At 41.4% G+C, this 51,350-nt stretch carries 36 protein-coding genes, 4 tRNA genes and 1 CRISPR repeat array; of the genes, 16 read left to right on the top strand and 24 right to left on the bottom strand.

The genetic code is table 11. From position 1 onward, the window contains the following. Positions 1-350 precede the first annotated feature (350 nt). Together H6G73_RS20385 and H6G73_RS20380 are read left to right on the top strand one after the other, a co-directional pair. Complete coding sequence (locus tag H6G73_RS20385; RefSeq protein WP_190607787.1) at positions 351-3,521, top strand: efflux RND transporter permease subunit; 3,171 nt, start codon at positions 351-353, stop codon at positions 3,519-3,521. Between the two features lie 59 nt (positions 3,522-3,580). Then, positions 3,581-3,652, top strand: a tRNA-Gly gene (locus H6G73_RS20380). Positions 3,653-3,920: 268 nt separating this feature from the next. On the opposite strand, the gene H6G73_RS24565 is transcribed toward H6G73_RS20380, so the two are convergent. Then, positions 3,921-4,280: a KGK domain-containing protein gene (locus tag H6G73_RS24565; protein WP_190607786.1), complete on the bottom strand. Its 360-nt coding sequence runs from the start codon at positions 4,278-4,280 to the stop codon at positions 3,921-3,923. Positions 4,281-4,441: 161 nt separating this feature from the next. Next, a CRISPR array of direct repeats spans positions 4,442-5,441; the repeat unit is 37 nt; unit sequence GTTTCAATCCCTGATAGGGATTTATGAGTTTTAAAAC. Positions 5,442-5,835: 394 nt separating this feature from the next. Next, entirely contained in the window at positions 5,836-6,927 is a 1,092-nt protein-coding gene (gene ald / locus H6G73_RS20370) for an alanine dehydrogenase (protein ID WP_190607784.1), read from the bottom strand. A 314-nt stretch (positions 6,928-7,241) separates the two neighbouring features. Between ald and H6G73_RS20365 the strand changes: the two genes are divergently transcribed. From H6G73_RS20365 to H6G73_RS20355, 3 genes are all read left to right on the top strand, one after another. Next, positions 7,242-7,412: a chlorophyll a/b-binding protein gene (locus H6G73_RS20365; RefSeq protein WP_190607782.1), complete on the top strand. Its 171-nt coding sequence runs from the start codon at positions 7,242-7,244 to the stop codon at positions 7,410-7,412. 522 nt (positions 7,413-7,934) lie between these two features. Beyond that, complete coding sequence (locus H6G73_RS20360; protein WP_190607781.1) at positions 7,935-8,228, top strand: hypothetical protein; 294 nt, start codon at positions 7,935-7,937, stop codon at positions 8,226-8,228. Between the two features lie 22 nt (positions 8,229-8,250). After that, a complete protein-coding gene (locus tag H6G73_RS20355) occupies positions 8,251-9,291 on the top strand; it encodes a WD40 repeat domain-containing protein (protein ID WP_244997457.1) in 1,041 nt (346 codons plus the stop codon). Between the two features lie 227 nt (positions 9,292-9,518). On the opposite strand, the gene H6G73_RS20350 is transcribed toward H6G73_RS20355, so the two are convergent. Then, a complete protein-coding gene (locus H6G73_RS20350; RefSeq protein WP_190607780.1) occupies positions 9,519-11,846 on the bottom strand; it encodes an IMS domain-containing protein in 2,328 nt (775 codons plus the stop codon). A 426-nt stretch (positions 11,847-12,272) separates the two neighbouring features. Here H6G73_RS20350 and H6G73_RS20345 point away from each other — a divergent pair, with 426 nt between their 5' ends. Then, complete coding sequence (locus H6G73_RS20345; RefSeq protein ID WP_190607778.1) at positions 12,273-13,676, top strand: collagen-like protein; 1,404 nt, start codon at positions 12,273-12,275, stop codon at positions 13,674-13,676. A gap of 175 nt (positions 13,677-13,851) precedes the next feature. Here the strand turns inward: H6G73_RS20345 and H6G73_RS20340 are convergent. The 5 genes from H6G73_RS20340 to H6G73_RS20320 all read right to left on the bottom strand — a co-directional run bounded on the left by H6G73_RS20340 (position 13,852) and on the right by H6G73_RS20320 (position 17,783). Next, a tRNA-Thr gene (locus tag H6G73_RS20340) sits at positions 13,852-13,923 on the bottom strand. Positions 13,924-13,981: 58 nt separating this feature from the next. Then, positions 13,982-14,064, bottom strand: a tRNA-Tyr gene (locus H6G73_RS20335). A 328-nt stretch (positions 14,065-14,392) separates the two neighbouring features. Further along, entirely contained in the window at positions 14,393-16,213 is a 1,821-nt protein-coding gene (locus H6G73_RS20330; RefSeq protein WP_190607776.1) for an ABC transporter ATP-binding protein, read from the bottom strand. 105 nt (positions 16,214-16,318) lie between these two features. Continuing rightward, complete coding sequence (locus H6G73_RS20325; RefSeq protein ID WP_199317796.1) at positions 16,319-17,098, bottom strand: DUF6816 family protein; 780 nt, start codon at positions 17,096-17,098, stop codon at positions 16,319-16,321. 283 nt (positions 17,099-17,381) lie between these two features. Beyond that, entirely contained in the window at positions 17,382-17,783 is a 402-nt protein-coding gene (locus H6G73_RS20320) for a ChuX/HutX family heme-like substrate-binding protein (RefSeq protein ID WP_190607771.1), read from the bottom strand. A gap of 262 nt (positions 17,784-18,045) precedes the next feature. On the opposite strand from H6G73_RS20320, the gene H6G73_RS20315 reads away from it, so the two are divergent. Next, positions 18,046-18,777, top strand: coding sequence for a hypothetical protein (locus tag H6G73_RS20315; protein ID WP_190607769.1), 732 nt, complete (start codon positions 18,046-18,048; stop codon positions 18,775-18,777). A 24-nt stretch (positions 18,778-18,801) separates the two neighbouring features. Here H6G73_RS20315 and H6G73_RS20310 read toward each other — a convergent pair whose 3' ends face one another. The 7 genes from H6G73_RS20310 to H6G73_RS20285 all read right to left on the bottom strand — a co-directional run bounded on the left by H6G73_RS20310 (position 18,802) and on the right by H6G73_RS20285 (position 25,523). Beyond that, positions 18,802-19,755, bottom strand: a complete 954-nt coding sequence (locus H6G73_RS20310; RefSeq protein ID WP_190607768.1) for a PhoH family protein — start codon at positions 19,753-19,755, stop codon at positions 18,802-18,804. Positions 19,756-19,854: 99 nt separating this feature from the next. Beyond that, positions 19,855-20,028, bottom strand: coding sequence for a 30S ribosomal protein S21 (gene rpsU / locus H6G73_RS20305; protein ID WP_190607767.1), 174 nt, complete (start codon positions 20,026-20,028; stop codon positions 19,855-19,857). A gap of 340 nt (positions 20,029-20,368) precedes the next feature. Continuing rightward, positions 20,369-20,779, bottom strand: coding sequence for a KH domain-containing protein (locus H6G73_RS20300; protein ID WP_190607765.1), 411 nt, complete (start codon positions 20,777-20,779; stop codon positions 20,369-20,371). Further along, entirely contained in the window at positions 20,760-21,020 is a 261-nt protein-coding gene (gene rpsP / locus H6G73_RS20295) for a 30S ribosomal protein S16 (RefSeq protein ID WP_190607763.1), read from the bottom strand. The genes H6G73_RS20300 and rpsP overlap by 20 nt, the downstream gene beginning before the upstream one ends. A 266-nt stretch (positions 21,021-21,286) precedes the next feature. Continuing rightward, positions 21,287-21,409 carry a hypothetical protein gene (locus H6G73_RS24910; protein ID WP_277925196.1) on the bottom strand — a complete coding sequence of 41 codons (123 nt, stop codon included), beginning with the start codon at positions 21,407-21,409 and terminating at the stop codon, positions 21,287-21,289. Beyond that, on the bottom strand, positions 21,406-22,869 hold the full coding sequence (gene ffh, locus H6G73_RS20290; RefSeq protein WP_190607761.1) for a signal recognition particle protein: 1,464 nt from the start codon (positions 22,867-22,869) through the stop codon (positions 21,406-21,408). The genes H6G73_RS24910 and ffh overlap by 4 nt, the downstream gene beginning before the upstream one ends. Positions 22,870-23,225: 356 nt before the next feature. After that, the gene (locus H6G73_RS20285; RefSeq protein WP_190607759.1) at positions 23,226-25,523 is read right to left on the bottom strand and encodes an MASE1 domain-containing protein; all 2,298 of its coding nucleotides are present in this window, start codon (positions 25,521-25,523) and stop codon (positions 23,226-23,228) included. Between the two features lie 324 nt (positions 25,524-25,847). Here H6G73_RS20285 and glcD point away from each other — a divergent pair, with 324 nt between their 5' ends. From glcD to H6G73_RS20270, 3 genes are all read left to right on the top strand, one after another. Continuing rightward, positions 25,848-27,314 (top strand): glycolate oxidase subunit GlcD, encoded by a 1,467-nt coding sequence (gene glcD, locus H6G73_RS20280; protein ID WP_190607758.1) that lies wholly within the window; start codon positions 25,848-25,850, stop codon positions 27,312-27,314. 159 nt (positions 27,315-27,473) lie between these two features. After that, positions 27,474-27,560, top strand: a tRNA-Ser gene (locus H6G73_RS20275). A 329-nt stretch (positions 27,561-27,889) separates the two neighbouring features. Then, entirely contained in the window at positions 27,890-29,047 is a 1,158-nt protein-coding gene (locus H6G73_RS20270; RefSeq protein ID WP_190607756.1) for a CapA family protein, read from the top strand. Here the strand turns inward: H6G73_RS20270 and H6G73_RS20265 are convergent. After that, positions 29,044-30,654, bottom strand: a complete 1,611-nt coding sequence (locus H6G73_RS20265) for a serine/threonine protein kinase (protein WP_190607754.1) — start codon at positions 30,652-30,654, stop codon at positions 29,044-29,046. The two genes, H6G73_RS20270 and H6G73_RS20265, sit on opposite strands and share 4 nt — an antisense overlap. A 253-nt stretch (positions 30,655-30,907) precedes the next feature. After that, on the bottom strand, positions 30,908-32,197 hold the full coding sequence (locus H6G73_RS20260) for an aspartate aminotransferase family protein (RefSeq protein WP_190607752.1): 1,290 nt from the start codon (positions 32,195-32,197) through the stop codon (positions 30,908-30,910). 394 nt (positions 32,198-32,591) lie between these two features. Here H6G73_RS20260 and H6G73_RS20255 point away from each other — a divergent pair, with 394 nt between their 5' ends. Next, on the top strand, positions 32,592-33,608 hold the full coding sequence (locus H6G73_RS20255) for a potassium channel family protein (protein ID WP_190607751.1): 1,017 nt from the start codon (positions 32,592-32,594) through the stop codon (positions 33,606-33,608). A 12-nt stretch (positions 33,609-33,620) separates the two neighbouring features. Here H6G73_RS20255 and H6G73_RS20250 read toward each other — a convergent pair whose 3' ends face one another. The 3 genes from H6G73_RS20250 to btpA form a co-directional block, all read right to left on the bottom strand. Continuing rightward, positions 33,621-35,837 (bottom strand): CHASE2 domain-containing protein, encoded by a 2,217-nt coding sequence (locus H6G73_RS20250; protein WP_190607749.1) that lies wholly within the window; start codon positions 35,835-35,837, stop codon positions 33,621-33,623. 684 nt (positions 35,838-36,521) lie between these two features. Continuing rightward, positions 36,522-37,511, bottom strand: a complete 990-nt coding sequence (locus H6G73_RS20245) for a vitamin K epoxide reductase family protein (protein ID WP_190607747.1) — start codon at positions 37,509-37,511, stop codon at positions 36,522-36,524. 94 nt (positions 37,512-37,605) lie between these two features. Further along, positions 37,606-38,454 carry a photosystem I biogenesis protein BtpA gene (gene btpA / locus H6G73_RS20240; RefSeq protein WP_190607745.1) on the bottom strand — a complete coding sequence of 283 codons (849 nt, stop codon included), beginning with the start codon at positions 38,452-38,454 and terminating at the stop codon, positions 37,606-37,608. Between the two features lie 875 nt (positions 38,455-39,329). On the opposite strand from btpA, the gene rimO reads away from it, so the two are divergent. Then, positions 39,330-40,673, top strand: a complete 1,344-nt coding sequence (gene rimO / locus H6G73_RS20235) for a 30S ribosomal protein S12 methylthiotransferase RimO (protein ID WP_190607744.1) — start codon at positions 39,330-39,332, stop codon at positions 40,671-40,673. Between the two features lie 224 nt (positions 40,674-40,897). Continuing rightward, a complete protein-coding gene (locus H6G73_RS20230; protein ID WP_190607742.1) occupies positions 40,898-42,427 on the top strand; it encodes a DEAD/DEAH box helicase in 1,530 nt (509 codons plus the stop codon). A 312-nt stretch (positions 42,428-42,739) separates the two neighbouring features. Here H6G73_RS20230 and H6G73_RS20225 read toward each other — a convergent pair whose 3' ends face one another. Together H6G73_RS20225 and H6G73_RS20220 are read right to left on the bottom strand one after the other, a co-directional pair. Next, positions 42,740-43,855, bottom strand: a complete 1,116-nt coding sequence (locus H6G73_RS20225) for an ABC transporter permease (protein WP_190607741.1) — start codon at positions 43,853-43,855, stop codon at positions 42,740-42,742. Between the two features lie 106 nt (positions 43,856-43,961). Next, the gene (locus tag H6G73_RS20220) at positions 43,962-44,837 is read right to left on the bottom strand and encodes an Npun_R2479 family HD domain-containing metalloprotein (RefSeq protein ID WP_190607739.1); all 876 of its coding nucleotides are present in this window, start codon (positions 44,835-44,837) and stop codon (positions 43,962-43,964) included. A 523-nt stretch (positions 44,838-45,360) separates the two neighbouring features. On the opposite strand from H6G73_RS20220, the gene H6G73_RS20215 reads away from it, so the two are divergent. Continuing rightward, positions 45,361-46,851, top strand: a complete 1,491-nt coding sequence (locus tag H6G73_RS20215; RefSeq protein ID WP_190607737.1) for an efflux RND transporter periplasmic adaptor subunit — start codon at positions 45,361-45,363, stop codon at positions 46,849-46,851. A gap of 67 nt (positions 46,852-46,918) precedes the next feature. Here H6G73_RS20215 and thrS read toward each other — a convergent pair whose 3' ends face one another. Beyond that, positions 46,919-48,763, bottom strand: a complete 1,845-nt coding sequence (gene thrS, locus H6G73_RS20210) for a threonine--tRNA ligase (protein ID WP_242034258.1) — start codon at positions 48,761-48,763, stop codon at positions 46,919-46,921. Between the two features lie 322 nt (positions 48,764-49,085). Between thrS and H6G73_RS20205 the strand changes: the two genes are divergently transcribed. Both H6G73_RS20205 and H6G73_RS20200 read left to right on the top strand, forming a co-directional pair. Beyond that, on the top strand, positions 49,086-49,403 hold the full coding sequence (locus tag H6G73_RS20205; RefSeq protein WP_190607736.1) for a DUF2605 domain-containing protein: 318 nt from the start codon (positions 49,086-49,088) through the stop codon (positions 49,401-49,403). A 249-nt stretch (positions 49,404-49,652) separates the two neighbouring features. After that, complete coding sequence (locus tag H6G73_RS20200; protein ID WP_190607734.1) at positions 49,653-49,982, top strand: DUF2973 domain-containing protein; 330 nt, start codon at positions 49,653-49,655, stop codon at positions 49,980-49,982. Positions 49,983-50,193: 211 nt separating this feature from the next. Here H6G73_RS20200 and H6G73_RS20195 read toward each other — a convergent pair whose 3' ends face one another. Then, entirely contained in the window at positions 50,194-51,348 is a 1,155-nt protein-coding gene (locus tag H6G73_RS20195) for an RNA-guided endonuclease InsQ/TnpB family protein (RefSeq protein ID WP_242034257.1), read from the bottom strand. Positions 51,349-51,350 lie beyond the last annotated feature (2 nt).

The following is a 51,350-nucleotide window of genomic DNA, read 5'->3' as shown; positions in this document are numbered from 1 at the left end:
ATGAAAACTTGTGTTTCCAGAGAATAAAGTTTCATCTAAGGATTGCTATTTTTTAGCTAATTAGCAACAGCACGCATTTCAAACACTGATTTTAGCGTATAATTTGAGTATCTTTGCACTTAGCCTTTACCCCTCTTAAAAGCAGTCATGGTAAGGGTTTCCTTGTTTTCGGAGATGTCTATTTTTGTGCCATACACTTGCAATCTGCTGTAATCATTGCAAGTTAATTATAATCCTAGTGCGGAAGCTGACATCTGCCAGCCAAAATCATCGCTTTTCAGTATAACTATTGTATGAGGGCAGAAAAATAAGCTGTCTTAATCCCCCATTTCTCAATTTGGAATTCTGCGATGTCCTTTAATATTTCGGCTTGGTCGATTAAAAAACCAGTCCCGACAATAGTGTTATTTCTAATTCTCACGGTAATTGGTTGGTTTTCCTTTATCACCTTGGGAATTGATATTAACCCTAATATTGATGTCCCCAGTGTGACGGTGACTGTTACTCAAGCAGGTGCAGGCCCCGCAGAATTAGAGTCTCAGGTGACAAAAAAAATAGAAGATGCGGTAGCAGGACTAGGAAATATTGATACCATGACTTCTAAAGTAAGTGATGGTGTTTCTGTTACTAACATCAATTTTGTGTTAGGAACCAATAGCGATCGCGCTACCAATGATGTGCGAAATGCGATCGCCCAAATTCGTCAAACTCTCCCTCAAGACATCAATGATCCCGTTGTCAAACGGCTAGACTTTATTGGTGGGCCCATTATCACCTATTCAGTGAGTTCTGAACAGCGATCTGTAGAAGAAATCAGCAACATAGTTGATCAAACAATTAGTCGGAGACTATTGGCAGTTCCTGGGGTAGCTCAAATTAAAAGAGTTGGTGGTATTGACCGAGAAATTCGCATTAACTTAAACCCAGATAGATTAAAGTCTTTGGGCATTACTGCCACCCAAGTGAATGACCAAATTCGCGCCTTAAATATTAACTTACCAGGTGGTAGGGCAGAATTAGGGGGTAGTGAGCAAAGCATCCGCACCTTGGGTAGTGCGACCAGTGTAGATCAGCTACAAAATTATGAAATTATCTTACCTGGTGGTGGTTCCGTTCCCCTATCTAGCTTGGGAACCGTTGAAGATAAATTTGGTGATATCCGCAAAACTGCCCGCTTAAATAATAAACCTGTGGTTGCTTTCCAGGTGTTGCGAAGTACGGGTAGTGTGATGGTAACTGTGGAGGAAGGTGTAAAAGCCGCAGTCAAGGAATTAACTAAAACCCTGCCTCCAGATATCAAACTGGATTTAATTTTTACTAGAGCCGATATTGTGCGCTTATCCTATCAAAGCACAATTGATGAATTAATTCAGGCTTCTATACTGGCCGTACTGGTGATTTTAATATTTTTACGTGATTGGCGAGCCACTTTAATTACTGCCGTAGCCTTGCCTTTATCGATGATTCCCACCTTTGCGGTGCAGCAAGCCTTGGGTTATACCCTCAACAACATGACCCTGTTGGCTTTGGCTTTAGCGGTGGGTAACTTGGTGGATGATGCCGTTGTGGAAATTGAAAACATGGAACGGCATATGGCTATGGGTAAATCTCCTTGGCAAGCAGCTTTTGATTCCTCTGATGAAGTGGGATTAGCGGTGATAGCTTCCTCCGCTACCATTATTGCGGTATTTTTACCAGTGGCTTTTATGGGTGGGATTCCAGGGCAGTTTTTTCAACCCTTTGGTGTAACTGTGGCTGTGTCTACAATTTTCTCCACTTTGGTAGCGCGGATGGTAACACCGATGATGGGGGCCTATTTATTAAAAAATCACTACCACACCCAGAAAGAAAAACCAAAAAATATCCGCTTTGGTAATTTCTCATTTTCTTTACCTCAATCTTCCACCAACCCCCAATCATCCCGCAGATTTCAACCTTATCGCTCTTTGCTACAGTGGTCATTACGCCATAGATTAACCACAATAGCGATCGCTTTGGGTTTCTTTATTGCTAGTTTGATGTTAGTACCTGTGATTCCCAAGGGTTTTGTGGATGATGGGGATTATGCTCTTTCTAGCATTGCAGTGGAATTGCCACCGGGGTCAACCTTGGCAGATGTCAATCAGGTAGTTACCCAAGCCACAGACTTGTTGCGAACCAGTCCCATTGTAGAAAAAGTCTTAGCTACAGAAGAAATTAACTCTGCAACTTTAGCAGTTAAACTCAAACCCAAAGAAGAAAGAACCATTTCTCAAAAGCAATTTGAAGACCTAATGCGGCCCAAATTGCAACAAATTCCTGGGGCAAAGATTAGTTTTGAATCCCAAAGCCCAGGAGAAAGTCGGAAAAGTCTAGCCATTCTCTTAAGAAGCGAAAATCCCGCCGCCCTACAACAAGCTGCCACTGCATTAGAACAACAAATGCGAAACATCCCTGGTTTAGTGGAAGTCTCTTCCAGTGCTAGTTTAACTAAACCAGAAATTCTTGTGATTCCCGACCCCCAACGGGCCGCAGATTTGGGAGTGACAGTAGCAGCGATCGCTCGTACCGCTTCTTTAGCTACCATTGGTGATAACGATGCCAACTTAGCTAAATATAATTTGAGCGATCGGCAAATTCCCATCCGCGTCCAAATCGACCCCCAAGCGCGTACAGATATCAACACTATTAGAAATCTCCAAGTTCCCAGTCAAAATGGTGGTTTAGTTCCCCTCTTGGCAGTAGCAGATATTCGTCTGGGTAGTGGCCCCGCAACCATCAACCGTTTCGACCGCGCCCGACAGGTATCTGTAGAAGCCAACTTGCAAGGTTTGCCATTGGGAGAGGCATTACAAACAGTGAACAAACTGCCCATCATGCAAAACTTACCCCCAGGGGTGGTACAGCAACCCTTTGGTGGTGCAAAAATTATGCAGGATATTTTCAGCCGTTTTGGTGGTGCATTAGGTTTGGCACTGTTGTGTATCTATGCAATTCTCGTCCTGTTGTATAACAACTTTCTCCACCCTTTAACAATTATGGCGGCCTTACCATTTTGTTTAGGAGGGACATTAGTTGCATTAATGGTTGCTCAAAAACCCTTGGGATTGTATGCCCTCATTGGAGTAGTTCTACTTTTAGGAATCGTTACCAAAAACTCGATTCTGTTAGTTGACTACACCATCATCAACATGCAAGAAGGAAAAAACCAACGCCAAGCATTAATTGAAGCTGGTGTCTCACGTCTGCGACCAATTTTGATGACTTCCCTAGCTACCATAGCTGGTACTTTACCCCTAGCATTAGGCATTGGTGCAGGTTCTGAAGTCCGTCAACCTATGGGCATTGCAATTATGGGTGGTTTTACAACTTCTACTCTACTAACTCTAGTTGTGGTACCAGTTATCTTCAGTTATGTTGACGACTTCCAAAACAGTATTGTGAAGATTATCCGTCGCATTTTTGGTCGTCACCAACATCACTCTACCGAACACCAAGAAGTGATGAGTCTGCCAGCACCAAAAGAAAAATCTATTTCTTAGTCTTTTGATTGGTTATGGTATAATTATGGTTAGCTTCGTTTGGCTAACTGTAATTATTTGCGGGTGTAATTCAGTGGTAGAATGTCACCTTCCCAAGGTGAACGTCGTGGGTTCGAGTCCCATCGCCCGCTTAGGTTTTGAACTAGATTAGATTTTATGATTATGGCTTAAGTGGCATAAAAGTGGCATAAAGAATTGTATCACCTCTGGCTGTGTAATGACCCTATCACTACATAAATAAGCTAAGTTTTCATCCCTGATAGGGATTTATGAGTTTTAAAACATGCGATCGCCCAAAAACAAGCGAATGGGAACGGACATATAAATTAAGGCGAATTTACCAAATTGGTAACCCGTCTTTTTTTGTCCCCATTCTATTATGACAGCCGCACAACTGAACTACTGAATGTTCAGTTCGGAACGTAAGTCATCCAGGGGAGACTCTGGCAACTGGGGAGAGGTCACATCTTCTAATTGAGCTTCCATTTCCTCCTCATCTTCCTCCTCATCGGCGGGGATAAATTCTAGAGAAATTCTCACTCTCCCCGACTGCCAGCCAGTCCCGTCCATGCGAAGTACCTCACACTCAACGCCATCCTTATACCACTCCTTCCATGTCTCCCCACTAAGTTCCTTGGATAACCTCCCCGCCAAACTAATAGCAAACTCAATCACCTTAAAAGTTGCAGCGTTTAAAGGACTCTTAGTTTTATTTATGGACACAACATCAAATTGCGACAGTCCGACAGGCTCACTCACAATAGTTACTCCAAATTCTCTGTAATTTATAATTCCCAATTACGAAGAAAAAATTATGAACAGACTATTACTTCATATTAAATATTGGTTATGGGCAGCAATGCACAGCCCTAGATTTAACAAATTTTAAATTTAAGCCTATCGTTCCCCAATCGTTATAAGTTTCAATCCCTGATAGGGATTTATGAGTTTTAAAACCTCTCGTACAGGCTGAAGATTTACCTTCTTTACAGTTATGTGTTTCAATCCCTGATAGGGATTTATGAGTTTTAAAACCCACAAGTTGTGGAGGATTTAGAAATGGTTGAAGAGTTTCAATCCCTGATAGGGATTTATGAGTTTTAAAACCCAACTTGCTCCATTTCTCTTCACTACACCAATGTTTCAATCCCTGATAGGGATTTATGAGTTTTAAAACTAGTCATCTATCACCTCCAGATGATAGATTTCCAATTCCTGTTTCAATCCCTGATAGGGATTTATGAGTTTTAAAACAATGGAGCAATGAAGCTCACCGGAAAAAGGTAGGCGTTTCAATCCCTGATAGGGATTTATGAGTTTTAAAACGCGATAGAAATAGAATAATTTCTGATGCTGTAGTTTCAATCCCTGATAGGGATTTATGAGTTTTAAAACTGGAGCTTATCTACCAACCAAAACCAGATAGGAGAGGAAGTAAGTTTCAATCCCTGATAGGGATTTATGAGTTTTAAAACACTCGATATTTTGTCGGTTGAAATCGAGGAAGGAGTTTCAATCCCTGATAGGGATTTATGAGTTTTAAAACGTAGGGATGGTCAGCGTGGCTTACCCGGTCGTGATGGACAGTTTCAATCCCTGATAGGGATTTATGAGTTTTAAAACCTACCGTCAGCACCATTTAAACCATCCCATCCATTTTGTTTCAATCCCTGATAGGGATTTATGAGTTTTAAAACTTTAGATGGAAGCAGAGGCTTGCCAGGACGTGACGGTCGAGTTTCAATCCCTGATAGGGATTTATGAGTTTTAAAACGTAACTGGGCTGAGTTCTGTCTGGTACGTCCTCCCGTTTCAATCCCTGATAGGGATTTATGAGTTTTAAAACCGTTTTAGCCCGTCCAGCCCCAGGAAGAATACCTCATGTTTCAATCCCTGATAGGGATTTATGAGTTTTAAAACAGCGGCGGGTAGAAACCCTTACTATATTTAGTTTTCAAGGTACGGTAGCGCGAACTAATTATAAATATAGCATTAGAGCGATCGCTTGAAAAGATACTGACCATAAGAAATATCACCAACCCTTTACCCATTAACAATTTCAGAACTTGCGCGAATCAAAAATAGTGAGTAATCGCTGTAACCCTTGCCAGACTAGACATTACAGCGTTTGTTGGTTGATCAGATTTTCTACACCTACCCATCCGCGCTGCCAGGCAAACTATCCACGATGAAATTACAGCAATATGGGTGTATCTCATTACACTTGCTCTGTGCGTAAAACAAAAAAGCTGTAGATATCTACCCAAAAATTGCTGTAACCTCAACTTGCTTTCGCTATGTGAAACCACAGCAATTAACTCACCAAATCAGGAAACACCTCTTGCACTGCGGGATGAACAAGACGACGGTTCTGCACATTCAAACCTTTTGCTAAAGCTGGGTTTACATCCAAAGCCTTGACACCCAAATTCGCTAACTGCACTACGTAAGGTAAGGTACTGTTGTTGAGGGCTTGGGTTGCTGTCCAAGGTACGGCACCTGGCATATTGGGAACGCCATAATGGACTACTCCTTCTTCTGTATAAACAGGATGAGTGTGAGATGTGGGACGGAGGGTTTCTATACATCCACCTTGGTCAACTGCTACATCTACAATCACCGAACCAGGACGCATTTGTTTAACTAATTCGCGGGATACTAGGATTGGTGCTTTACGACCAGGGATTAACACTGAACCAACCAGTAAATCGGCTTCCTTAACGGCTGTTTCAATGTGAGCAGAGTTGCTGTAAATCAGTTCAACTCTGGAACCAAACAAAGTTTCTAAGTAGGATAGGCGTTCTACATTGACATCGAGGATTTGGACGATCGCTCCCATGCCCACAGCAATTTTAGCGGCTTCTGTCCCAACGACACCACCACCTAAAATTACTACTTTTCCTGGTTTAACTCCTGGTACTCCACCTAAAAGCACACCTCGACCACCTTGTTGACGTTCCAGGAACCTGGCCCCAAACTGCACAGCTAAGCGACCGGCAATGATGCTCATGGGGGTAAGCAAAGGTAGTCTGTTTGCTCCTGGTTGCTCTACGGTTTCGTAAGCGATCGCACAAATGCCAGAATCAATTAAAGTTTCTGTCAGCAAGCGATCGGCCGCTAAATGCAAATAAGTGAATAATAATTGATTTTTTTGCAAAAATTTATACTCGCTTGCTAGTGGTTCTTTTACCTTTACCACTAACTCCCGATTCCAAGCTGCTTCTGGTGTAGGGACAATTTTCGCCCCTGCAATACTGTAGTCTTCATCTGCAAATCCAGCACCAGTACCAGCCTCGGTTTGGACAAAGACTTGATGACCGCTTTCTTGCAGTACCCGCACACTAGAAGGACTTAAACCGACACGAAACTCTTGATCTTTAGTTTCTTTAGGAACGCCGATTTCCATTGACAGCCTCTAATAATTTTTGTTTCACTTTAGCCTGCCAGTATCTATCCCGCTACTTCAGTATTCAGTAATTCAAAATTCAAAGATTTGTCAATTCTTTGTCAAGCATGTTTTTTTCTTCTACCTTGACTAATGGCCAACAATTTCTACAATAGATAAAGAAACATTACAAATTGTAAAGCTAGGGGCAACCATCAGACTCTCTGAGCAAGTGTGTTTGGATTTCGTCAAATCAATCCCTGCCATCATTTGAAAATAAAAACCTGTCAAATCACGTTTGTCGATCACATTAAATAAAAGAGGAATTCTTGATCATGACTCAGCAACAACCAACCGTCACCCCCAAGCTCGAAGAACCTAAGTTTGGCTTCAATGAATATGCAGAGCGTTTAAATGGTAGAGCCGCGATGATTGGTTTTATTTTGATGGTAGTCATCGAATATGCCACCAACCAAGGTGTACTCTCTTGGCTAGGCTTGAAATAACTCTATTTTCTGCTTAAAACGCTGTCAGTCAGGAATTACAAGAGTTTTCACCAGCTGTAACCCAGCTGGTTTTTAACTTTTTGGCCAGTCTCTGAACTTCTACCCCTGATGTAACGTCTATATTTAGGTGAATGAGAGAATATATATAGGTGTCTAGTGCCACTGGGAAACTACAATCTATAGCAGGTGACAGTTAACAGGTGACAGGTAAGCCAGCGCGGTCTTGGGGGTTTCCCCCATGAGCGACTGGCGCACCCCTGCGGGGTGACAGTGCTAAAAGCCTTTTACTGGCTAAGTTTTAGTGTTATTTAATGTCCTAAACGCTCTGTCCATTGTTATATCAACAACTGGCAACTGCCAAATTGAAGAGAGTAATTTAAGGGGGTGAATTCCCGTACTTTCTTTTTGGACACAGACAATTATAATTGTTTGCATTCCTAGACCTTGATTACCAAAGGTCGGTTATCAGTAAATATCTGAATAAATTTACACAACAGGTTATTTAAAACCAAGCAAGCTGTGATGAACGCTGAATTACCTCGTTTTTTAAAGTCAGCCTATCGTAGAGAACCAATTATTAGTGCTTTAATCACTATGGGAGTGGTAGATGCGCTAATTGGTGGTTTGGATGATAGCTGGTCGTTATTCACTTTTGGGTTAGGAACAGCAGGTATCAGTTTAGCGGTGAAGTTATGGCGCATCCAGCAGCGTCCTCCTGAACCGGAAGAACCTGTGGTACAACATTATCTACCACCCCGTTCGTCTAGTTCGGCTTTACCAGTATTGAATGTTTCTAAGAAAAAATCATCCCATTAGGTGAGCACAGTGAGGGAATAGGGTGAGGAGTGCAGGAAAAGGTAGGGGAAAGACTGTATTACTGGCATTAATAGCGGCTGTGGTTTTGCCAGTGACCATAGAAAAGGATTTGCAGATATCTTCTGCCTATGCTGCTAACCAATACACTGATAAAACCTCAGATAGCCGGAGTTTTACTAATCCACAATTGGTCTACACCTTCTCAGAACATACAGGGACGGTGAAATCTTTAGCTTTTAGTCCCAATGGTAAGATATTGGTGAGTGGTGGGGGAGATAATGAGGGGATTATCCGTTTTTGGAACCCGATTACAGGTAAAAAGCTAGGCAGTACAAAAGCGCATCAAACATCAGTCAAGTCTCTAGTGATCGCTCCCAATGGTAACACCCTCGCTAGCTGTAGTAGTGATAATAGAATTAATCTGTGGAATTTAAAAACTTTAGAGTTTACTCGTTCCTTTGTGGGACATATGACTCAAGTTTTGTCTTTAGCTATTAGTCCCAATGGTCAGGTTTTAGCCAGTGGTGGTTTAGATGGGATTCGCTTGTGGGATTTAGAACAAGAGCGTCCCTTGGCTACTTTAGTGAGATTTGATAATGCTATCTATTCATTAACTATCAGTCCTGATGGACAAACTTTAGCTAGTGGTGACAAAAGAGGTGTGATCAAGCTGTGGAATTTAAAAACTGGTGAAGTAACTCACCAAATTGATGCCCATCAGGATATAGTTACTGGAATCTCTTTTACACCTAATGGCGAAACTTTAGTTAGTGCTAGTCGCGATCGCACAATTAAAGTGTGGAATGTGAATACAGCAGAACAAATCAGAACCCTGGAAGGACATAATAACTGGGTCAATGCCATAGCTATCAATCCCGATGGACGCACCTTAGCCAGTGCTGGGAAAGATGGAATTAGACTGTGGGATTTAACCACAGGAAAGTTAGAAAAGATACTAAGAGGACATAAGGACTGGGTGAGTGTAGTCGCTTTTAGTCCTGATGGTCAGACCTTGGCCAGTGGTGGATTTGATCAAAAAGTGAATATTTGGCGCGATCGCTAATATATAGCAGGTGACAGGTGACAGGTGACAGTGCTAAAACCTCTGGGGTGTCTAATTTTTAGTTAATGTCCTAAGCTATTGGAAATTTAACTTGCATATTATCTAAAATTACAACTCTTGTGGGGTGGGCATCCTGCCCGCCCTGGTTATTTCGATTGAAGCTTTATCTGCTTAACAAATGGCTAGTCTACAGTGATATCAAGTAAAAAACATCATCAATAATATTTTTAATTTTCTACAGGATTAGTAGTTTTCGACTGCACAAACATACTTTTAATTTTCCAAACTCCATCTTTGCGAATCAATTCATATCTAACTTGTAAATTCTCTTGAATCGATTTTTGCCTACGTGCATTGGCGTAGAACTGAGTTAATTCCTGGACTTTAGCAACTACAAAAAAATGTTCTGAATCCGTTCCTAGAGGAGTTACAGATTCAACTTTCACATCATGACTATAGTTACGATAGCGGTTCTCTTCCTTTTCTTGTTTAGCAATGGAGCGCCATTGAGTTAAAACAGGGCCAGTTAAAATTTCTCCTAAACTATCAATGGCATGATTCGGGCCTAAAGCCGCAGTTTTTGTAGATAGCCAAGTGCTAATTACTTGCTGTGCCGTTTCGTTGGTTAATCCTACTTCTGGAACTGGTGGCTGACTATTGGGGTCAGGAATCTCAATCGGTGGCTGATTAAGTTCTATTGATAATTGTTCTCCTTGTAAAACAGGGCCAGGATTCAAGATATTACTTAACCAACCAAAGGCGCTAGATATTAGTAACCACAAGGCGATAAGACTTGCTAATGCCACAGTTATGACTAACAGCAACCGTTTCTTACTTTGTAGAAAGCCAATCAAGGTGCGTCTCCGTCGGGGAGGACGTGAGCGATGATCAGGACTAGGATTACGGCTGGCAGTGGCTGTAGAATTGCGGCGGCGACGTTGTTGTGTGGATACAGAGGCAGGAGGCTTGATCCCACTATGGACACCATCGGTATTTTTTCTACCTAGCTGTGTTTCCGTTCCCTGAATAACTGAATTTTCTCGTGTTTGACCACCTACAGATACAGGATTAATTTGACTTCTGGTAGTAGGACGTTGAGAATATTCTGGTGATTCCCTGGGTATGGCTCTCAGTTCCCCAGTGGGTGGGGATTTATAACCAAGGGAATGAGCCGCACCAGCACCATTGTGGAGAGTTTGGGGATTTGCTGGTGTCTGGCTCACAGATTGACGATTAATTACCGTCAATTCGCTGGTTGTTTCTGCATCACTGGGTAAAGCCTCTAAATAAGCTTGCACCTGACGGTCAGCAAAATAAATTTTCAGGGAAGCTTGCTGCTTGGCTAAATCGCGAAAATGGGGGAATACTTCTTGTTGTAGCCATTTTTCACAATATAAACACAGTCCAGGTAATAAATCTGGAGAATCTAAAGATTTTTCGCGAATAAAAGCTAATGCTTCGTATTCTTGGCTTAATTCTAAAACACGGGTCGCTTCTTCTGTTTGTCCCAACAGCAAAGCACACAGAGATTGTTCCAAATGGACATCTTGACGCTTACCCAGGCGCATCAACATTTGCTTGGCTTGGCGAATTAAAGCCGGTTGACGTTGAGCAAAACCCCGCGCGATTAAGGTGTATACAGCTAAATAGGTAGCCACAGGAGAAGGGCGTTTACTTTCCGCCTCAAATAATTTATGTTGTTCTACCACGGTGAGGTGATAGCGCAATTGCTGAATAAATCGCAAAAAGTCGTCTATATTTAACCCAGATTGGTCATTACCACTGCCATCAATCCCACCCCGTTCTTCTAAGATACTTTGTAATAAATCTAAGCCTTGTCTTCGTTCCTCAACATTTTCTTCTGGTAAGGCGATTAACTCTAAAATCCGATAGGGTCGGAGTTTATAGAGATCCGCAATAATTTCTCCTTGGAGATTGAGAAATAATCCTTGGCGAGAAATAAGCTCTAAACCAGTGTCTAGGGATGTGGCGGCGCTTTCATAGTGACCTTGTTGCCATTGTTCCCGTCCCAGTTCTAAACAAGCTAAGGCAAAGGTCAAGAGAATATCTGGTAATTCTGAGTCCTCTTCTAATTCGTCTGGGGATAAATTTAAGCTATTACCAGTTCTGACGACTTGGAGATGGGGTTGATTGACCAAATGGGGACGACAAAGTTTCAACACCATTTCATACTCCCCTAACTCTTGCAAAATCAGGAGAGCGCCAATAAATTGGTCTGGGGTAATTTCTATCTGAAGACTTTGTAGATCATCATTTTTGTTCTGTGGCTCGGTACCGTTTTCGCCTGGCGTGGTTCCACCATCGGCGGTATAGGCATGGGCAAGATAAAGCTGATTGTAGCTGCTGCGCTGGATGGGGTCAGACAACACCTCATAAGCTTTTTCAATTAATTCTTTGCGAGCAGAGATGGCTGTGGCTGAATACTCACGCCTCGGTAACTGGACAACGCGATCGCTATACGCTTGCCGCAGTTGTTCATCACTTGCCGCTAAGGGTAATCCTAAAATTCGGTAGTAATCTAGCGGAATTCGCACAGTCTACTTCCTCTGCACCGTGTTCAATCATCATTCACCTAGACCATCCCAGGCATGTAAAACCGTGCCATAATATTAGCCTTTATAATACCGTGTTTTGTTAAGAATACAAGTGTATATTAGAACACAGTTTTTTTATCTAGTCCCGTAATTGAAATTAGACCTTCAGTATAACCATCTAGCGATCGCTCAGATAGCATGACTTTTAGTTTTATCTAGAGTACATTAGCTGCAACATACATACACTACTACTATTTGGCCCGAAACCTATTAAATATAACTACTGCTTTTAGTGATAATAAAAAAATTTCACTAGACATAATCTATTTTCTCTTCTCTATCACCCGTCTTGTGGTTACAAGGGAGCAAATAACCACTTATTTATGTCAGCATTTCTAGTTTCCACATGGACTAAGGGATAAGCATATGCACCAAAATATAGCCAAAAATCTATCTTTACTGCTGATTTTTCCTTTATTTACAGGTTTCATACCCGCCTCGGCTTCCTTGCTATGTCCAGCCAATGCAGCTGAAGACAGAGTGAAAATTTCTCGATATGACAATCAAGATGCAGACAACGGTCGTAGTGGACGAGATGGGAGAAACGGACGGGACGGGTCTGACAAAACGGTTTATAGCAATGGTTCACCAGTCAATCTCGACTTATCAGGAAAAGATGGAGAAGATGGGGAAGACGGCGAAAATGCTTCCTCTCCTCGTTGTGGTCGCTATGCAGAAGACAGAGAACGTGATTTAAATGCAGCCGATGGTGGAAACGGTGGTCAAGGTGGAGATGGTGGCAAAGGGGGAAATGGTGGTGATCTCAAGGTGTATTACAGCAATTTAGCCGATTTACGCACTATCTCTGTCCAAGGTGGGGGAGGCGAAGGTGGACGAGGTGGCAGGGGTGGTTTAGGAACAGAAGGTTGCCAGTGTCGGCGGCGGCGTTGGCAAGTCAAAACCTGCAAAGGCACTCCCGGCAGTCCAGACCATAAATGTACAGAAAAGACCTATAGATGTACTGATGGCAGCGATGGTGTGGATGGAAGAGATGGGAAAGACGGCAGTCGCGGTAGCTTGGGTCGGTTATGGCTGGTTAAAGGTCAACAACCCTTAGCAGATGATACGCCCACTTTCACTGCTACTCTGTCCCAGCTAGCCAGTAAAAAAGTCAATTTATCGAAAAACCAATGGTTATCAAAAAATGGAGCCGATTCTTTATTAGCCCCTGGTTCTGTGATAGCTGACCAATATTACGAATTTAACCAACGTTTAGAAGCTAATTTTCAACTTATTTGGCAAGAGAAACAAGCTATCACTGATTTTGGTAATGAAACAGCCAAACTGACTTTAAATGATAATCAACAAGTAGAAATAGTATTTCCTCAACAAGTCTGGATTAATGGCAGTGCTACCACTCAAGGAAATTTGACTACTTTTACAGTTAAAAATGCCATTTTACCAGGCGATGTTACTAGATTAGCCGTGGCAGAATTTGCCGGTACAGGTAAAAATCTCAACTTAAAAATAGTTGATTTAGCAGCTAAATCTGATGCTATTAATACTAAATTTAAAATCAAATATCGAGCGCAAGATACTTCTTCTGGTTACTCTGATTACCAAACTGTTTATGAAGGGGAAATTCCTCAACAATTAGTCACTCGTGACTATAATCGCTTTACTTTAGCTTTAGGACAATTGCGAATTCCTGATGCAGCCCTGCAATCTGGGATGAATATTGATCTAGAAATAGTTGCTACTCGCTTCTTAGGAGAACGTTCCGCCCAGCAAAGTTTAAATTGGCGGGGTGTAGTTCGTAAATCAAAATAGTATTTACTGAACACTGATCATCTTAGAATTGGGGATGAGTAAGTCATAAGAAAATATCAATTATTTCGTAGGGTGTGTTATGCTAGAGGCTAACGCACCATTAAACATTGCAGCTGTGTTAAGATACAAGTTTATGCAAGTTGCTATAAGTATTGTTTTTTCGTTATTCTGAAAAAGCCCGTGACGAGGATTGAACTCGTGACCTCACCCTTACCAAGGGTGTGCTCTACCACTGAGCCACACGGGCGAACTTTTAGCAATTCTAGATTTTGAACTTGCGAGAAGCCAAAATCTAAAATTGAAGGTGGGCCGGGCTGGATTTGAACCAGCGTAGGCGTAAACCAACGGATTTACAGTCCGTCTCCATTAACCACTCGGACACCGACCCTTGCTGTCCCACGATTTAACATCTTAGCACTGGTTTTTAGAAATGGCAATAGGGTTAAGAAAAAATTTTGGTTTGTGCTTTGCTGGGTGTTTTCCTGAGAGACAACCAAATAAAAATATCCAATAGACCTTTGGTGAAAATGAATGTAGAGACGTTCCACCGGAACGTCTCTACAAGGGCTTCAAACCACGCACATTTAATTACCACCAAATGTCTAATTAATTTCTGTGGGGCAGACATATCATGGCTAACGCCACGTTCAGTGCCCCTTGAACCCTGACTAGAAGACCATCCCACAAGACTGGATAATTTATTTCCTGGCAGCCCCTTAGGCGATTATTCCTCCTGTTTCTTGGAGAGAGTGGAGGCGATGGTAAATGCCATTTTGATGCAAAAGTTCTTCATGGCTGCCAACTTCCGCTACTTTCCCCTGGTCAAGAACCACGATTTTGTCTGCTTCTCTCACGGTACTGAGACGGTGAGCAATGATAATTGTGGTGCGAGTTCCCTGAATAGCACGCATAGCTAGTTGAATTGAGCGTTCAGATTCATAATCTAGGCTAGAAGTTGCCTCATCAAAAATCAGCACATCCGGTTCCACTAACAATGCTCTAGCGATTCCTAACCGCTGTCTTTGTCCTCCTGACAACCTCACACCCCGTTCACCAACCACAGTGTAATAACCTTGAGGTAGGTGTTGAACTACTTCGTCAACTCTGGCTATCCTACAGGCTGCCTGTACTTGCTCTAAAGTGGCATCTGGTCTGCCATAGGTGAGGTTATCTAAAACAGTACCGTTGAAAATGTCTACTTCTTGGTGAACTATTGCTAGTCTTCGTCTATACTTGCTGACATCTAAGGTGCAGATATCTTGACCATCAATCAAGATTTTTCCTGTTTGTGGCTCAAAATAGCGCAAAAGCAATTTCACTAATGTAGATTTACCTGAACCAGATTTTCCTACTAATGCAACTGTTTGATAAGGCTCAATTAACAGGTTAATATCCTGTAAAACTTTGCGTTTATCTTCATAGCCAAAACTGACATGGGAAAATTCTACTTTTCCTGTAAATTGATAATCTGTATCTGCAATATTTTCTGGTGAGAGAAAATCGATTGTGGCCTCTCCTGAAGGTGTTTGGAGAAAATCATGGAACCTCAACATAGAAGAAATACGCCTAGCAAACACCTCTGCTAAGTTGCTAATTGGTTGTAACTCAGCATAAGCCATACTGGAAAGAGTTAAGGTCATGACAAAGTGACCAATTGTAATCTTTCCTTTTAAGGTTTCGGCTAAAGTTAACCCCAAAACTATAAACACACAAAATTGCACCATTGTGCGTTGATAGGTGAGAAGTTTGACATACCCTTTGTGGATACGATAATCAACTACTGTTAACTCTCGATCTAGGCGTTGTTTTTGTCGTTTCAGTTCCTTTGGTTCTGTCGCAAAGGCTTTGACGGTTTTGATGTTGGTGATGATTTCTGAAGTGCGGCTTTCTGTATTTTCCATGTATTTATCTAGGCGTTCTTCATGCCAAATCAGCCGCTTTAATTTTCGTAAAGTTAAGCCGATGATAATCACAAAGGAAATTAATAATAAACCAGCAATTCGCCAATCAATTACCCAAATCATCAAGAAAATGGCGACGATTCTGAATAACTTAGGAAGCAATTGTCCAGCAATTTCTGGATATCCCCAAGTATGATTAGCTAATCCCCTTGCTACTCTACCTGCAATGCGTCCAGGATTATTTTCATCATAAAATTCCAAGGGGAGGGTGAGGATTTTTTCAATGGTTTTTTGTCCTTGCAATCGGCGAGATTTTAAGGCAATATCCCAATGGAACCAACTTGTTAACCAAGGTTCTATTGGCGCTCTTGCGACTGTAGAAAGGAAGATAAGACCAAGTAATACACCAATGGTTAAGAATTGGTTAGCTGGGTAATTGAGAACACGAGAAAAAAGAGCGATCGCATCTTGCAGTGGTTTATCTAAGGGTTGACTAGACAGAACGTTTAAAATCTGTCCAGTTGCATAAGGTACAATTAAGTCAATAACTTCGTAAATACTGGAGGTCGTAATGCTGAAAATACTCCACCCCCAGTAGGGACGGAAATAATCAATTAAGTCTCTAAATTTAGCCATGATGCACACTTGCCTCAAGGGTGAGCCTGAGCTAAGAATTAGATACTACAGTTATACTACAAAATTGTCAACTCTTTCCTTGAGCAAGTTGCCTGGTCGGTTAATTTACGGTGATATGGGAGAAAATTCCAACTGATAACGATAAAGTGCTACGGGGAGGGAACCAGCTTTAAAGTAATCTGGATCTTGGGGAGAAAGGTAAACGGCAGTGACTTGATCAGCAATAATTTGAGGTGAATTTGTGGATAATTGCTGATAAGCTGTGGTTGATTCTACAGTATTAAAATATGGGCGCGAACCACCTTTAAATAATTGTTGAAAAACCTCTGTGGCGATAAATTGACCATCAGGCTTAGTTTCTATAGCCCGTGCGGTAACTATAGAAACTAATTGACGTTCTCCCCGCAAAAAGGTAATTTGACGATTTGGTGATTCTGGGTCTACTTTCGTGGAAATAACTGCATCATCTCCTAAATAAGCTTTTGTTAAATTCAAACTATTAAATTCTCGGTCAGCTACTAATATTTCTGCTGGATTTTCTAATTTAGGAATAATCGTTGATTGAGAAATTTTTGGCTTTACTTTGATAAATCTCACTAAAAAATCTACGGATTTATTTAACTGCTGGCGATTTCCTGCAAAGCCAGGAGTCAAAATATCTGGTGCTAAAGGTGCAGCTAAATCAACTAAGGTACTTTTAACTTGCCAAGTTCCAGCCATCCAGTCAGGATAAACTAAATCTCCTGTAGCTGGTTTGACAGAGGTTAATTTTTCCCAATGGGGAAAATTTGCTAAATGTTCTGCTAATTCTCCTGCTGCGGCTGGTTGGCTTGGTATTAGCAGGAAAATTATCAATAAAATACTCCAAATCCACTTAAATATCATCACAATTTGAGATTTTATTCTGAATAAATATGCAAATTGATTATAAAAAGCGTGTTATGCCAATTCCCAAAATTATTACTACCAATGTAGTTTTGGCAGAGAACGTATAGCTAGATAGTTAGCGTATCGTGCCGTAGATATAATCCAACATTGATAAGTATTTGTTGGGTTCGCTGTTGCTTAACCCAACCTACCTATTTGTTTCATGGTGTTTAAAATTGGCATTAGCTATTGGCATAACACACCCTAAAAATTTACTCCTAATTTGTAATTAGCAGATTAATTATTCAAGGGGTAATGGTTGCCAAATTTCACCATATTTTTCTTTTAATGCTTGCCATGCTTCCACTTGTCCTGGTTCATATTCACCAGGTTTACCCCATTGTAAAAATAGACTTAAAGCTGCTTCCTGTTTTTCGTCTAAAAGCCTAATGGCGTAGGTTGTAAAGTTACCTCTTTTAGCTTCTCCTGTTTCAAATTTCACTTGAGTAATTTTGTCCATATTCAAATGAAATTCAAAGCCTTCGGTGTGCATATTTGCATATTTACCTTTGGGCAATTCAGCATAAAATAGTTTTTCTATCTTGCCTCTTGCTTCTAAAACTGCGGCGCTGCTAGTCACAATTAACCGTAGGGTTCCTAAGTTTTCACAAGCTTCTAAAAACTCTTTCAATGTTGTTGTCATAGAGATTTGTCATTTGTCAATTTTTCACTATTACCCATTGTAAGGGCGGGGGTTACACTACCGTTACATAAAACTTACTCAAACTTATCTATTGAGACTTTTCTACAAAAGACAACTTCTGTATAATATCCAAAATAGAGGTTTAAAAAAGAAGTCTTCCGGATAAGAAAGAGTTATACAGCCTAAGTCATTAGTTAATATGCAGTTAATGTTATCTGTCGGGGGTCAAAGTTAAGCTGAGAGAGCAAAAGAGGGATAGTCATTGAGATACTTTATTCCTAACCTCAAGTTAAGCCCGGATCTCCCACCTCAAGAAAAATTGGAAGAAAAGCTGGGAGGTCTACCCTGGGGTTTAAAACCAGAACAGTACCCTATCTGTAGTCATTGTGGAGGAAGCCAATCGCTTCTGGCTCAATTTGTCCACAACCCAGAGAGACTAGATTTAGGTAAATTGGGTCGTACACTCCTTGTTTTTCAATGCAACCACAACCCAGGGGAATGCCCAACTTGGGAAGGGGGATCTGGGGCTAATGCCTGTTTTGTTCTTGATCCAGATGAACTCTCAGATGGTCTCACACCGATGCCAGCAGATTCTCCACCCATTGAACCTGAAGCGCGTATCGTTGATTGGCTGGCCCAGGATGATGGCATCTCTTTAGATCAGGTATCTGCATTTTATGCTGATGAGCAACGCTGGAATCTACCGGATGAAATGCGGGACAGAGTGTACACCGAAACAAAACTTGGAAGTGTTCCAGAGTGGGTGCAGAGTTCAAGTGAAGCACCAGGTGAAAGATGGATATTTATTGGTCAGTTGAGCAGTTCCTACAAGTTCTTCCAAAAACCTGCTACTCAAAACGGAATCTACATTTATCCATCTTCACAACATTGGGTTTGCGACGGCCCTAACTTTGGAGATGCAGGGATTGGGTATATTTTTCTTCGACATCAATCAGGAAAACCTGGTGGTTGGTTCTTTTGGCAATGTGGTTGACGGCTGTATAGCCATTTGTCATCCCTATCTTTCGTGTTGTTCGTAGGCAGCAACTATGCGCTGAACTAAGGGATGGCGAACGACATCTTTTTGGGTAAATTCACAAATGGCGATGCCTTCAACGTTTTTTAAAATTTGTAAGGCTACAGTTAAACCTGATTGTTGGTTTGGTGGTAAGTCGGTTTGGGTAATATCTCCAGTAATGACCATGCGGGAGTTGAAGCCGAGGCGGGTCAACACCATTTTCATTTGAGCAGGTGTAGTATTTTGGGCTTCATCGACAATGACAAAGGCGTTATTTAAGGTGCGTCCCCGCATATAGGCTAGTGGTGCAACTTCGATGATACCCCTTTCCATTAAATTAGGAACTTTTTCGGGGTCGATGAATTCGTTGATGGCATCATACAGGGGTCGGAGATAGGGATTGACTTTTTGCTGCAAGTCTCCGGGGAGAAATCCTAATTTTTCTCCTGCTTCAACGGCGGGACGAGTTAAAATCAGCCGTTCGACTTGGTTAGAAAGGAGTTCTTGAACGGCGACGACAACAGCAAGATAGGTTTTACCTGTACCAGCGGGGCCGATGCAAAAGGTGAGGTCACGCTTGCGAATGGCTTCTATGTATTTTTTCTGGTGAAAGGTTTTGGCGCGAATTTCTTGACCACGACGGGTTTTAGCGAGGATGTTGCGCTGTAAGTCTTGGAGTTGGTCTTCGATATGAGCATCTAAGGCTTGACGGGCTGTGAGAATATCGGCACTGGAAATATTATTCCCTTGGCTCCACAGATTTTCCAGCGATCGCACTAATCTTGCCGCTAGGTCAACTTGCTTCTCTGTACCCGAAATTAGTAATTCTTGTCCACGCAATACTAAATTCGCTCCTGTTTGTCGAGAGAGGAGTTTGATATTTTCTTCCCCATATCCCGCCAGAGCGATCGCACTCGGAATATTAGGCAGCTGAATTGTTAAGGCATCTGCCATATAATTTTTATTTTTAAAAAAATACAGAGACGCAATTAATTGCGCCTCTTAGTTGCTAATTTTTGATTTCAAATTTTTCCCTGGAAAAGGGAAAAACTGTTAACGAAAGCCTTTGCGTATTGCTTCTGCTTTACGTTTACGCCGTAGACTAGGTTTTTCATATCTTTCCCGGCGTTTAACTTCTGACAAAATGCCAGCTTTTTGAATTTTCTTTTTAAACCGTCTTAGTGCTGAGTCAATCGACTCATGTTCACCCAAACGAACTTCAGCCACTCCCTGCTTTCACCTCCTGACAGAGATCACCAGAGTTGGTTTATTAGGTTCAACACTAAACCCTATTGTAATTGCTTCAATAGAAATGAAAAATCCACTGACTCAAATCCTCAATAGGAGTTCCAAAAATAGTCAAAAATTGGTTATTTTTTGGCAATTAAATTAGTTTACCAAATTTTTTGGGCGATTAACTATAGCCCAGGTATTACTTACGCCGTGCTGAACCAGTGAAAACTTAGTGCAGCATGGCGAAAATAACTATCCGGTAAAAAGGCTGGAAACAAGACGAGACAAGCAATCTTCTTTCTGCTGTCTGCTACCAGCAAGTAGACTGATGAGACTAGCGAGTACGGGGCTTCGCAATCGGTCTGGGATGATGTCCGCGTCTTTCTCTTGATCTAGGTGGTGGTAGTCGCTCTTCCTGTTCTTCATCAAAAGACATACCATCCCGATTTTGGGCAGTGCTGCCATAGATGTCTAGGTAGACTGAGTACCCAGCCAGTTCTGCTGATGCGGCTATTACCGTGCGAATCGCTTGTATATTACGTCCCCCGCGACCAAACACTTTTCCTTTATCTTCGCTGTCAAAGGCAATGCGAATCCATGCCCGTTTCAAAGTGTGAGACATTTCACAATCAACGCTTAAAGAATCTGGAGATTCTAAAAACGGCTGAATCAGAAATTTAACTAGTCCAACGTAATCTGGACTAGCTGTGGAAGAGTGAGCAAGCTTATGATGCGGCTGTTGCACTGACCTGTTCAAAAACGTTAGCTTTTTCTAGAATGCGACGAACTGTGTCCGTAGGTTGAGCGCCTTGCTTTAGTCGCTTAACAATGTTTTCAACATCCAATTTTACTTCATCTGTTCTAGGGTTGTAAAATCCTAGCTCTTCCAAGGGGCGACCATCACGGCGAGTCAGGCTATTAATAGCAATAATGCGGTAACTTGCTTCCCGTTTTTTACCGAATCGCTTTAAGCGCAGTTTGATCATTGTGAGAACTTGTTTTCCTGTTTCTAGGTAATGAGTTTATGAGTAGTTCACGAGGAAGTGAGCAGGCTAAATGCCTCTTGCTAAAACTTCCGACGCTGAAATGCTAATTTTAGCACTTGCTTGGTAGGAAAGGCTATTGGTAATGATGAGAAGTTCAGAAGTTCAGGAGTTCAGAAGTTCAGGAGTTCAGAAGCCAGGAGTATGCCTACGGCACGCTGCGCGAACAGGAGTTTAAAAATGCAAGAATTCAGCAGCAATGGCATTAATTATTCTGTAACTCCTGCAACTTCTGCAACTTCTGTCTTCTTCTTTCTGCCTCCTGCAACTTCTGTAACTTCTGTCTTCTTCTCTCTGTCACCTGTCACCTGTTCCCTGTCACCTCTCTTCACAGAGTGCCAAAGCCTTTCTTTTTCTTTTCTTTTTTCTTCTTTTTCGCGGCTGGGGGTGCGCCTCCAGGGTAGCCACGCCAACCTGGGCTAGCGGGACGACCACCAGCAAGTGGCCCACCACCCATGGAACCACCGCCAAACATACCAGGCATTCCAGGGAAGCGACCTTGACCCATTTGTTGCATGAGCGATCGCATTTTTTGGAAATCAGCTACTAGTTTACTCACATCCGCTTCTTTATAGCCTGAACCAGAGGCAATGCGACGGCGACGGCTGGGAGAACTTGCCAATAAATCGGGGTCACGCCGTTCTTGAACGGTCATGGAATTAATCATCGCTTCACAGCGTTTTAGCTGTGTTTCTCCTTGTTTCAATTGGTCATCAGAAAGTTTATTCATCCCTGGAATCAACTTCATGATTCCGCCCAAAGACCCCATGTTTTTCAACAGGCGCATCTGTTTGAGAAAATCAGTGAAGTCAAACTTGGCAGACAGGATTTTTTCCTGCATTTTTTCTGCATCGGCCAAGTCAATTTCTTCCTGGGCTTTTTCTACTAATGTAAGGACATCACCCATACCCAGAATACGTGAAGCCATCCGGTCAGGATAAAAGGGTTGGAGGGCCTCAACTTTTTCACCCACCCCCACAAACTTAATTGGTGCACCAGAAATTTGTCTGACAGACAAAGCCGCACCACCACGGCTATCACCATCCAACTTGGTGAGAATAGCCCCAGTAATGCCAATTTGTTCATGGAAGGTACGTGTAAGGTTAGCAGCTTCTTGACCAGTCATTGAGTCTACTACTAACAAAGTCTCATCAGGCTGGACTGTTGCCTTGATGCGGGCTAATTCCGCCATCATATCTTGGTCAATTTGTAAGCGCCCTGCTGTATCGATGATGACTGTATTTATACCTTCTGCTTGGGCCCGTTCCACACCTTGACGGGCAATTTCCACCGGGTCGGCATCACTACCTAATTCAAATACTGGTACATCAATTTGCTTACCCAGTGTAATCAACTGATCAATTGCTGCGGGTCGATATACGTCCGTGGCTACTAACAAACAGCTACGATCTAATTTCCGTAAATGTAGAGCTAATTTAGCAGATGCTGTTGTTTTACCAGTACCTTGTAACCCTGCCATTAACACAATGGTGGTTTTACCTTCAACTTCTGCCAGGGGCACATTTTCTTCCCCCATTACCTGTACCAGTTCATCGTAAACAATTTTGATAAACTGTTGGTCAGGGCGCACGCCGGTGATGACCTCTGCTCCCTGGGCTTTGGTTTCAACTTCGCTAATAAAATCTTTAACGACCTGGAGGTTGACATCAGCTTCCAACAAGGCGCGGCGTACTTCCCGCAAAGCATCTTGAATGTTGGATTGGGAAATTTTATCTTGTCCCCGCAGTTTTTTCCAGGCGGATTCTAAACGGTCAGATAGTGCTTCAAACATAATTTAGTTACAACTAGTGAGCCAGGGGAGAAGTCTTGAGACTTTGAACGTGCTATTTACCAGCTTAGTGGTTTTCATAACGACTTTAACAGCTAGATTTCTAACTCTTGGGGCTGGTATAGTCGGTGTTGGCTGGGATGGAAAGGTAAGAACAGCTATTTTACAGGGAGATAAAGGAATATATCGCCCAGATGCCCAACAATTTGATATAAACTGCCAAAATTGTCACTGGTTCATATTAGACATCTGGTGAAAAAGAAGGTAGAGCCGAGAATCCCTAGCCACGGAACGTCTTTACAAGGATTATAGACAAGGTATCTTTAATTTCTGAAGATATCTATTGAAGGTGAGAGGAATTAAAAGTAATTGAAGCCAGAGTTTCGTTTTTGTTGCAACAATTGAATGGCTTGAATAATGGCTCCTACTTTTATAGGCTTAGTAATATAATCATCCATGCCAGCAGCTAAACATTGCTCTTTATCACATTCCATAGCATTAGCAGTCATGGCAATTATATAAGGGCGATTTGATGGGTCATATTCTTGATGAATTGCTTTTGTAGTTTCTATACCATCTAATCCAGGCATCTGTATATCCATAAAAATGACATCATACAATTGCCTAGTTAAGTTTTCCATTACTTCTAAGCCATTAATGGCAATATTAACTTTATATCCTAATTTAAAGAATAGTTTTTCTGCTACTTTTTGATTAATAATATTATCTTCTGCTAATAATATTTTTAAAGGCATTTTTTGAGAAAATGTAGTATCAAATTCTATTTGATTAGAATCTATATACTGTAATAATTCTTCAGTAGTCAATATCTCTTTCTCGATCAAATCTAGTTCAAAGCTAAAGACACTGCCTTGATTTAACTGACTACTCACTTTAATTTCGCTATCCATCATCTGGGCTATTCTTTGACTGATAGCTAGTCCTAATCCTGTACCTTGAGATTTTAATCGAGTTTCACCTATTTGCTCAAATGCTAGGAATATTTTGTCTAATTTTTCAACGGGTATGCCTACACCTGTATCGGTAATTATAAATTGAACTTTAGCAATGTGAGTATCATTGTTTTGATATTTATAAATCAGTTTAACTTGAAATTTTACTATTCCTACATCTGTAAATTTAATGGCATTACCTAATAAGTTAAACAGAATTTGCCGTAATCTTTTTTCGTCTGATTTAACAATTATGGGAATATTTGCATCAAATTCATAATTAAAATCAATTTTCTTATCTACACAAGAATTGCGACATATTTCTAATAAACCTTTGAGAAAATTGAGGAAATGAAAATCAGTGAATTCAATTTCCATTTTTCCCGCTTCAATTTTGGAAATATCCAGAATATCATTGATTAATGTCAATAAATGAGAGCCTGAATCATAAATGATGTCAATATCTTCTATTTGCTGTTTTGTCAGATTAGATTCATGTTTTAAGAGTTGGGAAATGCCTAGAATGCCATTTAGAGGTGTGCGGAGTTCATGACTCATGTTAGTGAGAAATTCACTTTTGGCCCGGTTCGCATCTACTGCTATTTTTTTAGCTTCTGCTAGTTCTAAATTTTTGTGATATAGTTCTGTTTTTTGTTGTTCTAAAATTGCTGCTGTATGTTTGAGTTCGGCAGATGTGGCAAGTAGTTCCATTTCTGAATTACTCAGAGTCAGAATTGCTTTTTGCTTTTCTGTCAACACTGCATTTAAAACCAACGTAGTTAAAACAATGACAGTGATAAAACATTGTAGTAACATCAAAGATTCATTCAAGTTGGGACGGACAAAGGCTCCTAGTCCTCGGACTGTTCCTAGTACAGCGATCGCTGCTACAATCACAATCAGGTTGGTTGCACCCAGTTGTCCAAAGCGAAATGCTGCCCAAACTAAGCAGGGAATCAGCATATATTCGATGAAATATCCCCCCCAAAAAGCATTTCTACCGATCCATAAAACTATACTTAGTAACAAAACAGCTTCTGCAATCCGCCAAAATGTTCTGGGTTGAATGCGAAAAACCAACTGTTCTTGACCAGTAATTAGATAAGTTTGAATGACTTCTCCCCAGGTTAACAATGCGGGAGCAAAAATAAAAATTCCAGCCACATTAGATACCCACCAAGTTAACCAAACTTCTGTAAAATTACTATAAGGTACCTTGCCACCTAATGTTAAAGCTAGCACTCCCGCAGTAGCATTGACTACAGGGCCTAACATACCGGTGAAAAATAGAAATTTGCTCACATGGGTGAGTTTTTTTAAGGGCGAGCGATCGCTCATTAAGCTAGACTGTTTCTTATTGCTGATAGATTTGCGAAGCAGGAAACAGCCTAGTAAGGTACCTAAGGTAGTGCCAACAGCGATCGCTAACACTTCTAAAATAGAAGAAACAATAGTGATAATGTTAGCGTGATCAATAAATGCCCAAATGTTTGCCAGGAAAGAACCAACTAACACTCCTGGCCAAATCCAAAATCCAAATATTAATAGTGCTGACACTGCAAAACCATCAGGAGGCCAAACTGGAGTGACATTTTGGGGAGTAGAAGCCAGAATTCGAGAAAATTGAGCAATCTCGTAGTAACCCAAGGCTAAAACTGCCATTAATCCCAAACGAGTAAATATAAGTCGTAAGTTAAACGTCATCTGCACCCGAATTTGGCAAAAATAGTTATTTGTTTAGAAAATTAAAGATGCGTATCTCAAAATCAACACCCTGATGAATTTTTTGACCAAGCTACTGCTTATATCAACCTTAGGAAAATGATCATAAATATAAATTTACTACTAAAGTCAATAATTCAACTACGTAAATTAGCTGAAATATGCTATAAATTCGGTAACATTACCCTTATTAGCTGAAAAACTCACCATTACAGCTGATACCAAGTTGTATAATTGCCAATTCACTAAAAAGTAGCAATAAAGAAAAATTTTCTCTCCATATCTACGTTCTATAATCAAAAATCCATGCTGACTCAAAATCAACCAAAAATTGACTGGAAATCGATTATCAAAAAATTTATTGCAGTCCTTGGTGAAAAAGGAGTAGTGCAACGCAAAGAAGAATTAATTACATATGAATGTGATGGTTTAACTAGCTATCGTCAACGTCCTGCGGTTGCAGTTTTACCTAGAACAACAGAACAAGTCGCAGAAATTGTCAAAATCTGTAATCAATACTCCGTTCCTTTCATCGCGCGAGGTTCTGGCACAGGTTTATCTGGTGGTGCATTACCAATTGAAGATTCAGTTTTAATTGTCACTTCCTTGATGCGCCAAATTCTCAGTTTAGACTTAGAAAATCAATGTGTAGTTGTTCAACCAGGAGTTATCAATAGTTGGGTAACTCAAGCAGTGAGTGGGTCAGGATTTTATTATGCTCCCGACCCTTCCAGCCAAATTATTTGTTCCATTGGTGGGAATATTGCTGAAAATTCTGGGGGAGTACATTGCTTAAAATATGGTGTGACTACTAACCATGTTTTGGGTTTAAAACTAGTCCTACCTGATGGTGCAATTGTAGATGTGGGTGGACAAATTCCCGAAACACCAGGATATGATTTAACAGGTGTATTTGTTGGTTCTGAAGGAACTTTAGGAATTGCCACAGAAATTACTTTAAAAATTCTCAAAACGGCTGAATCTATTTGCGTACTGTTAGCTGATTTTACCAGTGTAGATGCAGCCGCAGAGAGCGTTTCCGACATTATTAGTGCAGGGATTATTCCTGGTGGTATGGAAATGATGGATAACATCAGCATTAACGCTGTAGAAGATGTAGTAGCCACTAATTGTTATCCCCGTGATGCCGCAGCAATTCTATTGGTGGAAATTGATGGTTTAGATGTAGAAGTACAAGTTAATAAGCAGCGTGTAGAGGAAATTTGCAAACGGAATGGGGCAAGAAATGTCACTACTGCCTTTGACCCGGAAACTAGATTAAAGTTGTGGAAGGGTCGTAAAGCGGCATTTGCTGCGGCTGGACATATCAGTCCTGATTACTATGTTCAAGATGGGGTAATTCCCAGAACCAAATTACCTTATGTTTTGCAAGAAATTGCAGCATTAAGTCAAAAATTTGGCTATCAAATTGCTAATGTCTTCCATGCTGGAGATGGGAATCTACATCCATTGATTTTATTTGACAATTCTGTCGCAGGAGAATTAGAGAAAGTTGAAGAAGTTGGAGGAGAAATTCTCAAGCTTTGTGTGAAAGTAGGCGGTAGTATTTCTGGTGAACATGGCATTGGTGCAGATAAAAAATGCTATATGCCGGATATGTTTAGTGATACTGATTTAGATACTATGCAATGGGTAAGAACTGTGTTTAATCCCCAAGGTTTAGCCAACCCTGGCAAGATTTTTCCTACACCCCGTACTTGTGGAGAAGCGGCAAAATCTTCTCAGCAGTATGTCAATGTTGATAGGTTTTAACTGTTTGCTAATCAGGTTTTTCAGACAAGAAATTATCCTGTCGAGGTTAGAATTCGACTCAGGATGAAGATGAAAATAACTAATTTGGATGTGATTGTGCTATAATTGCTGAAGGCACTAATTACGTGCATTTTCTCTTTACAAGTAAATAAATTCCCTGGAGAGGTGGCAGAGTGGTTGAATGCGGCGCACTCGAAATGCGCTTTGGCGGCAACGTCAACGGGGGTTCAAATCCCCCCCTCTCCGTTATTTTTTCAAATGTTATTCCCTTACCGGTTGAGGATTACCCATCTTCTTCATTGGTGTCCTATACCTACTGAACGCTGCGCGTTAGCGATATCTGTCTTCGTGGTTTATTAAATTGGTATTTTTATGATTTTGATGTCAGACTTTTAGCACTTTAATCTATCACCTGCTACCTACTTTAAATCACCCTTAACTCTGTTAAGCATAGTTAAATTTGTCCTCAGAGTCTTTGCAACACCCTATTCATAGCTTCTACTAAACTATACTAGACGAGTGAGAAAAATTACTGACTTCTAAGCTCGACTCTGAGTATGGTGTAGGAGTAAAATATGAGAAATCGCCGTCGCGTGCAATTCTTCTCGTTGGCTTTTCTGAGTGTTTGCTTTTGTCTGGGTATTGGCTTAGGAACAATCATTCGCTTTGGACAATTGCAGGAATCTGATGCTGCTACAGTAGAGAGTCCATTACCTAATCCAGATCCTAATCCTAATTTAGAAACAGACGATAATATCGTGACCATTAAAGCAGTGGGTGATATTATCCCTGGTACTAATTTTCCTAATCATAGACTGCCACGCGATCGCAATCTACTCATCCCCCCCACTGTCAGAGGTTACTTACAGAAGGCTGATATTGTTTTCGGCAACTTTGAAAGTAGTTTAACCAATCATCCCTACAGTTCTAAAGATATTAGTCGTGGACAAACTTTTGCGTTTCGTTCTCCACCTAGCTATGGCAAACTGTTTGCTGATGTGGGATTTAATGTTTTCAACATAGCTAACAACCATGCTTTAGATTTTGGCATCGTTGGATTGCGAGATACTATCAAAAATTTGCATTCAGTTGGTATTAAAACATTAGGTCATAAAAATCAAATTCTTTATTTGCAAGTTCAAGATGTGCCAATTGCGATGATTGGTTTTACAACATATAACTTTTACAACTCTGTTCACAATCTTAAAGCTGCTACAGCACTGGTAGAAAAAGCTAAAGAAACAGCAAGTATAGTGATTGTTTCTATGCAAGTGGGTGCAGAGGGAACAAGTGCTTTACGAGTGAAAAATAAAACAGAGTTTTTCTATGGTGAAAATCGGGGTAATTCCGTGCAATTTGCCAGAAAAATGATTGACGCGGGAGCAGATTTGATATTAGGACATGGGCCTCATGTGCCTAGAGCTATAGAATTCTATAAAGGCAAAATGATCGCCTATTCTTTAGGTAACTTTTTGGGATACCGGACTTTATCTACACAAGCACAAACTGCCTATTCGATGATATTAGAAGTGAAACTAGATTCCACAGGTAATTTAGTGGCTAGTAAAGTGATTCCTGTTCACTTAAATAAACAAGGTATTCCCCAAATTGACCAATATTTTCGGACTGTGGGATTGTTGCGTTATTTAAATAATGCAGATTTTCCCCAAAATCAAATCACCATCAATCAACGTGGTGAAATTATTGTTTCAAATCAATTGGCAAAAAATTAATTTTGGTTAATTGGCAAATTTAATTGTTTATCTTCTTTGTCCGATGGTGTGTCAACTGAGGGGACAGAATTTGTTTCTTCAGTTGGCACTACCACACCAGCAGGACTAGAGGAATTTGGTGCTGTTGTGTCTGGTAGGGAATTTTCTGGTTTTGGTGCGGGAGGTAAATTATTATTTTCCCTCACAGGGGTGGATGTTTGGTCTACCGTAGCGGGTGGTTTTTCTGGTGCGGGAGTAGATTTTGAGTCTCTGATTTTTTCAATCAGAGATGGTGATGCAGTGACTACAGGAGTAGGTTTTTCAGAAGTAGCAGTTGTTGGTCTTTTTTCCTCAGTCACTGGGGAAGATTGTTCAGAGGCAGGAATGTTATTATTTTTGCTAGGACTAGCTTCCGCTTCCACATTGCGATCGCGTTTACGTCGTCGATAACTTGAGGTTGATGTCGATTCTGTCTCAGTATTCCTGAGACTATCTACATTTTGACGATTGGGTAGACTGTGGGTAAATTTAGGTGTGGTAGCGGGTTGAATGGGTTGTTCAAACAACAACTTACTATCTGGTTGGTTCTGGAACTGGGGTAACATCTTGGTGATGCTAAAACCTGCGGTAGCTGCTACTAAGGCTACACCAACACTCATCAAAACTTTAGATGTCACTGCTGTTTTTTCCCCAGTCAAAACTTTTCCCTCTGGGGGTTGTATGGGTGAATAATTAGCAGCGGCTTTTTCAGCTGGTTGTACAGATAAATCAATAGTTGGTACTGCTTGAGTGGGGAGAATATGGGGGGTGATATCTATGCCTGCACCTGGAAGAAGTTGTAACCATTCACCTACAGTAGCTGGACGAAACCGAGATTCCACAGCCATTCCCCGCATCACTGCTTGATTTACAGCGGCACTCAAATGAGGTTGTAGTTCACGGGGAGATGGCATCGGTTCGCGATCGCGCAATAATGAAGGAATAGGTACTCGTCCTGTCAACAGCGCATACAAAGTAGCAGCTAAACCGTAAACATCTGTAGCTGGGGTGCGGGGTGCTTGGGATAGATACTGTTCAATCGGTGCATAACCTTCACTGACCAAACCAGTATGGGTTTGCTGGACACCACTATTAAATTCTCGTGCAATACCAAAATCAATCAAAACTACATTTTGAGTGCCTTGACGAAGAATAATATTATCCGGTTTAATATCCCGATGCAGCAAACCATTGTGATGGACGACCTGTAAAGCTGCACCAATTTGGCGAATATAATGAATTGCTATTGCTTCCGCTAGAGGTATACCTGGTAAAACAAAGGCTTCACCTAGATTTTCCCCAGGAATATATTCCATTACCATGTAAGGTAATCCATCCTCAGTAAAAAAGTCGCTGACCCTGACGATATGAGGATGAATACAAGTTGCTAATCTTCTGGCTTCGTCCTGAAATTGGCGTTCAAACTTGGCATAATCAGGATTTTGGCGCAGTTTATCATTAATCGTTTTCACCACCACTTCTTGACCCAAATAGTGGTGCATAGCCTTGAAGGTCATACCAAATCCACCACGACCTATTTCTTCAATCAGACTATATTTTCCATTCTGCAAAATTTTGTCTGCTAACATAGGGAATTTAAGAATCTTGACTAAGCTGATACGTCTTGAATCTGAAGGAATTGTCAAACCATTGCCCCTTCAGCAATAGTTTTATTCACTCATTCAGTTTAAAGAACCTGGATTCGCGTCAGCACCCCAAGGGCAACATTTCCCCATTATGGCAACGGTTTTGTCTTTTTCAAAGTTGGCAGACGGAAATTATTGCTGATAGCAGATTTTGGGTCAAGTGGTGTAGGGAAATATTCATCCCCACACCCTGAGTTTATGCCTGGAGACTAGCGGTAGCGAATGCTTTGTCAACAGCTTGTAGTGCTTGATTGACTTCTGCTTCTGAGACAATGAGCGGTGGCACAAAGCGAACCACTTTCGGCCCAGCAGGAACTAACAATAAACCTTCTGCAATGGCAGCATTGACCACATCTGCGGCAGTTAACTGAGTATCTGCTTGTAATTCCAACCCGTTGATTAAGCCCCATCCTCTGACTTCAGAGATATACTGAGGATAACGAGATGCGATCGCTTCTAAACCTTGACGCAGTTGTTCTCCCCGGTTCTGTACATTCTCCACAATCTTCTCTTTTACCAAGGTTTCACACACACTTAAGGCTACACCGCAAGCAAAAGGATTACCACCAAAGGTACTAGCATGTTCCCCTGGTTGGAACACATCACAGAATTTCTTACTCATCATTGCACCGATGGGGATACCACCACCCAGTCCCTTGGCACTGGTGAAAATATCTGGTTCCACACCCAGATTTTCGTAACCCCACAGCTGACCACTGCGTCCCATCCCCACTTGTACTTCGTCAAAAATCAACAAAATACCCGTTTCATTGCAGATTTGCCGCAATTTTTGGAAATAGGCTATATCTCCAGGACGAACACCACCTTCCCCTTGTAAAGGTTCTAATAAAATAGCTGCCACCCGATAATCACCTTCATCTAATTCCCCAATGGCAGTTTCGATGGCAGTAATATCGTTATAGGGAACATAGTGGAAGCCAGGAACTAGAGGGTCAAAGTATTTTTGATACTTGGCTTGCCCGGTAGCGGTAATAGTAGCTAGAGTTCTGCCATGAAAACTAGCATTAGCAGTGAGAATAATTGGTTTATCGATATTTAAAACTGTGTGGGCATATTTCCGTGCCAGTTTAATCGCTGCTTCATTAGCTTCCGCACCGGAATTGCAGAAAAATACCCGGTCTGCACAGGAATGGTCAATAATCCATTGGGCTAACTCACCCTGTTCAGGAATGTAGTACAAATTAGAAACATGGTGCAGCTTTTGGATTTGCCTTGTCACTGCTTCCACCATCACAGGGTGGGCATGTCCTAGAGTACAGGTGGCAATACCAGCCACAAAATCTAGATATTCTTTACCGTGGGTATCCCACACACGGCAACCTGCACCTCGTTCTAGGGCAATGGGGAAGCGTCCATAGGTGGACATGACAGCTTGATTAAAGCTATCTGCATCAAAGGGCGTAGATGGGGCAACATTGGACTGTGGGGGCATGGTGGCTTGTGCAACTAGAGTTTGGAAACTCACTACCGCTCCTCCTGATAAGCTGTTAACAGTTATCAGTTATTAGCTATCAGTTATTAGTTATCAGTTTCATCCCTTGGTGAAACCTCATAGATGCAAGCGGGGGTTAGTGGTGAATTTTAATTCCTTTCCCTCAATCTGATAACTTTTTACTGTTCACTGTTAACTGATTTAAAGTCTACTCTACTAGTTTTTCGTAAATATTGAAAATTGCCAATTAAATGGCGGAAATGGCTGTGAAATAGTCAGCAGCATTACAGTTTGCTCAAACTCCCACTATAATTTAAGCAACCCTATGTGACTTTCATAACTTTATTTATACATAAGTAATTACTGTGAAAAAAAAATTATTTACTCTCCCCTAGAGTATAAATATCGGCGTATTCAACAGGAATTAATGGCTGGGGCAGTGGCCCTGGGATGTATTTTTTTCATTGGTACCTTGTGGTATTGGCTGGTAGAGGGTTGGTCATGGGAAGATGCGGCCTACATGACAGTGATTACCCTAGCCACTGTGGGATATGGAGAAACAAACCCTTTGGGCAGCAGAGGGCGTTTATTTACCATTGCCCTGATTTTAATGGGTGTGGTGAATATTGGTTACATTGTCAATAGATTTACGGCCGCAGTCATCGAAGGGTATTTTCAAGACGGTTTGAGATTAAGGCAACAAAGGCGGGTCATGGAATCTTTATCAGGGCATTATATTATTTGTGGGTTTAGTCGGACTGGTAGACAAATTGCCAAGGAATTTAGGGCTGAAGGTGTAGCTTTTGTGGTGGTAGATTCGGAGATAGAATCTGTCCAAAGGGCGCAAAATGAAGGTTACACCATCTATCAAGGTGATGCCACCCTAGATGATACTTTGCTCAAGGTGGGGATTGAAAGAGCAACTTGTATTGTTGCTGCCCTGCCTTCCGATGCAGAAAATTTATACACGGTTTTATCAGCAAAAACTCTGAATCCCGCAATTAGAGCGATCGCTCGCGCTAGTACAGAAGAAGCTTTACAAAAATTGCAACGAGGTGGGGCAGATGCAGTGATTTCGCCCTATATCACGGGAGGTAAGCGCATGGCCGCAGCTGCCCTCAGACCCCAAGTGTTAGATTTTGTGGATGGAATTCTTTCTGGTGCAGATCGCCAATTATACATGGAAGAATTCTTACTTGATCCTGCCTTTTGTCCCTTTGTTGGTCAAACTTTGCAAAAAGCCAAATTGCGATCGCAAACAGGGGCATTAGTTCTTGCTATTCGCCGATTGGATGGTAATCTGATTGGCGGGCCCACAGGAGATACAATTTTAATGCCAGGGGACACCCTCATGTGTATGGGGACAGCAGAACAATTACGGGCCTTGAATCAAGTTCTGGGACCGATTAATTCTCACCAAGTGCGACGACCGAAAAAAGTGTAAATTTGCTGGCATTTACTCTAGATTTGATAATGCCAACTGATAAGCATTCTTGCCAGATTTTTTCGCCATATACATAGCCATATCTGCTTGTTTAATTAAATTGTCAATATCTTGGCTGTGGAGAGGATAGACACTAATACCAATACTGGCGGAAACTTTCACAGTTGTATCATTTAATAAAATAGGTTCTGTAATAATTCCCAATACTTTCTCAGCTATTTGTCCAGCAATTTGTAAGTTCGACAAAGTAGGTATAATAATTGTAAATTCATCTCCCCCTAAACGAGAAACTATATCACTAGCACGTAGAGAGTTTTTTAATCTTTGGGCAATAGTTATTAATAATAAATCACCCATATCATGGCCTAAAGTATCATTTACTTGTTTGAAGCCATCTAAATCAATAAACAGTAAGCCCAACATTAAGCGATGATTTTCCGCACTCAATAAGGATTCTGATAACTTTTCCAAAAAGCATTTGCGATTACATAAACCCGTCAATGGGTCGTAATATGCCAATTGCCGTAAGTGGTCTTCTTGTAGCTTTAATTGATAGTTAGACCGAGATAATTCCGCAGCAGTACGTTTGAGTTCTTCTTCTTTTTGTTTACGGCGAGTAATATCTCTAATGATGCCCACCAAAAAGAAATTACCAGCAGCATCTCTATGGAGCGATCGCTTGGTAGCAATCATATAGGTATTACCATTAGCATCGGTAAATTCTTCCTCATGTTCATGGGGTTTACGAGTTGTAAAAACCAGTTTGTCTTGTTGTCGAAATACATCTGCTTGATGTTGGGGAAAAAAGTCATAATCTGACTTTTCTATTAATAATTCATGGTTATAACCAATCAAACTTACATAGGCATCATTTAAAACAATCAATTGATGTTGTTCATTTTTTACGAAAATTGGGTCGGGAATAGTATTGATCACATGATGTAGAAATTCCTTAGAACGCTTTAATTCTTCCTGCATATAAGCAATTCTATAAGTGATCACCATGGCTGAACTGGTAAAAGCCAAAAATGCAGGTACAATCGGTATCCACCAACCCCATAAAAATGCCCAATAGGGACTGCCAATTAGTATCAATGCCGAAAATAATAAGGTGATAATACTATTTTTGGGCTGACGGATGTTACCAATTGATAATGCACCAACTACAGCCCAAGTAACAATCCACAGTGATTCTAGAACTTTGGGCCAGACTTGGAAAATTGGCCTTCCTACCAAAGCTGCACTAATAAACTCATTAATAAAATGAGCCTGTAATTCCACACCAGTAATTGGTTTAGCAGTGCCACTCAACCGACTGGAGTAAGGGATAAAGAAGAAATCCTGAAGACTTGGTGCAGTAGAACCGATTAAAACTATGCGATCGCGAATTAAGTTATCAGCAACCTTGCCATCTAACACATCTACCAAAGACACCGTAGGATAATGACAATTACTTGCTGATTCACCAGCGCAATCGAGTTTGGGAAAGTTCGCTAAAATTTGATAACCCCTATTATCAGCCCCCACATATCCACCATCATTGCTTTTCAACCTCGTAAATACAGCTTTACCTAACTGTAAATCTTGGGGATTATCTACTGCTTTTTGGGGCTTAATTCCTTCAGATTTTAAGTATATTAACGCTAATTTTAAGGCAAAACTTTCATAAGCTTGATGATTAATATGCCAATACAATAGACTTCGCCTGACTGTACCATCTGGATCTAATAATACATTGTTAAATCCCACCTGCCCAAATGTTTGGAGAATAGGTGGAGGTAATACCCTAGTATTTTGATTATTTGCCAGTAATTGAATACCAACTAAATTAGGAGTAGATTGATATATTTTTTCCAATTCTGCATGACCTGGATACACAGGCATATCTCGATAAATATCTAAACCGATGGCACGAGGCTGATGAGAATTGATTTGTTTTAATAACTCTGCCACCACTTGATCGGAAATCGGCCAAGAACGAATTTGACGCAAAGATTCTTCATCAATAGCCACAATTGTGATGCGATCCTTGAGTGGTTCAGTAGGACGTAAACGAAATAATTGATCTAAAGCTGCTAATTCCAACGACTGGAACAAGCCTAGCGATCGCACTACCAGCACAAATAAACTAATCAGTGAGGCTGTTATCAGTTCTCTACGTCCTTTCACCAGGATTTTTTTTCCTGACAACATTAATTGGCTAAAATGACCATATAATTGCTGACACATTCCTATTACCGAGCGAGGAAAATCTGATTTGGTAATTGGTAATTTAGTACCTAGACATTAATTACTGTATTTATGTGAAAAATGTTCCAGACCTATCAACCATGACAAGGTGATAGTTTCATTTCTCTGTCACCACTTCCTCACTACTTAGTAATTAGTAAAGGACTGGAACAAAACCGCCAATCTATATTTTTGATTTACAGCAGATTATAGGTAATAAGGTAAAAATTTTCAGGAAAAAGCCATCTACCCAGAGAGTCATAAGCTGCCATCTGCTGTATAGTGACAACTGAAAAGAGCCATAATCACCTATTTATCGGACAAAGAGTTGCTCACCGACCCTTAGCCTAAAACAGAATTCATCTTTTGTCTTCCCTGAGCCAAAACTGCACCCTATGATTTATATATTCTATTTAGCAACCAATACTACATTGTTTGCATCCACCACAAGTTGAGTATTATTAGGGAATATTTCTTGTATATCTTGCAACGAGCTACACCAGTGAAAACTGAACAACCAACAATCAAACATTGGCAATGTATGATTTTATAGGTTTTTCAGGTCTAAAGTGTCGTATTTTCCCATCGACATGAAAAGATAGAAAAAGAGATAGCGGTAAATAGCATCACAAAATTCCTGTGTCCTGCTCTCTACCGCCACTGTTACTTTTGATTGAAAGTATTTTATTTAAAGTATTTGAAGTTACGTGGCCCAGTATAACCAGTAGCTTGAGCTAATTGATCCAGGTTTTGTACACCACTATAACTATTACCATTGATAATCCAGGTAGGGAACCCTTCAATTTTTGCTGCTTTGCACACCTCTGGTTGACCTTTGGGGCTATCAGGGGCACATTCTACTTTTACGTTCTCATCAATGATTTGATAAGCTTCTTTTCCAAAGATGAGTTTTTGTTCGTGGCAATGGGGACACCAATAAGCCACATATTCTTTTGCACCAATTTTAACTAAATGCTTTGCTAGTTCAATCTCTGCTTCACCAGAAGTAGTGGTGATTTGCCAACCAAATTCTGGATTGGGTTTTTCTTTGGGTGTAAAAGTAATTTGTACAGGTTTACCGTCTGTGGATTCGACAACGTTACCTGATGTATTTACCCCAGCGTAAACTCCTAGTGTACCAATCAGTGTCACCATACCGACAATAACGGCGGTAAAGAAAATCTGGCCGATATCTTCCCAGTCTCGTCCCAAGATAGTAATTACTAACATACTCAGAGAAAAGAAGGCCGAACCGATACAGTAGGGACAAAGGGCTTTAATACTAAATGCTAGTACATACATTAAATAACCACTGAAAACTGACATTGCGATCGCTCCAACCAGGAGTAACCACCAAGTCAAGTTTTCTAGCTGTTTACGGCTGGTGTTGCTTTCTCCTCCTTTCCATACCAAAGGTAGAAGGGCAAATGTCAACATACTTACATATGCCAGAAACCCAAACAGTGCTAGTGGCTGACCCAACACCGTTGCCCAAGGACTAGACAGCACATCTACGCAGCCCTTCACACCCTCTGGTGAGGTACAAACAGGGTTTCTGCCTGTTAATTTTTCAAAGGTAAGATAGCCTGTGATCAACGCACCAGAGCCTGCGATCGCTCCAATTATCTGACGTGACCATTTATGAATCCAAGGAGTAGAACGGCGGCGAATCATAATACTGCTACTAGTGATTAGTGATTGGTAATTGGTAATCGGTAATTGGTGATGAAATTAATTTTCCCCATTACCGCTTACCTAATTACTTTCCTTACGAGTGTAATTTGACAGAAGAAACTGATTTACTTTCCCCTTTGGAGTTCCAACTCCGCCGTGCAGCTTCTACAAATTGGCTGACGCGAATCGGGTCAATTGGTTGCTCTATTTGACCATGTCGTTTCAGAGAACTAGAAACAATCACGCCATTTGCTGCTTGTAACAGCGTGCCGATGTTTTCCCAACTAGCTCCGCTGCCAATCAATACTGGTGTCCCAGCCGCAGCCCCACTAGCTAGCTCCAAATCTTCTAAGTTTGGCGGACTACCAGTGGCCCAACCAGATAAAATTACTGCGTCGGCTAAACCCCTTTCAATAGTATCTTTTACGGCTACTGTTAGGTTAGGAGAACTCAGAGGTCGGGCGTGTTTCACTAATACATCAGCGAAAATTTTCACATCTGCTCCCAGTTCCCGTCGATAACGCAGTAATTGATGGGCTTCTCCCTCAATTAATCCTTGGTCAGTTGCCATCACACCTGTGAGTACATTCACACGGACAAATTGGGCCTTGACACTAGCAGCAATGGCGATCGCACTTTTGCCATCGTTCCGCAAAACATTCAAGCCCACGGGCAAAGTTACTAAGTTTTGTATCCTTTGCACGACTACAGTCATAGCACTCACAACTGCTGGATCAACCTGGTTCTTAGTAAACGGTGCATCAAAGAAATTTTCGACAATAATCCCGTCTACCCCCCCACTGGCCAGGGCGGTTGCTTCTTGTTCAGCACGATCAATCACCGCTTTGAGACTACCTCCCCAACGCGGTGATGTAGGTAATGGCAGTAGGTGAACTACGCCGATGATTGGTGTTCGAGTTTTAAATAGCTGATGTAAGTCCACGTCTTTAATTTGCTTGGCAAAGTCCTGAGTTCATAGTTTTTTGACTAAGGATGAAGGATAAACAGATCAGAGCGCGATGTTATTTGTCCAGCCAATTTTAGGTGGTCAAGTCATGGTTTGCTCGATTTAATCCCTGTTCGCTCTTGTTTCCCATTGGTTCCGTCTTAACCTTGGCTCAATCAAGGTCTAACGTATACATAAGTTCATACTTGAGCCGAACATTGACTCTTGACTTTTCACTAAATTAGTCAATTTGTTTTGATTAGGGTCAGTTTATTACCTCTTCCTCTAGGTTGAAATTGGCGTTAAACCTTCCATAAGATATGTTAAGATAAAACCTGGCTACAAGAGGAGTTTGCCACTCACAAGACGAAAGGCAGCTTTCCGTGGTTTAGGTATCTTACCTACGCACCATCGTAGGTCAAACCTGATTGCCAGGGCAGCATTACTGCTTGATAGGCGTAATCGTGTTCGCGTGGTTTCTCACAAAAGAGCGCGATTTCGCTGAGGGTAGCGACTTCTCACTACAAGCCCTTTGGGCGGCTCCCCGTTCGCATAGCGTGCCGAAGGCATCGGGTAATTTAACAACGCACACGCTGCGGTAATGTAAAATACCAATAAGCGAACTGTTAAAAAATATTAAGAGTGTCGATTGTTATCAAAGACACCAAACATTACCCTAGAAAACAAATCAATAAAAACATCATAGCATGACCTCTATCTACATGATTGATTAGAGTCATCAGTACATACAGATGTGCAAGCGGTGATAATTGGTCACTGTTAGGGTTTTAGAAAGGGGTGTGGGCAAACAGCACCTAGCTAGTGCTGAAATGTTTAAGTAAAAAGAACAAAACAGAAAATTTATTCAAAATATGGGTGAAAAGCCAACAATTGCCATTTCTCACCTGGGCTGCGAGAAAAATCGAATTGATACAGAGCATATGTTAGGACTGCTAGTAAAAGCAGGCTATGGCGTAGATACAAATGAAGAATTAGCAGATTACGTAATTGTTAACACTTGTAGTTTTATTGAAGCTGCCAGAGAAGAATCAGTCAGGACTTTGGTAGAATTAGCAGAAGCCAATAAAAAAATCGTTATTACTGGTTGCATGGCCCAGCACTTCCAAGAACAATTATTGGAAGAGTTGCCAGAAGCTGTAGCGGTAGTTGGAACAGGAGACTACCATAAGATTGTGGATGTCATTGAGCGGGCAGAACAGGGAGAAAGGGTTAAGGAAATTAGCGCAGAACCTACCTACATCGCCGATGAAACAACACCCCGCTATCGCACAACCACAGAAGGGGTAGCTTATCTACGAGTAGCAGAGGGCTGCGATTATCGATGTGCATTTTGTATAATTCCCCATCTTCGAGGTAACCAGCGATCGCGTACTATTGAATCAATAGTTGCTGAAGCCGAACAGCTAGCAAACCAAGGGGTTAAAGAAATCATCCTCATTTCCCAAATCACCACCAACTATGGTTTGGATGTGTATGGCAAGCCCCAGTTAGCCGAACTATTGCGTGCTTTAGGGAAAGTAGATGTCCCTTGGATTAGAATGCACTACGCCTATCCCACTGGACTCACTTCAGATGTCATTGCTGCCATTCAAGAAACACCAAATGTCTTACCATACTTAGATTTGCCCTTACAGCATTCCCACCCAGACATTCTCCGTGCCATGAACCGTCCTTGGCAAGGTAGAGTCAATGACGGGATCATAGAACGGCTGAAAACAGCACTACCTTCAGCAGTGCTGCGGACAACCTTTATAGTTGGTTTTCCTGGAGAAACCGAGGAACATTTCCAGCATTTACTAGAATTTACCCAACGGCATGAATTCGATCATGTTGGTGTGTTTACCTTTTCTCCAGAGGAGGGTACTCCAGCCTACTCCCTCCCCAATCAAGTTCCTCAAGCAGTGATGGCAGAACGCCGCAACAGGTTGATGGAACTCCAACAACCGATTTCCCTGCGAAAAAATCAGCAGGAAGTTGGCAAAATAGTCAACGTCCTGATTGAACAAGAAAACCCTGAAAGTGGAGAGTTAATCGGTCGTTCCGGTAGATTTTCTCCCGAAGTCGATGGTCAAGTCTATGTTAAAGGCGTTCGCGACGCTGCTCTCATAGAGGCTAGGCTAGGAACCATCGTGCCAGTAGCGATTCACAGTGCCGATGCCTATGACCTCTATGGTCAAATTGTTATTAGTTATTAGCATTGGTCATTGGTCAACCAGGGCGGTTTGGGGTTATCTCCCACAAACCACTGTCACTCCCATGAGGAGTTAAACTTACGCCGCCAGGCGGCTCGGAGGCATCAATCGCGATTCATGACTGAATCACTGCTGTTCATGCCCCATGCCCTATGTACCATGCCCTAATTTACAAATAAAGTATCGGTTTACAAGTCAAAAATTCACAATAAAATCTAGGAGAGTTGATGAGTCTTTCTTTTCAAGAGTTAGGTATTTCCCAAGAGCGTGCAGAACAATTAGCTAAAATTGGTTTTACTGCACCTACAAATATTCAGACCCAAGCCATTCCCCAATTACTGAATGGACGTGACGTAGTTGGTCAATCTCAAACTGGAACTGGTAAAACCGCCGCTTTTTCCTTGCCAATTTTAGAAAGATTGGATGCAGGTCAAAGAGCCGTGCAAGCACTGGTTTTAACACCCACTCGTGAATTAGCGATTCAAGTTCATGATGCCATCAGTCAATTTGTTGGTAACTCAGGCTTACGGGTATTAGCAATTTATGGTGGTCAATCAATTGACCGCCAAATTCTACAACTCAAGCGTGGTGTACAGATAGTTGTTGGTACTCCTGGACGAGTAATTGATTTGCTAGAGCGTGGTAGTTTAAAGCTGGATCAAGTCAAGTGGTTTGTGTTAGATGAAGCTGATGAAATGTTGAGTATGGGCTTCATTGACGATGTAGAAAAAATTCTCTCTCAAGCCCCCACTGAACGGCAAACCGCTTTATTCTCCGCCACCATGCCCCCATCTATTCGCATGTTGGTGAATAAGTTCCTCAATTCTCCAGTCACTGTCACAGTAGAACAGCCCAAAGCTGCACCAACCAAAATTAATCAGGTTGCTTATTTAATTCCTCGTCATTGGACAAAAGCTAAAGCCCTACAACCAATTCTGGAAATGGAAGATCCAGAAACTGCTTTAATTTTTGTGCGTACCCGTCGTACTGCTGCCGAATTGACTAATCAGTTGCAAGCTGCGGGACATAGCGTGGATGAATATCACGGTGACTTGTCTCAACAAGCTAGAGAACGTCTGTTAACTCGCTTCCGCAATCGTCAGGTGCGCTGGGTAGTAGCTACTGATATTGCCGCACGAGGTTTAGATGTTGACCAACTTTCCCACGTAATCAACTTTGATTTACCTGATAGCGTGGAAACCTATGTTCACCGCATTGGTCGGACTGGTCGGGCAGGAAAAGAAGGAACAGCGATTTCCCTGGTGCAACCCTTTGAACGCCGTAAACAGCAAGCCTTTGAACGCCATGTACGCCAAAACTGGCAAGTGCTGTCTATTCCTACCAAAGCCCAAATTGAAGCCAGACATATCAATAAGTTGAAGGAGCAGGTAGCAGAAGCCCTGACAGGTGAAAGACTAGCTTCCTTCCTCCCCATCATCAGCGAATTGATTGAAAAATATGATGCTCAAGCGATCGCTGCTGCGGCTTTACAAATTGCTTACGATCAAACCCGTCCCGCTTGGCTACAATCAGGTGTAGACATTCCCGTCGAGGAAGTTTCCTCCACACCTAAGCCCAAGATTATGAAGCGTCGTGATGGTGAACGTACCCGTTCCTCTTGGGTCAAAGATGGCGGTAGTGATGAAGACAGACGTTCCACACCTAAGCCCAAACTACGGACTAACCGCCGCGAACCTTCTATTTCTGGTGGCAATCCAAAACTAGGTTCACAGGTAGCGAGAGAATCAGCATCTTAGTCATTTAATTTTAGATTGGGGATTTTAGGTTTGGGATTGACAATTTACAAATTGATGCAATTTTTAATTGATAGCAATTCCTCATCTAAAATCGCACATCTAAAACCTCAATGGCTTGAGGAAGGTGCGTTAGAATACGGTAACGCACCAGTATATATATTTTGGTATACAAGCAAAAACTTTAGCAATCTAGTTGTGGCTAGGTGACAGGGTTCTGTGTGAATTTCTAAAAGCTCAATTACTACGGACACAGTTGGACACAGCTTCAGTGAATGTCCAAACGGCTAATTTTGTCGTTTTTTCTGTGCCCTTCTATCTCTGTAAACTTCTGGGATCTAACGCATCCCGTAAACCATCACCCAGCAAGTTAAAAGCTAATACTGTGAGAATAATTAGTATGGCTGGGGGACAAATCAACCAAGGTTGTAAAACTAAAATAGAGGCATTACTGGCTAAAGACAACATATTTCCCCAGGAAGGGTCTGGTTGTTGAATACCCAAGCCAAACAAACTTAATACAGCTTCAGCACCAATAAAACTAGGAATTGTCAGTGTAGCGGAAATAATAATGTAGGTAGCTGTTTGCGGCAAAATATGGCGCAGAATAATATACATAGGGTTACCACCCATAGCTTGTACTGCTTGGACAAATTCTCGCTCTTTAATAGATAAAACCTGCCCGCGAATAACTCTAGCTAAACCAGCCCAACTAATAACTGAAGTAATCACCACAATCATTAAAAATCTCTGACTACTAGTTAATTGGGGGCTTAAAAAACCTGATAATGCCACTAATAGATAAAAGCTAGGAAAAGTCATTAAAACTTCTGCCAAGCGCATAATCACACTATCAATTACACCACCAAAATAACCAGAGATTCCACCTATCATTAGACCCAAAGGATAGGTGATGATAATACCAAAAATACCAATGAACATACTAATCCGCCCACCATATAACAAGCGGCTAAATTGATCTCTGCCTTGTTCATCGGTTCCCAATAAATTATATTTACCTTTGCCTGTAGTACCAAAGACATGCCAATTTAAAGGTATGCCAGGAATGAGAGTTACTTCATCCCATTTGGGAGGTAGGGGCATACTAATTCTAAATAATCGATATTCAGGCCCAGAAACAAAAAATCGTAAAGGTGTAGGCTGTTTAAAGTCTACTATCAGTTTGCGTTCTCCAGTTTCCATGTTAGTATCCCCTTGAGTTGTCGGGTAGACATGGGGACCGATAAACTGGCCTGAGGGAGAAGTCCAATAAACTTTGGTAGGGGGCAGAAGGGAGCCATTGGGCTGGGAATCATAGGGGTCGTATGGGGCTAGAAAATCAGCCGCAATAACTGCTAAATAGAAACATAACAGTACAATAGCGCCAAATTTTGCCAGAGGATTTTTTTGTAGTCTCTGCCACCAATTCATAGTTGTAATGCAACAGTAAATAACTCTGAATATCAAAAAGTTTAGGGATTGGGAAGAGGGTATTTACCAAGCATTAATGATGATTTATTCTTCCCCAATTCCCCATTTACGCATGTAATTGTTCGACTAAATATTGCAACTCTTCTTGTTGTTTTTCATGTTCTACCACAAAGACGTTGGAATAAAGATTAGCCAGGATTTGTTTACCTTGTTGAGTGAGAGATAAATAACGTAGCCCATCTTTGATATAGGGATAAACTCCGTGCCAATAAAACTTAGCGTAGTTTTTCCGCAAATCACCAGGATTTTTATATTTGAGGACTTTATTCATCCCTGTTTCTTCAAATTCGTAGAACAAGCTAGTGATTTTTTTCAAATAACGCGGGTCACTCAATTGACCAATTAAATCAGCAGCCCTAACTAAACCAGCAAAGTTGTTAGTATCTTGGTGGTCATCAACGGTGGGGACAGGAAAACGAGTTAATTCAATATTTCGCTTGATTGCTTCAGCATCAATTAAGGTATGTCCACCAAATCGCTCATCAATAAATAATTTAGCTCTGTCTACATGATAGGGCGTGAGGCTAGCATCAGAAGCACCAGGAGGAAGGGAAACCATACTTCCATTTTGACCAGTAGCATATAAGCCTTCTGCTTCTTTATCTTGACGACAAACACCTTTAACATAGCCAATGTCGTGACAGACTAGGGAGATAATGAAGTGTAACCAGTCTTCACAGGAAACACCACCTTCACGGATATGTTTACCCCGCAAAATTTCTTGTCCCACTAGGGTGACGAGAACAGAATGCTCGACGTTATGATATAGGGCATCACTGTTGGCGATGTTTTCCAACGCCATATTACCAGCCCAAGCAATGATGTCTTGATAATCTGTTTTTAAGCCTCCGTAGGTACGACGATAACCTTCACGAATTTGATTTACAAAAGCATCAATTATAATTTCTGTTGTATTGAACATAAATTTATTCTCTGATTCTCTATGTTTTCAAACTAGTTATTTAATATATTCAGTTGTTTGAGTAGGTATTTTGGAGAATGTAGATTTTTGGGTATATGTAACATTGGTGGTTGATTTGCGCTTGGAGCTAGTCTCCAAAGATGTTTAAGGTGCGTTGGATTTAGTTTACATGATCTACTTCTTTTTGGCTAATTTATGACTTTGGGTAGTTGCTAAATAAACAAATTTGTGCATTTAGACTCATTTTTCAGGTATATTGTTGATTTTACTTAGATTTTAGCGGTTGAATGTCCTAGCTTCAGCTTTTACGTTACGGTAATTAACCTCAGGCATAGAAAAAATGGCTACTTGGGGTGTAGAGGATGAGAAAAGTAGCTTGATGTTCTGGTGATTTTACCAAATGGTCAAATTTTCTGGTTTTCCCTATCCCGGCTTTAATTGCGTAATAGTGAAATAAGGTCATTAAATTTGTGAATAAATATTTCCCTGGATAGTTGCCAAGTGGAAAATTGGAGGTTGGACGATGGGCAATGATGGTTTTTCAGAAGTAGAGGAAGTAGAGTCTGTGAAGTATGGGGATGAACAAAATCAGCATTTAGCACCCCAGGGAAGTAACCGTTCTTGGATGATGGCCTTATTGTTGGGAACTTGTTTAGGAATGGGACTGACGGTGATGGGAATGAGTTTATTGCGTCCTCGTTCTCCTTCTCCAACCAAGGCAGTGGAGAGTCAACCTATACAAATAGCTATGACTGTCACAACTGCACCTGTAGCATCTGGAAGTGTTAATCAGACTTTAGATACAAATGGTACTATTGCTGCCCGTGATTTGATTCCTGTGTTACCCCAGGCTAATGGTTTACAAATCAAAAAAATTCCTGAGAATGTAAAAGAAGGCGCTTTTGTTCGTCAAGGACAAGTTTTAGCGATATTAGATGATTCTGTACTACAAGCTCAAATTAATCAGGCTAGGGCTGACATGGAGTCAGATCAAGCGGATGTGCAATCAAAGCAAGCTGATTTGGCATCAAAGCAGGCAAATATCACGGCAAATCAAGCGATCGCTCAACAAAGAAGAGCAGATTTAGCCCAAGCACAGGCAAGATTAGAGGAAGCACAAAAGAATTTACAGCGTTATCAACAACTGGTGGCTTCCGGTGCTGTAAGTCAGCAAGAATATGATACCCGTGCCTATACTGTCAAAACTTTGGTGGAGTCGGTGCGGGTAGCCCAAGAAAATGTGCGGACGGCTATGGCTAATGTGGCTAGTGCCAAAGCTAATATTGGCAATGGTGTGGCGATGGTGAATAAGTCCCAAGCGATAGTTCGTAGCAGTGCAGCCAAGATAGAACAATTAAAAACTCAATTAGAACAAACAATAGTGCGATCGCCTGTTGCTGGTATTATTGCTGAGAAGTTAGCGCGAGTTGGAGATGTCACTGGTGTACCACCACAAACCCAAGTGGGAACCGTGGTAGGAGGAACACAAAAACTATTTTCCATTATTAAAGAGGGTAAATTAGAGCTTCAGGCCAAAGTACCAGAGGTGGAACTTGCTCAAATTAAAATTGGTTCTGTGGTGGAAGTTACCTCGGATCTGAATCGACAAGTAACTTTACAAGGAAGAGTGCGAGAAATTCAACCCGTTATCAATGACACCAGACGAGAAGCCACCGTCAAAATTGATTTACCCACAAATGATGTGTTTAAAGTCGGTATGTTTGCCCGTGCCAGAATCAATGTCGATACTAGCAAAGGCATGGTAATTCCTCAAAAAGCTATACAAAGCCAAGCAGATGGTAGTGTGATTGTTTTTGTCTTATCCGGTGAAGATTTGGATAATGACCAAAATGTAGAAGTGAGAACAGTGCGTAGTCAAAAAGTCGCTGTGGCAGAACTGATGCCAGGTGACAAAGTGGCTATCAAAGCAGGCTTAAAGTTAGGTGAACAGGTAGTGATTGATGGTGCAGGATATTTGAAAGATGGCGATCACGTCCGTGTCGTGAGTCAATAATTAATAATTATCTGACTCTCGGTCAAGGGTAGGCTGTCTCACCTACCCCACCAATATCAAGGGATATCTAGAAATTACTGAAATTAGTAATTGCTCCCTTAATCTTATCGATCACCTCATCTACAGCGATCACTCCCAATTCCCCAGAAGCACGGGTACGGATACTTAAGGAGTTGGTTTCTACTTCCTTGGCACCCACTACCGCCATCACGGGAATTTTATCCTTTTCAGCATTGCGAATCAACTTACCCAAGCGATCGCCACTTTTATCTACTTCTGCACGAATGCCCAAAGCCACCATCTTTGCAGCCACTTCCTTGGTAAAGTCTAACTGGGCTTCACCCACAGGTAAAAGCCTAATTTGTACAGGTGCTAACCACAGTGGGAAATCACCAGCATATTCTTCAATCAGAATCCCAATCAAACGTTCCAAAGAACCAAAGGGTGCGCGGTGAATCATCACAGGACGCTTGCGGGAACCATCTTCAGCCACATATTCCAAGTCAAACCGTTCTGGTAAGTTGTAATCTACCTGAACTGTTCCCAATTGCCATTCCCTGTCTAATGCGTCACGGAAAATAAAATCGAGTTTGGGTCCATAGAAAGCCGCTTCTCCAATACCCTCAAAATGTTCCATCCCCAACTCTTGCACAGCACGACGAATCGCACCTTCCGCTTTATTCCAAACCTCATCTCCACCAATATATTTATCACTGGCTGGGTCACGGAAACTCAATCTGGCTTTGAAGTTCTTCAGTTGCAGACTTCTGAACACAGTTAAAATCAAATCGACAACATTGAGGAATTCATTATCTAGCTGTTCAGGGGCAACAAACAGGTGAGAGTCGTCAACCGTAAAACCACGTACCCTCGTTAAACCACCCAATTCCCCCGATTGTTCATAACGGTAAACAGTACCAAATTCTGCCAACCGCATCGGTAATTCCCGATAGGAACGCAACTCACTCTTATATATTTGGATATGGAAAGGGCAGTTCATCGGTTTGAGGACAAAACCCTGTTCTATGGCTGCTGCGGCTTCATCCTCTGCCATTAAAGGAAACATATCTTCCTTATATTTCTGCCAATGTCCAGAGGTTTTAAATAAATCTACCCTGGCGATATGGGGAGTCACCACAGGCAAATAACCCCGTTTTAACTGTTCCTGTTTGAGGAAGTCCTCTAAAATGCTCCTTAACAAAGTTCCCTTGGGAGTCCACAAAGGTAAACCAGGCCCCACTGGGTCAGCGAAAATAAACAGACCTAATTCTTTCCCTAACTTGCGGTGGTCTCTACGTAAAGCTTCTTCCTTACGGCGTTTATACTCTGCTAGTTGTTCAGGGGTTTCCCAAGCAGTCGCGTAAATCCGTTGTAATTGGGCTTTGGTTTCATCTCCTCGCCAATAAGCACCAGCAACGCTTTCTAATTCGATGGCTTTGGGGTGGATATCTTTAGTATTTTCAACATGGGGGCCAGCGCACAAGTCCCACCATTCGTTACCTAAATGATAAATGGTGATCGGTTCTTCCTTAATATCTGCCAGAATTTCCAGCTTGTAAGGTTCCTGAATTGCCTCAATCCGGCGCTTTGCTTCTTCTCGACTCACTTCTTCCCGCACTACAGGCAATTTGCGGTTAATAATTTTCACCATCTCTTTTTGGATGGCTTTCAAGTCTTTGTCAGTGAATGGTTCTGGATTATCAAAGTCGTAATAAAATCCATTTTCAATCCAGGGGCCAATTGTGACTTGCGCCTTGGGAAACAGCTTTTGTACTGCCATCGCCATGACATGGGAAGCGGTGTGGCGAATCTTTTTTAATGTCTCGGATTCGCTGGTACGCGGTAAATAGATTTTTTCTGGTTGTTCTGAGTTATTGGGTTCTTGATTAGGCGACATCGGCTGCTGAACCATTGGCGAAGTGATTACAAATAAAGTTCTGAAAAATATATTTTTCCAGGAAATGATATTCCCTAATCTATCTTAACGACGTGCCATTTGCGAACTACAACGGCATTCTGGCAGTTATGAAGTATCAGCGATTCTACCTGTTGATATAGAAAACCTTCATCTTCAAGGACTGTACAAACCTAGAGTCCAAATTTTATAATAAGATTTTGTATTTTAAACTACAGATTTTTAATATTTTTGGGTATATGTGGATATATGAATCAATTGTTAAGAAGCGTAAATAACGTTAATATTAAGAAGATATTTAGAAATACGCTCCTCATATATGCAAGATGCCAATTTACCAAGTGCTGATTTGCTCAAAACAGTCTTGGAGCCATTGTTAGAGGATTTTGAATATTGGTTTGGGCGATCGCATCAATTACTGGAAAATGAGACAATGCCGTTTATGAGCGACCAAGAACAATCTCAGTTACTGGGAAGAATCAAACAAGCAGAATTAGAGTTAAATGCAGTCAAAATGCTTTTTAATGCTAGTGACTGCCAAGTAGGGATAGATATGGCAACATTAGCGCCTTGGCATCAACTGGTCACAGAATGCTGGAAAGTAGGGATGCGTTTCCATCAGACCCAGGCACAATAGGCCAAATCAGCTATCCGGTATGCAAAAGGAGAAAATTCTATAAAATCCTTAACATTATCTTCATTAACAAAGTAATGTATCCCATGTTACCGTAAGCTGAATAACAGGTTTACCAAATATAAAAAATCCCCTAAAAAATCAGCGTTTAAACAAATAAATGTGCCGGCGATGGGTTCATAAATCGCCAATTCACGGCAATTTAACGCCAAAAGAAGAAAATTTCAAACTTGCTGTCTTGGAGAAATAGCTATGCTACACCTACTCTATATTCTGGCTTTCACTATCCTGGCTTTTATCGCTGTGGGCAACTTAATCCGCAACCTCATTATGTTTAGCTTTGATCGGGAGCGGAATTATCCAGAAAAATCCTCATCTATGGGTAATCCTGGTAGCTTTGGTTATTATGGAACCAAACAGCAGTACACCCCCCATCCTGAATTATTAGATAACTCTGGCAACATCATTAAAGAGCCATTGTTAATTATGCGTTCGATTAACGTCGAAGATGCTCGTCAACAATTAGATGCCCTGTATGAATCTTCCCCAGGACAGAAAGTAGAGAATCAAGAGGAAGCTTAATCCAGACTCAAGCAACCGTAGAACCACTCAAAAGTCGTCTATCTCCACAACTATAGCAGGAGGCAGAGGGCAGAAGACAGAAGGCAGGAGGGAAAGCCTTGTTATATCTACGTTTCAAGGATTAATAATGTCCTAATTATCCTCGCTACAGCTATAATAACCATCATCTAGGGTTGACACTCCCCGAAATAGAATTTCGGGGATTCTTGGTTCACCGAGCCAACTTACTTGAACCTGTCACCAGATCCAAGTAGAGGTCGTTCTCTCCCCAAGCGTGAGTTCCGACGTGCCCCGTCGTACTTAATCCCTTAGCCAAAATATTCAGTGCTGCATTTTCGTCTCGGTCTAAAACAGTTCCGCAATGTGGGCACTCATGGGTTCTGGTTGACAAAGTTTTGACAACAGTTTCCCCACAATGAGAACAGTTTTGGCTTGTCCAGTGTGGTGGTACAGCAATAGTTATCTTGCCGTATACCTTCCCAAAGTATTCAAGCCAACACTGGAACTGATACCAAGAAGCATCACTAATACTTTTGGCTAGTTTGCGATTTTTAATCATGTTTCGCACTTGCAAGTCTTCATAGACAACCACATCGTTAGATTGGATTACGCACCTTGCCAACTTCACAGCAAAGTCTTTACGCTGTCTACTAACTTTCAAGTGTTTTCTCGCTAGTTTGTTTCTAGCTTTTTTGTAGTTATTGGATTGGGGTTTACCTTTTGTGAACTTTTTAGAAACCCGTTTTTGTAGGCGTTTTAATGCCTTCTCGGATTTCCTCAAAAATCTAGGGTTGTCTACTTTCTCCCCATTGGAATCAGTGTAGAAATGAGCTAAACCAACATCTAAGCCAATAACTTTTTTGCTTGGTTCTACCTGAATTTCTCGGTCAACAGCAATGCAAAATTGAGCGTAGTAACCATCTGCACGCTTTACCAATCGAACACGCTTAATATCCTTGACTTGATAAAAATGCAGGTCGTAAGTTCCAACTAGTTTTAGTCTCCCAATCTCAAAACCATCGGTCAGGGTGAGATGTTTTCTATTCTCTGATAACCGCCATCCTGTGGTTTTGTACTCCACAGAATGTCCACGTTTTTTGAAACTTGGAAACCCTTTCTTGCCTGGAACTTGTCTTTTGCAGTTGCTGTAAAACCGAGAAATTGCAGCCCAAGCCCTATCTGCTGATGCCTGCCTTGCCATTGAATTGAGCTTGTTTGCCCACTCAAAATTGGCAGCTAGTTCTTTGCAGTATGCACTTATCCCTGTTCTGTCAAAGTGGGGGGAACTAAAATAGGAGAGAGAGGCTAAAACCCTTGCCATCGAGGAGGTTTGAGATGAACCTGCCAAGAAAAGCAACAAAAACAGTT

This window comes from Richelia sinica FACHB-800, assembly GCF_014698825.1.
GTDB lineage: Bacteria > Cyanobacteriota > Cyanobacteriia > Cyanobacteriales > Nostocaceae > FACHB-800.
The sequence above is the reverse complement of the archived record's forward strand: the minus strand, read 5'-3'. Positions and strand labels throughout refer to the sequence as shown.

What these genes read in the sequence shown, in the direction of transcription:
- H6G73_RS20345 (WP_190607778.1), top strand. Translation starts at nt 12,273, where the DNA reads ATGCACCAAAATATAGCCAAAAATCTATCTTTACTGCTGATTTTTCCT.
- ald (WP_190607784.1), bottom strand. Translation starts at nt 6,927, where the DNA reads ATGGAAATCGGCGTTCCTAAAGAAACTAAAGATCAAGAGTTTCGTGTC.
- rimO (WP_190607744.1), top strand. Translation starts at nt 39,330, where the DNA reads ATGGGTGAAAAGCCAACAATTGCCATTTCTCACCTGGGCTGCGAGAAA.
- ffh (WP_190607761.1), bottom strand. Translation starts at nt 22,869, where the DNA reads ATGTTTGAAGCACTATCTGACCGTTTAGAATCCGCCTGGAAAAAACTG.
- H6G73_RS20205 (WP_190607736.1), top strand. Translation starts at nt 49,086, where the DNA reads ATGCAAGATGCCAATTTACCAAGTGCTGATTTGCTCAAAACAGTCTTG.
- H6G73_RS20270 (WP_190607756.1), top strand. Translation starts at nt 27,890, where the DNA reads ATGAGAAATCGCCGTCGCGTGCAATTCTTCTCGTTGGCTTTTCTGAGT.
- H6G73_RS20220 (WP_190607739.1), bottom strand. Translation starts at nt 44,837, where the DNA reads ATGTTCAATACAACAGAAATTATAATTGATGCTTTTGTAAATCAAATT.
- glcD (WP_190607758.1), top strand. Translation starts at nt 25,848, where the DNA reads ATGCTGACTCAAAATCAACCAAAAATTGACTGGAAATCGATTATCAAA.
- H6G73_RS20200 (WP_190607734.1), top strand. Translation starts at nt 49,653, where the DNA reads ATGCTACACCTACTCTATATTCTGGCTTTCACTATCCTGGCTTTTATC.
- H6G73_RS20385 (WP_190607787.1), top strand. Translation starts at nt 351, where the DNA reads ATGTCCTTTAATATTTCGGCTTGGTCGATTAAAAAACCAGTCCCGACA.
- H6G73_RS20250 (WP_190607749.1), bottom strand. Translation starts at nt 35,837, where the DNA reads ATGTGTCAGCAATTATATGGTCATTTTAGCCAATTAATGTTGTCAGGA.
- H6G73_RS20285 (WP_190607759.1), bottom strand. Translation starts at nt 25,523, where the DNA reads ATGACGTTTAACTTACGACTTATATTTACTCGTTTGGGATTAATGGCA.
- H6G73_RS20365 (WP_190607782.1), top strand. Translation starts at nt 7,242, where the DNA reads ATGACTCAGCAACAACCAACCGTCACCCCCAAGCTCGAAGAACCTAAG.
- H6G73_RS20255 (WP_190607751.1), top strand. Translation starts at nt 32,592, where the DNA reads ATGGCTGGGGCAGTGGCCCTGGGATGTATTTTTTTCATTGGTACCTTG.
- H6G73_RS20230 (WP_190607742.1), top strand. Translation starts at nt 40,898, where the DNA reads ATGAGTCTTTCTTTTCAAGAGTTAGGTATTTCCCAAGAGCGTGCAGAA.
- H6G73_RS20245 (WP_190607747.1), bottom strand. Translation starts at nt 37,511, where the DNA reads ATGATTCGCCGCCGTTCTACTCCTTGGATTCATAAATGGTCACGTCAG.
- H6G73_RS20215 (WP_190607737.1), top strand. Translation starts at nt 45,361, where the DNA reads ATGGGCAATGATGGTTTTTCAGAAGTAGAGGAAGTAGAGTCTGTGAAG.
- H6G73_RS20325 (WP_199317796.1), bottom strand. Translation starts at nt 17,098, where the DNA reads ATGATATTTAAGTGGATTTGGAGTATTTTATTGATAATTTTCCTGCTA.
- H6G73_RS20310 (WP_190607768.1), bottom strand. Translation starts at nt 19,755, where the DNA reads ATGGCAGATGCCTTAACAATTCAGCTGCCTAATATTCCGAGTGCGATC.
- H6G73_RS20265 (WP_190607754.1), bottom strand. Translation starts at nt 30,654, where the DNA reads ATGTTAGCAGACAAAATTTTGCAGAATGGAAAATATAGTCTGATTGAA.
- H6G73_RS20360 (WP_190607781.1), top strand. Translation starts at nt 7,935, where the DNA reads ATGAACGCTGAATTACCTCGTTTTTTAAAGTCAGCCTATCGTAGAGAA.
- H6G73_RS20330 (WP_190607776.1), bottom strand. Translation starts at nt 16,213, where the DNA reads ATGGCTAAATTTAGAGACTTAATTGATTATTTCCGTCCCTACTGGGGG.
- rpsP (WP_190607763.1), bottom strand. Translation starts at nt 21,020, where the DNA reads ATGATCAAACTGCGCTTAAAGCGATTCGGTAAAAAACGGGAAGCAAGT.
- thrS (WP_242034258.1), bottom strand. Translation starts at nt 48,763, where the DNA reads ATGGTTCAGCAGCCGATGTCGCCTAATCAAGAACCCAATAACTCAGAA.
- H6G73_RS20320 (WP_190607771.1), bottom strand. Translation starts at nt 17,783, where the DNA reads ATGACAACAACATTGAAAGAGTTTTTAGAAGCTTGTGAAAACTTAGGA.
- H6G73_RS20225 (WP_190607741.1), bottom strand. Translation starts at nt 43,855, where the DNA reads ATGAATTGGTGGCAGAGACTACAAAAAAATCCTCTGGCAAAATTTGGC.